At 32.4% G+C, this 57,671-nt stretch carries 46 protein-coding genes (1 of these 46 running past the window's edge); 18 read left to right on the forward strand and 28 right to left on the reverse strand.

Going from position 1 to position 57,671, the window contains the following annotated elements; all coding sequences use genetic code 11:
* Positions 1–790 precede the first annotated feature (790 nt).
* Positions 791–2,581: a S8 family peptidase gene (locus tag H6578_09330; GenBank protein MCB9227352.1), complete on the reverse strand. Its 1,791-nt coding sequence runs from the start codon at positions 2,579–2,581 to the stop codon at positions 791–793.
* A gap of 121 nt (positions 2,582–2,702) precedes the next feature.
* Between H6578_09330 and H6578_09335 the strand changes: the two genes are divergently transcribed.
* Both H6578_09335 and H6578_09340 read left to right on the forward strand, forming a co-directional pair.
* Entirely contained in the window at positions 2,703–3,995 is a 1,293-nt protein-coding gene (locus H6578_09335; GenBank protein ID MCB9227353.1) for a right-handed parallel beta-helix repeat-containing protein, read from the forward strand.
* Between the two features lie 4 nt (positions 3,996–3,999).
* The gene (locus tag H6578_09340; GenBank protein ID MCB9227354.1) at positions 4,000–5,106 is read left to right on the forward strand and encodes a hypothetical protein; all 1,107 of its coding nucleotides are present in this window, start codon (positions 4,000–4,002) and stop codon (positions 5,104–5,106) included.
* Between the two features lie 636 nt (positions 5,107–5,742).
* On the opposite strand, the gene H6578_09345 is transcribed toward H6578_09340, so the two are convergent.
* The gene (locus tag H6578_09345; protein MCB9227355.1) at positions 5,743–7,350 is read right to left on the reverse strand and encodes a peptide chain release factor 3; all 1,608 of its coding nucleotides are present in this window, start codon (positions 7,348–7,350) and stop codon (positions 5,743–5,745) included.
* A 112-nt stretch (positions 7,351–7,462) separates the two neighbouring features.
* Entirely contained in the window at positions 7,463–8,386 is a 924-nt protein-coding gene (gene mdh / locus H6578_09350) for a malate dehydrogenase (protein ID MCB9227356.1), read from the reverse strand.
* Positions 8,387–8,524: 138 nt separating this feature from the next.
* On the opposite strand from mdh, the gene H6578_09355 reads away from it, so the two are divergent.
* Positions 8,525–10,441: a T9SS type A sorting domain-containing protein gene (locus H6578_09355; GenBank protein ID MCB9227357.1), complete on the forward strand. Its 1,917-nt coding sequence runs from the start codon at positions 8,525–8,527 to the stop codon at positions 10,439–10,441.
* A 346-nt stretch (positions 10,442–10,787) separates the two neighbouring features.
* On the opposite strand, the gene tilS is transcribed toward H6578_09355, so the two are convergent.
* A complete protein-coding gene (tilS, locus tag H6578_09360) occupies positions 10,788–12,140 on the reverse strand; it encodes a tRNA lysidine(34) synthetase TilS (GenBank protein MCB9227358.1) in 1,353 nt (450 codons plus the stop codon).
* 140 nt (positions 12,141–12,280) lie between these two features.
* Between tilS and gatB the strand changes: the two genes are divergently transcribed.
* The 7 genes from gatB (at position 12,281) to H6578_09395 (ending at position 20,784) form a co-directional block, all read left to right on the forward strand.
* Positions 12,281–13,726 (forward strand): Asp-tRNA(Asn)/Glu-tRNA(Gln) amidotransferase subunit GatB, encoded by a 1,446-nt coding sequence (gene gatB / locus H6578_09365; GenBank protein MCB9227359.1) that lies wholly within the window; start codon positions 12,281–12,283, stop codon positions 13,724–13,726.
* A gap of 13 nt (positions 13,727–13,739) precedes the next feature.
* Complete coding sequence (locus H6578_09370) at positions 13,740–14,885, forward strand: AhpC/TSA family protein (GenBank protein MCB9227360.1); 1,146 nt, start codon at positions 13,740–13,742, stop codon at positions 14,883–14,885.
* Positions 14,886–15,980, forward strand: coding sequence for a UDP-N-acetylglucosamine 2-epimerase (non-hydrolyzing) (gene wecB / locus H6578_09375; protein MCB9227361.1), 1,095 nt, complete (start codon positions 14,886–14,888; stop codon positions 15,978–15,980). It begins immediately after the preceding gene.
* Entirely contained in the window at positions 15,964–17,217 is a 1,254-nt protein-coding gene (locus H6578_09380) for an oligosaccharide flippase family protein (protein ID MCB9227362.1), read from the forward strand. The genes wecB and H6578_09380 overlap by 17 nt, the downstream gene beginning before the upstream one ends.
* 103 nt (positions 17,218–17,320) lie before the next feature.
* Positions 17,321–18,607 (forward strand): oligosaccharide repeat unit polymerase, encoded by a 1,287-nt coding sequence (locus tag H6578_09385; protein MCB9227363.1) that lies wholly within the window; start codon positions 17,321–17,323, stop codon positions 18,605–18,607.
* Positions 18,576–19,667, forward strand: coding sequence for a glycosyltransferase (locus tag H6578_09390; protein ID MCB9227364.1), 1,092 nt, complete (start codon positions 18,576–18,578; stop codon positions 19,665–19,667). The genes H6578_09385 and H6578_09390 overlap by 32 nt, the downstream gene beginning before the upstream one ends.
* Complete coding sequence (locus H6578_09395; GenBank protein ID MCB9227365.1) at positions 19,663–20,784, forward strand: glycosyltransferase; 1,122 nt, start codon at positions 19,663–19,665, stop codon at positions 20,782–20,784. The genes H6578_09390 and H6578_09395 overlap by 5 nt, the downstream gene beginning before the upstream one ends.
* On the opposite strand, the gene H6578_09400 is transcribed toward H6578_09395, so the two are convergent.
* On the reverse strand, positions 20,753–21,502 hold the full coding sequence (locus tag H6578_09400) for a hypothetical protein (protein ID MCB9227366.1): 750 nt from the start codon (positions 21,500–21,502) through the stop codon (positions 20,753–20,755). The two genes, H6578_09395 and H6578_09400, sit on opposite strands and share 32 nt — an antisense overlap.
* A gap of 79 nt (positions 21,503–21,581) precedes the next feature.
* Between H6578_09400 and H6578_09405 the strand changes: the two genes are divergently transcribed.
* A complete protein-coding gene (locus H6578_09405; GenBank protein ID MCB9227367.1) occupies positions 21,582–22,787 on the forward strand; it encodes an O-antigen ligase family protein in 1,206 nt (401 codons plus the stop codon).
* Here H6578_09405 and H6578_09410 read toward each other — a convergent pair.
* From H6578_09410 to H6578_09435, 6 genes are all read right to left on the reverse strand, one after another.
* A complete protein-coding gene (locus H6578_09410; protein MCB9227368.1) occupies positions 22,758–23,951 on the reverse strand; it encodes a glycosyltransferase family 4 protein in 1,194 nt (397 codons plus the stop codon). The genes H6578_09405 and H6578_09410 overlap by 30 nt on opposite strands.
* The gene (locus H6578_09415; protein ID MCB9227369.1) at positions 23,948–24,667 is read right to left on the reverse strand and encodes an RluA family pseudouridine synthase; all 720 of its coding nucleotides are present in this window, start codon (positions 24,665–24,667) and stop codon (positions 23,948–23,950) included. Before H6578_09415 ends, H6578_09410 begins: the two co-directional genes overlap by 4 nt.
* A 5-nt stretch (positions 24,668–24,672) precedes the next feature.
* Positions 24,673–25,272, reverse strand: a complete 600-nt coding sequence (locus H6578_09420) for a pseudouridine synthase (GenBank protein MCB9227370.1) — start codon at positions 25,270–25,272, stop codon at positions 24,673–24,675.
* Between the two features lie 15 nt (positions 25,273–25,287).
* Positions 25,288–26,079, reverse strand: coding sequence for a DnaJ domain-containing protein (locus H6578_09425; GenBank protein MCB9227371.1), 792 nt, complete (start codon positions 26,077–26,079; stop codon positions 25,288–25,290).
* A gap of 191 nt (positions 26,080–26,270) precedes the next feature.
* Positions 26,271–27,917 carry a T9SS type A sorting domain-containing protein gene (locus H6578_09430; GenBank protein MCB9227372.1) on the reverse strand — a complete coding sequence of 549 codons (1,647 nt, stop codon included), beginning with the start codon at positions 27,915–27,917 and terminating at the stop codon, positions 26,271–26,273.
* Between the two features lie 25 nt (positions 27,918–27,942).
* Positions 27,943–28,812, reverse strand: coding sequence for a hypothetical protein (locus H6578_09435; GenBank protein MCB9227373.1), 870 nt, complete (start codon positions 28,810–28,812; stop codon positions 27,943–27,945).
* A 125-nt stretch (positions 28,813–28,937) separates the two neighbouring features.
* Between H6578_09435 and H6578_09440 the strand changes: the two genes are divergently transcribed.
* Both H6578_09440 and H6578_09445 read left to right on the forward strand, forming a co-directional pair.
* Entirely contained in the window at positions 28,938–29,567 is a 630-nt protein-coding gene (locus H6578_09440) for a peroxiredoxin (GenBank protein MCB9227374.1), read from the forward strand.
* 50 nt (positions 29,568–29,617) lie between these two features.
* Positions 29,618–30,850, forward strand: a complete 1,233-nt coding sequence (locus H6578_09445) for a metallophosphoesterase (GenBank protein ID MCB9227375.1) — start codon at positions 29,618–29,620, stop codon at positions 30,848–30,850.
* 49 nt (positions 30,851–30,899) lie between these two features.
* Here H6578_09445 and H6578_09450 read toward each other — a convergent pair whose 3' ends face one another.
* The 7 genes from H6578_09450 to H6578_09480 form a co-directional block, all read right to left on the reverse strand.
* On the reverse strand, positions 30,900–30,983 hold the full coding sequence (locus H6578_09450) for a hypothetical protein (GenBank protein MCB9227376.1): 84 nt from the start codon (positions 30,981–30,983) through the stop codon (positions 30,900–30,902).
* Between the two features lie 79 nt (positions 30,984–31,062).
* Positions 31,063–32,070 carry a hypothetical protein gene (locus H6578_09455; GenBank protein MCB9227377.1) on the reverse strand — a complete coding sequence of 336 codons (1,008 nt, stop codon included), beginning with the start codon at positions 32,068–32,070 and terminating at the stop codon, positions 31,063–31,065.
* A 71-nt stretch (positions 32,071–32,141) separates the two neighbouring features.
* Positions 32,142–33,377 (reverse strand): M48 family metallopeptidase, encoded by a 1,236-nt coding sequence (locus H6578_09460; protein MCB9227378.1) that lies wholly within the window; start codon positions 33,375–33,377, stop codon positions 32,142–32,144.
* A 491-nt stretch (positions 33,378–33,868) separates the two neighbouring features.
* Entirely contained in the window at positions 33,869–40,471 is a 6,603-nt protein-coding gene (locus tag H6578_09465) for a gliding motility-associated C-terminal domain-containing protein (protein MCB9227379.1), read from the reverse strand.
* Positions 40,472–41,044: 573 nt separating this feature from the next.
* Positions 41,045–41,920, reverse strand: a complete 876-nt coding sequence (locus H6578_09470; protein ID MCB9227380.1) for a glycerophosphodiester phosphodiesterase — start codon at positions 41,918–41,920, stop codon at positions 41,045–41,047.
* A 686-nt stretch (positions 41,921–42,606) separates the two neighbouring features.
* Entirely contained in the window at positions 42,607–43,206 is a 600-nt protein-coding gene (locus tag H6578_09475) for a ribonuclease HII (protein MCB9227381.1), read from the reverse strand.
* Entirely contained in the window at positions 43,207–43,959 is a 753-nt protein-coding gene (locus tag H6578_09480) for a hypothetical protein (protein ID MCB9227382.1), read from the reverse strand.
* Between the two features lie 228 nt (positions 43,960–44,187).
* Between H6578_09480 and H6578_09485 the strand changes: the two genes are divergently transcribed.
* The 3 genes from H6578_09485 (at position 44,188) to H6578_09495 (ending at position 46,486) form a co-directional block, all read left to right on the forward strand.
* Positions 44,188–44,928, forward strand: a complete 741-nt coding sequence (locus tag H6578_09485) for an electron transfer flavoprotein subunit beta/FixA family protein (GenBank protein ID MCB9227383.1) — start codon at positions 44,188–44,190, stop codon at positions 44,926–44,928.
* 19 nt (positions 44,929–44,947) lie between these two features.
* A complete protein-coding gene (locus H6578_09490) occupies positions 44,948–45,910 on the forward strand; it encodes an electron transfer flavoprotein subunit alpha/FixB family protein (protein MCB9227384.1) in 963 nt (320 codons plus the stop codon).
* 120 nt (positions 45,911–46,030) lie between these two features.
* Positions 46,031–46,486, forward strand: a complete 456-nt coding sequence (locus tag H6578_09495; GenBank protein MCB9227385.1) for a hypothetical protein — start codon at positions 46,031–46,033, stop codon at positions 46,484–46,486.
* Between the two features lie 66 nt (positions 46,487–46,552).
* On the opposite strand, the gene H6578_09500 is transcribed toward H6578_09495, so the two are convergent.
* The 5 genes from H6578_09500 to ssb all read right to left on the reverse strand — a co-directional run bounded on the left by H6578_09500 (position 46,553) and on the right by ssb (position 50,895).
* Positions 46,553–46,915, reverse strand: a complete 363-nt coding sequence (locus H6578_09500) for a transposase (GenBank protein MCB9227386.1) — start codon at positions 46,913–46,915, stop codon at positions 46,553–46,555.
* 223 nt (positions 46,916–47,138) lie between these two features.
* Complete coding sequence (locus H6578_09505; GenBank protein ID MCB9227387.1) at positions 47,139–48,149, reverse strand: hypothetical protein; 1,011 nt, start codon at positions 48,147–48,149, stop codon at positions 47,139–47,141.
* Positions 48,150–48,719, reverse strand: coding sequence for a hypothetical protein (locus H6578_09510; GenBank protein ID MCB9227388.1), 570 nt, complete (start codon positions 48,717–48,719; stop codon positions 48,150–48,152).
* Between the two features lie 45 nt (positions 48,720–48,764).
* The gene (locus H6578_09515; protein MCB9227389.1) at positions 48,765–50,345 is read right to left on the reverse strand and encodes an IS1182 family transposase; all 1,581 of its coding nucleotides are present in this window, start codon (positions 50,343–50,345) and stop codon (positions 48,765–48,767) included.
* Positions 50,346–50,556: 211 nt separating this feature from the next.
* Positions 50,557–50,895: a single-stranded DNA-binding protein gene (gene ssb, locus H6578_09520; GenBank protein ID MCB9227390.1), complete on the reverse strand. Its 339-nt coding sequence runs from the start codon at positions 50,893–50,895 to the stop codon at positions 50,557–50,559.
* Between the two features lie 538 nt (positions 50,896–51,433).
* Between ssb and H6578_09525 the strand changes: the two genes are divergently transcribed.
* Both H6578_09525 and H6578_09530 read left to right on the forward strand, forming a co-directional pair.
* Positions 51,434–51,658 carry a hypothetical protein gene (locus H6578_09525; GenBank protein MCB9227391.1) on the forward strand — a complete coding sequence of 75 codons (225 nt, stop codon included), beginning with the start codon at positions 51,434–51,436 and terminating at the stop codon, positions 51,656–51,658.
* On the forward strand, positions 51,658–51,948 hold the full coding sequence (locus H6578_09530) for a type II toxin-antitoxin system RelE/ParE family toxin (GenBank protein MCB9227392.1): 291 nt from the start codon (positions 51,658–51,660) through the stop codon (positions 51,946–51,948). The genes H6578_09525 and H6578_09530 overlap by 1 nt, the downstream gene beginning before the upstream one ends.
* Before the next feature lie 267 nt (positions 51,949–52,215).
* Here H6578_09530 and H6578_09535 read toward each other — a convergent pair whose 3' ends face one another.
* The 5 genes from H6578_09535 to H6578_09555 form a co-directional block, all read right to left on the reverse strand.
* The gene (locus tag H6578_09535; protein MCB9227393.1) at positions 52,216–53,001 is read right to left on the reverse strand and encodes an SH3 domain-containing protein; all 786 of its coding nucleotides are present in this window, start codon (positions 52,999–53,001) and stop codon (positions 52,216–52,218) included.
* A complete protein-coding gene (locus H6578_09540) occupies positions 52,988–54,820 on the reverse strand; it encodes a protein BatD (protein MCB9227394.1) in 1,833 nt (610 codons plus the stop codon). Before H6578_09540 ends, H6578_09535 begins: the two co-directional genes overlap by 14 nt.
* Entirely contained in the window at positions 54,820–55,626 is an 807-nt protein-coding gene (locus H6578_09545; protein ID MCB9227395.1) for a tetratricopeptide repeat protein, read from the reverse strand. The genes H6578_09540 and H6578_09545 overlap by 1 nt, the downstream gene beginning before the upstream one ends.
* Positions 55,620–56,621 carry a VWA domain-containing protein gene (locus H6578_09550; GenBank protein MCB9227396.1) on the reverse strand — a complete coding sequence of 334 codons (1,002 nt, stop codon included), beginning with the start codon at positions 56,619–56,621 and terminating at the stop codon, positions 55,620–55,622. Before H6578_09550 ends, H6578_09545 begins: the two co-directional genes overlap by 7 nt.
* 313 nt (positions 56,622–56,934) lie before the next feature.
* A protein-coding gene (locus H6578_09555) for a TolC family protein (protein ID MCB9227397.1) crosses the window boundary here: on the reverse strand, positions 56,935–57,671 show its 3' portion. It continues 712 nt past the right edge of the window; only the last 737 of its 1,449 coding nucleotides appear in the window; its start codon lies beyond the right edge, outside the window; its stop codon occupies positions 56,935–56,937.

A 57,671-nucleotide genomic window follows, 5' to 3' on the forward strand; every position in this document is an offset into this window, starting at 1 on the left:
GTTGGTGCAATCTGCAATAAGCGGCATACTGTTTTAAACAGCCTATATATACGTCTATGGTACGCTTTGCATAATTGCGTTGCAGCATTTTTTGCTCTACAAACTGATATACCGTTACCACTTTCATAGTACGAAAGTAGCTTAAAAAAAAGTAATAATTTAAAAAAGATAAAACTTAATCGTATATTAACCGTTAGTAACGGATAATAAGTAAAGTATTAATAGTAAAGGAATATACGTGATAAATAAATGTAAAATTTGCAAAAAAGAATTAAAAAGAAGAAGAGATAATACCGATTAGGAATATATAATAGTCCTATGTCGGCTACGCCTTATTGTACTAAATATATTATACACCATATAAATTAGCATATAGGATAATACCGCTTTGATAGCCGTTTAGAACAATCATTGGTCTATTACGGATATCCATGCGGTATTGCTCTACCGAGATTTACCATTATAAAACACAAAAATAGATTAGACTATTTTGTGTTGACAATTGGTATAAATGTATTAATCTATTGGCATTTACGTAATTTGATGATTGGGATTACCGTATGCACGGCAATGACGTTTTGGAGGGAGTTCAATAAATCTACCACGTTTGTCATCCTGACGATAAGAAGCCTGCCTACGGCAGTCCGGCATCTTGTTTTTTTACTTGATTGAGATTGCCACAAAAATTACTCCTCCGTTATAATTTTCTCGCAAAGACGAATGGGAGTGGTAATGACGTTTACAAATTACACCAACCGTTAAAACTAACTTTATGTATTTCTAATTGGTACTACTCCACTAACACCTTAAAAACTTTGCCTGATTGCTGCTCTTTTAAAATATAATAGCCTTTTTGCTCAAAGTAATATGGTGTGTTTTCTTTTGTTTGCAATGAAATGTTATCAATAAACCGCCCTAAAACATCATAAATATCTATTTCTACGGCAAAGGTATTATCATTAATTATTAATACTTTTCCTTCATTAGGATTAGGATAAATAGAAACTTTTGTTTCTTCACTTACAACTTGTTTTATAGGAACTGTAGATTCATACGTTTGAGCCAATTTAACCGCCTCAAAAGCATTAATTCTCCCGTAGCCCATTTCTTCATTCCAAGTGCCATACACATCTACAGAGTCATAATTATATGCTCCCACCCTTTCTGCCGTAATACGCAAAATATTTTTTACATCGCGAGCATGCAAGCTATCGTTTACACTCAAAATTAAAGCTCCTACTCCGGCAGCATTGGGGCAGGCAGCACTTGTGCCGTTAAAAGTGAAAGTGTAACTTCCCGAATTATATCCATTACCGCCCGTCATATCTGTAGTGGCTATTTTTACTCCCGGAGCTACTACATCTAACATATCGCCATAACTGCTTCCCCAATTTTCAGAAGAACAATCCGTAGGATTTTTTCTTTCATCGCACATAGAACTGGCTCCTACGGCTATGGTTGTATATAAATCTGCCGGCCAAAGCACATCTGCATCATCTTCATTTCCGGAAGAGAAAAACATAGGCACACCAAAACCATTTCTTCCTTGATAATAAGCCGCTTCTATTTCGTCTGAAACCAATTGCGTATTAATATTTAAAAATGCTATGTGCAAAGGCAATAATCCGGCAGAAACACTCATAACATCTGCATTAGCATATCTCCACGCATAGGCAGAACCATTTAATAAAGCGTCTGTTGAAGTAGTTGGCTGCACTCCTATCCCACTACCATAATCTTTGTAGTAAAAAATTCGGATAGGTACAATTTGACAAAGATTAGCAATTCCCGCTATTCCTTTATTATTATCAGCTACTGCGGCTGCTATTCCGGCACAAGCTGTTCCGTGTCCATCACTGCTAAAATTTGGCGTAGGATAGCCTTCTGTATCAGATGTATCATTTGCAAATCCATCATAACCTTGAAGTAAGTTTGGTTTTAAATCTTCATGTGTAGTATCTACTCCGCTATCTAAGATTGCTATTTTTATAGATACACTTCCTTGCGTTATTGTCCAGGCTGAATCTACACTCATATCTGCACCCGGTGTGCCACCTCCTTGGTTTGCTGTTCCATTATTTTCTATTGCCCACTGGTAGCTGTAATAAGTATCGCTACTGGTACTTTGCATTGTAAAAAATTGATTAGCCTGCACATAAGCACACCAATTTTGTGATTTAATTTCATTTATTTTGGCATTTAGTTCATCTATATTTTTAGCATCAGTTTCTATACTATATATATTAGGAATGAATGGATTGGCTTCCATTTTATACAATTTTGTAATATTTTCACTTAAATTTCCATTTGTTTTAAGCAATATTTTATTGGTTTCAAAACACAAAACATTGTCCTTTACTCTAACATTAGCATAATAACAAAATGAAGATAAATTTACCTGAGTAGCATTTTTTATAAGTGCATATTCATTATGCTCTGTAAAAGTTAATATTTCCCCTCCATTTTCTTTAATACTTTTTACAAATTCTTGTTTATTTACATCACATAATTTAACAGCTACAATTTCTGCGTGAGAACAAAAAATAAAAAACGATAAAACAAAAGATAAAGCAGTTTTCATATAAAATTTTCACTAAAGATAATGAAAGATGTTAAAAAATAGGCTGTAAATAAGAAAAAAACAATGTTTGCATTGAATATTAAATATTATTTTATAATTTTGGATGCAAACGTCTTTTAATATGAAAACCAAACTTTTTTCCCCGTTAATTATTTTAACTATTTTCCTTTTTTCTTGCAACAATTCCGGCAAGGTAGAAGTGAAAGATACCTCTGAAATGCATAAGGCTACACAAGAAGAAATAGACCAACTAATGGAAAATTTTATTCTTGCCGAAAGTGGAAGTACTATTCAAATACCGGAAGGATTTTATGAACTTAACAATCAGCTAATTTTAGATGATGTTAAAAATGTAATAGTACAAGGTGCAGGAATGGACAAAACCATTATTTCGTTTAAAACCCTAAAAACGGGTGGCGAAGGAATAAAAGTGGCAGGAAGTAATAATGTTACTTTGCAAGATTTTACCGTTTATGATGCTCCTGGCGATGGAATTAAAACACAGCACTGTGATACTATGATTTTTAGAAGATTAAACACCACTTGGACAAATGGCGATAAATCTAAAAATGGAACTTATGCTCTTTATCCCGTACAATGCAAAAATGTAATAGTAGATGAATGTATAGCTTCTCACTCAAGAGATGCGGGCATTTATGTAGGGCAAAGTGAAAATGTAATAGTTAAAAACAGTACTGCCTTTGGAAACGTAGCAGGTATTGAAATAGAAAACTGCGATAATGCTGAAGTATATAATTGCAAAGCTTATGATAATGCAGGTGGAATATTAGTATTTAATTTACCGGGTTTAATGAAAGCTGATGCTTCAAACACCAGAATTTTTGATAATGAAATAATTGAAAACAACCACATCAACTTTGCATTAGATGATTCAACAAATAGCGGAAATGCCGTAACACAAATACCTCCTGGAAGTGGTGTAATTATTTTAGCAGGAAAAAATGTAGAAGTATTTAACAATAAAATATTAAGAAACAAAACTGTGGGAGTGGTAGTAGCCAGCTACCAAATAACACAATATCCTTTTGATACCAGCAATGGTTGGTCGCCATACTCTTATGATATTTATGTACATGATAATGAATATGAAAGACCTTCTGCTCTACCAGATTTAACTAAGGAATTAGGCAAACTTTTATCCATGAAAAATGCCTATGGAGCTATGAAAACCCAAGACATAGTATATGATGGAATATGGGACGATGCAAGGGGTAATGACATTACTAAAAACCCAATGAATATTTGCTTTAAAGAACCTCAAATTGATGATTTACATTTCTCTTACTATGAACTTTCAGAAAAAATAAGCGATATTAAATCATATAAAGACTACACCCCATTTGTTTGTGAACACGAAGTGCTTACAGACGTAACATCCCTAAAAGAACTATAAAAAAATGAAAAATGAAATTAAATTTAGCCTTATTGCAATAGCAATAGCAGTTACTGTTATTTATTCCTGTAAAACAGAAACAAAAAAAACAGAGGAAGTAACCATTGAACAAAAATTTCCTAAAGACATTAACTTTGATGAAGTGCCGTATAAGAATCTTTCTGACTACGGCTTTTTTATTGGTGCTCAAAATGAACTTAAACCTAATGAAGGAGTATTATTATATGAGCCTTCTTCTATGCTATTTACAGACTATGCTCATAAAAAAAGATTTGTATGGATGCCTAAAGGCAGTTCTGCCTCAATATTAGATAATGAATGGCAACAAATAGAATACCCTGACCATAGTATATTGATAAAAAACTTTTACTACCCAAAAGATTATAAAAATCCTGACGGAGCAGCAAATATTGTAGAAACAAGACTACTTGTAAAAAAAGATGGAAAGTGGGATGCCTATCCTTATGTGTGGAATGAAGAGCAAACCGAAGCAGAATATAAAGTAATAGGTGGTGTAATACCCACTACTTTTACTACAGATAATGGGGTAGAACACACTATAGATTATTTAGTTCCCAACAAACATCAATGCAAATCTTGCCACAATCAAGATGAAAAATTTAAACCTTTAGGTCCTAAAGCAAGAAATATGAATTATGATCTTGATTATGGAAATGGTGAAGTAAAAAACCAACTGGCTAAATGGGCTGAAATGGGCTACTTAAATAATTTTACAGCACCTGAAAACTACCAGTCTGTTCCAAATTATGATGATAAAAGTGTAGATTTAAACCATAGAGCCATGGCATATTTAGATGCAAACTGTGGACATTGCCATAACCCTACAGGACCAGCCAGCACTTCCGGTTTATTTTTAACTTATGAACAAACAGACACAAACAAATTAGGTTACTATAAAACGCCTGTTGCTGCCGGTTTAGGTGCAGGAAGTTTAACTTTTGATATACATCCCGGCAAAGCAGATTCTTCTATAATAGTATATAGAATGAACTCTACAAAACCCGGTGTTATGATGGCAGAATTAGGCAGAGTATCAATACACGAGGAAGGTATAGAACTAATAAGCGAGTGGATTAACAGCTTAAAGTAGTTTTATACTTCTTAATATAATTATTTACCCTGTCAGGGTAAGGGTAAAATTACGTACTATTAACCCATACAGAGTGAGTAACTCTAATTTAAAGTTAGAATTATGACTATCCGTAAAGATACCCATGAAATATTTTACATTAACTTTTCTTTAGAAGAAAAGTTACAAAAGAATCGCACTAAGTTTTCAGCGACCCATTATAACCTCAACTCCTAAAAATTAAAAACTCATCACTCCGTTCTTCAAACAGTTTAATTTTTTACGGAGTTTTCGGTTAATGGGTGCCCCGCTTACAAACTTAAGGTGCACTTTTTATCTGACCTTAATCAAAAATACGTTAAGAAATGATGTAAAACAGACATCCAAAATGAATGAAATTATAAAACAGTAAACAGACAAATTAGTATGCTCCTACAAGTAGAACCACTATGAGAAAACTAAAATTGAGCATACATTAATTTGTCCTCGTCTGTTTTACATCATTTTAGTGTTTTTGATTACAGTCTTGATTTTTTGTTACTTTTGTATCAAGACAAAAGTAAAAGACCACAAACTGTAATTCAAATTACTTAAACGTCCCAAGATGCTATCATAAAGCATAAATTATTGATATAATAACAGATAGTCATTTAGAATTTAATAAGTGTACTCGTTTGCTAAAGCATCAACTTTAAAATCGCTGGTGGTATAGAAATTTATTTCGGGGAAATCTTCTCGGGCTACTTTAAGTATCCAAGCACTGTCTGCCAAGAAAACGTCATTTCCTTCTTTATCTTGAACTATATTGCTGTGTTTTCTGCGTTTAAATTCATTCATTTGAGCTTCATTGTTGCTTTTTATCCAGCAAGCTTTATAGTAGTTTAAAGGTCTAAACTCAGCTGACGCTCCATATTCATTCAACAATCGGTATTGAATAACTTCAAATTGTAATTGCCCCACAGTTCCAATAATTTTTCTATTGCCTAAATTATGTATAAATAACTGTGCCACACCCTCATCACTTAACTGCTCCACACCTTTATCTAATTGCTTAGATTTCATAGGGTCTTTATTAATTACTTCTCTAAATAATTCTGGCGAAAAACTTGGTATTCCTTTATAGTACAGCTCCTCTCCTTCTGTTAGCGTATCGCCTATTTTAAAAGTACCTGTATCGTATAGTCCTATCACATCTCCCGGAAATGCTTCATCAATTATGCTCTTTTTCTGAGCCATAAAACTTGTGGGATTATTAAATCTTACTTTTTTATTTTGTCGGGTGTGCTGGTAAAAAGTATTTCTTTCAAATTTACCGCTGCAAACTCTCAAAAAAGCAATTCTATCTCTGTGTTTTGGGTCTAAATTGGCATGTATTTTAAACACAAAGCCTGTAAATTTATCTTCCGTAGGCTCTACTAAGCGTGCTTGTGTTTCCCTTGCTACAGGGTTTGGAGCAAAATCAATAAAAATATCCAGCATTTCTTTTACGCCAAAATTATTAACAGCACTCCCAAAAAATACAGGAGCTACTTTGCCTGCTAAATAAGGTTTTGGGTCAAATTTCCCATACACTCCATCTATTAATTCTACATCTTCTCTAAGTTGGTCGGCAAAGGTTTTTCCTACTTGTTTATCTAATTCGGGTGTGGCTAAATCTTTAAATTTTATTACATTATCTTGTGTTTGCCCCGCTTGAAATAAGTTTAATTCTTTTGCCGCTAAATTATAAACGCCTTTAAAAGCCGTTCCCATTCCAATAGGCCATGTTAATGGAATAGCATGAATGTTTAGTTTTTCGTCCAATTCACCAAGCAAATCATAAGGATCACGACCGTCTCTATCTAATTTATTTATAAAAACTATAACGGGCGTATTTCTCATTCGGCAAACTTCCATTAATCTTTCTGTTTGCTCTTCCACACCTTTTACGCAGTCTATAACCAAAATAACACTATCTACGGCAGTTAAAGTTCTATAAGTGTCTTCAGCAAAATCTTTGTGTCCTGGAGTATCTAATATATTAATAAGTTTATCGGCATATTCAAATGCCATAACGGACGTAGCCACAGAAATACCTCTTTGCTTTTCTATTTCCATAAAATCTGAGGTGGTAGATTTTTTTATCTTATTAGATTTTACAGCTCCGGCAGTTTGTATAGCTCCACCAAACAACAACAGTTTTTCTGTAAGCGTTGTTTTTCCCGAATCGGGGTGAGCAATTACGGCAAAGGTTTTTCTTTTACTTATTTCTTCTTTTAAACTCATTTTTGGTCTTTAGTCTTTAGTTGTTGGTCGGTGGTTGTTGCTTATTTTGCTTAAAACAAAGTTCCGAACCATAAACACAGTTCGGAACTTTAAAAATATTAATAATTTGGTATTATCCTAACAATCCATTTACTCTTCTCACAGCTTCTGCACTTTCTGCCATTTTAGCTTTTTCGGCATCGTTAAGTTCTATTTCTACTATTTTTTCTACGCCATTTTTACCCAAAATAACAGGAACACCTATACAAATATCTTTCATTCCATATTCGCCATCTAACATAACAGAACAAGGCATTAATTTCTTTTGGTCGCATACTATAGCTTGTACTAACTCAGATACAGCTGCACCCGGAGCGTACCATGCACTTGTACCTAACATTTTGGTTAAAGTAGCACCACCTACTTTTGTAGCTTCCATTAATTCATCAATTCTTTCTTCGCTTAAAAATTTACTTATAGGCAATCCTCTGTATCTTGCTAATCTTGTTAAAGGAATCATTCCTGTGTCGCTATGTCCACCTAAAACCATTCCGTCCACATCACTTGTAGGGCATTCTAAAGCTTCAGCAATTCTGTATTGAAAACGTGCACTGTCTAAAGCACCACCCATTCCAATAATTCTATTTTTAGGTAATCCTGTACTTTTGTGTGCTAAATAAGTCATAGTATCCATAGGATTGCTTACTACTATAATAATAGCCTCCGGAGAATGTTTTAATATATTTTCAGTTACAGTTTTAACTATTCCTGCATTAATGCCAATTAATTCTTCTCTGCTCATACCCGGTTTTCTTGGTATTCCGCTTGTTATAACTACTACTTTACTTCCGGCAGTTTTGCTATAATCGTTTGTAGAACCCACTATTCTGGTATTAAACCTATTATAAACAGATGTTTGCATTAAATCCATAGCTTTACCTTCGGCAAAATCTTCTTTAATGTCTAAAAGCACCACTTCCGATGCAAAATTTTTAATGGCAATATACTCGGCACAACTTGCACCTACGTTGCCTGCTCCTATTACAGATACTTTCATTTTATAGATATTTTATTTTTAAATTTGAATAACAAGTGCAAAGATACTTAATTTTACAATTAAGTTAAAGTTAGTTTATCGTTACAAAAAGTTAAGAGTAAATAATTACCTTAGCACACTTGAAATAAAAAAAGTTTGATGAAAAAAGTATTTTTAAGTGTTTTTACCATAATCTCAATTGCATTAAATGCACAACAATCGGGTTGGTGTGGCACTCAAATAAGTAAAGAATGGATGGACGCTTTTTACCAAAGAGATAAAAGCCATTTAACACATAAATCTTTAAATCCGGTTACGCTACCTATCTCCTACCATATTGTAGGTATGGACAACGGAACAGGCTATTATGGATTAAATGAATTATTTCGTTCACATTGCGAGTTACAATCTTTGTACGATAATGCTAATATAACTTTCTACATTTATGAGATTGACTATATTAATAATACCGATTTTTATAACGGTGTAAATACCTATGGTTTATTTCAGCAAAGCAATAACCCCAACACCATTAATGTATATATAGTGGATAACATGGACGGAGTTTGTGGTTATAGTTTTGTTCCTCAACCCTATGATAACCAAGGCTGGCCGGGGCCAAACAGAGGGGGCGTAATGCTTCAAAAAGGCTGTATGCAGGTTAATAATACTACATACAGACACGAAATGGGACATTACTTAAATTTACCGCACACATTTTATGGCTGGGAAGGCGAACCAACTCCTGATAATTCGCAAAATGCTCCGAGCACTATTAATGGCTCTGCAGTAGAACGTGCCAATGGTACAAATTGCAATAATTCTGGAGATGGCTTTTGTGATACGCCACCAGATTATATTAGCGATAGATGGAGTTGTTCTTTTGCCAGAACTTTTATAGATCCTGTAGGAAATTCTTTTAATGTAGATGACAATAATTTTATGTCGTACAGCAATGACGGCTGTGCTCAATATTTAAGCGATGACCAATATGCAGAAGTAAATGCTGCGGCTGCTAACCACAGACCTTATTTGCTTACTTTGCCTGTGCCAGATGAAATTATTATGAATACTATTAATTCTACTTTTCCTCCTGATAGTTCTAATAACTTAAACTCATCAAATATTGTATTCAAATGGGAAGCAGATGAAAATGCACAATTTTATCAAATACAAATTACCCAAAATAACTTTATTAATCCACTTATTGATGAAGTAACAACAGATACATTTTATGTTTTTCAAAATGCTAACATAAATACTAATTATCAATATCGTGTAAAACCAGTTAATTTATTAAATACTTGCACTAATTACAGCAATATAAAAGGTATTAAAACTTCTCCAAGAAAGGCAACAATAGTAACTACAAACTTAGATTGCCCAGAAAGTACTAACGGTGAAGCTACAATTTCCATTACAGGAAATTACACATCTGCAACATATAAATGGTACGAAGGTCTTAATAGTACTAATGAAATCCCTTTTGAATATACAAATTCCATTTCCGGATTAAGTGCAGGCGATTATTCTGTAATAGCTATTATTAATAATATAGATACACTATTTACTTCTTTTACAATAGCCGCTTCTAACCCTATAAATGTTTCCATTATTGAAAACAACGGAGCTTTAATAGCTTCCATTTCGGGAGGTGTGCCCCCCTACTCTTTTACTTGGCAAAACGGTGCTACTACACTAACTATTAACGACCCCGTAGTAGGCGAAAATTACTTAGTTGTATTAGATCAAAATGGTTGTCAAAAAATAGCTACTTATAATTATCAAATAAGCAGTGTTAATGACATAAACAATACCTTAAACAATGTTTATTTAACACCAAATCCTTTAAATGGAAATGCTTTAAATATTTTTTATAATGCTAATAAAAGTGAAACTATAGCTATACGACTTTCTGATATAAATGGCAAAACTTTAAATACTAAAGAAGTAGTTTCTAAAGAAGGAAAAAATAAAGTTACTCTTAATAATTTGAATTTAGCTGGAGGTGTTTATTTTGTTAATTTAAGTATAAATGGTTCAAGCATTACTAAAAAGTTAATGGTGCTAAACTAATGCTTTCCACCTATTGTGCCTTTCAAAAAACGAGTAAAAAACGTCATCCTCAACTTGATTGGAGATCTCTTTAACGTTTTTTACAGTTAGATTCTCTATAAATTTCTATGTAAACTACAAAATTTTCGGGACAAACGAGGTAATGTGTGTAATACGCCCCCTGCTGTCATTCCGACCAACGGGAGGAATCTACCTTATAATAGAATTAATGTAAGATACCTCATTCTTCGGATGACACACAGCAGTGTTTCTTTGCGTCTTTGCGAGAAAACACTAATCAACCAATAAGGCAGATACCTCACTCCGTTCGGGATGACGGTCTTATTGTGTCCAAACTCACAATAGGTTAACTTTCAATAAACTTAATCTGAAATATACGCTTAGTTTTTTCGGTTATAGCAAATCTATGGTCTATTCTTTGATTGACTAACCAAACTAATTTTTCTTCAGAAAATAATACCCACGTCTGTTCTTTAGAACGTGCATCTATTTTTTGGTCTTTTAAATATTTAGAAATTTTCTTTTTTGCCGGTTTATTGTTTTCTTTTATAAATCCATAAGGGTAAAAATAATCGCCCGGCTTCCATTTTCTTAATATTAAAGGAAAAGTTAGTTTATCGGCATCTAAATAAGCATATTCTTTACCTTTATTTATTTTAGATAGCTTAGATATTGGTTTTAAAACTAAACGAAAAATGCCATTTTCAAATACTATTTTAGTCTGCTTGCTACTGATATAATGTACTTTACTTTCACTTAAATTTTCAACAGCGGTAATGTAAATAAACTTTTTATCTATTAAAACTCTATTTTTTTCATTTAGATAAATTTTATGCTCATCACTATCAAAACCTTTTATCATATCCTGAACATCATCTTTATTAAAACTATAATCTCTCATAATTTCAAAAAGAAGAGTTTCATATCCTTCCACTTTTTGCAATGCTTTAATAGAAATAATTTTATCGCAGTTAGCTTCTTTTACAAGTTTATTTTTCCAATGCTCAACAAAACTATTATACAATTTTTCTATCTCATTCCACCGCTCAAAGTGATTAATAAACGTTGGATACAAACCTGCATTTATTTCTTTCATTACAGGAATTAACGTATGCCTTATTTTATTTCTGTCATATTTTACACTTTTGTTAGAGCTATCTTCTCTATAATGAATATTATTAGTAGCTATGTAAGTCAAAATTTCATCAACAGAAGTTTCTAAAAAAGGGCGTACAATATTTCCATTTTTTGCTTGCATGCCTCTCACGCCTCTTATGCCTGTACCTTTTGCCAGCTTAAATAAAACGGTTTCTATATTATCATCTAAATGATGAGCCGTGGCAATACCTACAGCATTATTTTCTTTCCTTATTTTTTCAAGCCAATTATATCTCAGTTCTCGTGCCGTTTCTTGTATAGACAAGCCTTTTTCCTTTGATATTTTTTCCGTCTCAAAAACTATTTCATTATAAGGAATATTATTTTTTGCACAATAATTTTTAATAAACTTAGCGTCTTCATCACTTTCATTGCCTCTTAATGTAAAATTGCAGTGAGCCACTATAATTTTAAAATCATTTTTATATAATAAATGAACTAAAGCCATAGAATCTTTACCACCACTTACCGCTACAATTAAGTTCTGATTTAAAGAAAATAAACTGTGTTTATCTATAAATTGAAAGACCTTTTTTTCCACAAAAACAAAGGTATGCTATTATTAATGTTTTATCACAACAAAGCAATTTTAAAATTCAGATGATATGTATCCACAAAATAAAGCTTAACATTTATTTTTTCCTTACTTTTGTGTTTCTTTTTGGCTAAGAAAATAAGTTAATGTCTAAATACGATAAATACGAGATAGTAATAGGATTAGAAGTTCATGCTCAGCTTTCTACACAAAGCAAAATGTATGCTACAGATAGTGCGGCTTTTGGTGGCAGTCCTAATAGTCATATAAGTCCTTTAACGCTGGGACACCCAGGTACACTACCAAAAGTGAATAAAAAAGCTATAGACTACGCTATAAAAATGGGCTTAGCTACTAACTGCAATATTACTTCTTTTAATGGTTTTGCCCGTAAAAATTATTTTTATGCCGATTTGCCTAAAGGCTATCAAATTACCCAAGATAAAACGCCTATTTGTACAAAGGGACATCTAAATATAAAGGTAAACGACACACAAAAAGAAATAGGAATAACCAGAATACACCTTGAGGAGGATGCCGGAAAAAGTATTCACGATTTAGACCCATACAACACACTTATAGATTTAAACAGAGCGGGCGTACCTTTAATAGAAATAGTAAGTGAGCCGGACATGAGAAGCTCTGAAGAAGCTTACCAATATCTTACAGAAGTAAGAAAACTACTACGCTACTTAGAAATATGCGATGGCAATATGGAAGAAGGAAGTATGAGGTGTGATGCTAATATTTCGGTAAGACTAAAAGGAGCGAAAGAATTTGGAGAAAGATGTGAAGTAAAAAACATGAACTCTATAAGAAATGTGGCTAAAGCAATAGAACACGAAGCTAAACGCCAAATAGATATTATAGAAAATGGAGGAAAAATAGACCAAGAAACCAGAAGTTTTAATGCTGTAGATGGAAGTACTTTTACATTAAGAAGCAAAGAAAACGCCCACGATTATAGATATTTTCCTGAACCGGACATTCAGCCTTTTGTAGTAACAGAACAAAAAGTAAGTGCTATAAAAAATGAAATGCCAAAGCTTTCATCACAATTGTTTGAGGAATTTACAAAGCAATTAGGACTTTCTGACTATGATGCTAATATTTTATCGGAAGATAAATACGAAGCAGCTTACTACAATGACATTATTAAAAATACAGATAACTATAAAGCCGCAGCCAACTGGATGATTGGTCCAGTAAAATCTTATTTGAATGAAAAATCGGTAAACATTCAAGATTTTCCTATTAAAGCTTCATCTATTGCAGAAATTATAAGCTTAATAGAAGAAGGAAAACTAAATTTTGCAAGTGCTTCGCAAAACTTATTTCCTAAATTATTAGAAAATTCTGATGATAAAATTTTAGAATTAGCCAAAGAATTAAATATTATTCAAAACTCTGACGCCAGCGAAATTGAAGATATTGTAGATAAAGTATTAGCTTCGTTTCCTGATAAAGTTGAAGAATATAAAAATGGAAAAAAAGGACTTCTCGGCATGTTTATGGGACAAGTAATGAAACAATCGGGAGGAAAAGCAGATCCTAAAATTGCGACTCAACTACTAAACAAAAAATTAAATTAACAACAAAAACATCATGAAAAAACTACTTTTTATAATAGCTTTAGTAAGCACTACCCTATTTTCTTGCAAGCAAGAGAAAGATGTTTATCATTTATCGGGAAAAATTGACGGGTTAGATAATCAAGAAATGGTTCTACAATTTGTAACTTTCAACAATATAGAAGATATAGATACCACAAAATCTGATAAAGATGGCAACTATGAATTTACAGGAAAAGTAGCTGAGCCGGGATTTTACAGAATAGCTTCCAACGGAAAATATTGGCTGGTACGCCTTGACAATGAAAATATAGTATATAACGCCAAGTTTGATGATGATTTTTTAGAAAAAGCAGAAGTAAAAGAGAATGATAAAGCTATAGCATTTCAAGAAGCTATTAACTTTTTTATAGAAAAACAAAGAAAAAATCAAGAATTATCATCGGCATACCAAACTAAATCAATGGCGGGAGCTTCGCAAGAAGAACTTAAAGCTATAGAAGATGAGTTTGCTGCTACACAAGAGGATTTAGCTAAAGAAATTAAAGAGCGAGTAAATAAAACTACTGATCCAATAACAGGAATATACTATTTAAGTGGTTTACAAAACCCAGATGATATAGACTACATTAAAACTACTTTAGCAGATTATAAAAAAATAATGCCGGCTTCAACATATATAACAGATATGGAAGCACAAATAAAACAGCAGGAAGATGCCAAGGTTCAACAGGCGGCTATGGAAGCTGCTGCGGGGAAAATAGCCATAGGTTCAGAAGCTCCTGATTTTACACAAAAAAATCCACAAGGTAAAGATGTAAAGCTATCGGATTATAGAGGCAAAGTGGTATTGTTAGATTTTTGGGCAAGCTGGTGTAAACCATGCAGATATGAAAACCCAAATGTAGTGGCTGCATACAATAGATATAAGGACAAGGGATTTACGGTATTTAGCGTTTCTTTAGACAAAGACCGAGACGCCTGGCTTAAAGCCATAGAGCAAGATGGCTTAGTATGGCCGGCACATGTAAGCGATTTGCAATTTTGGGACAATGCTGTAGCCAAAGAATATGGCATAACAGGCATACCTGCGGCATTTTTAGTAGATAAAAACGGCATTATTGTAGCTAAAGATTTAAGAGGAGATGAATTGGTTAAGAAGTTGGAGGAAGTGCTGTAAATGAAAATAGTTACCGTTTTAGGCGCCCGACCACAATTTATAAAAGCGGCAGTAGTAAGTAGAACATTTAAGAATTATAACAATATTGAAGAAATTATTGTACATACGGGTCAGCATTATGATTCAAATATGTCAGATTCCTTCTTTAATGATTTAGACATTCCAACTCCTAACTATATGCTAAAATTAGCAGGTAGCAATCATGGGTCTATGACTGGAGGAATGTTAAAAGACATAGAGGAGATTTTACTAAAAGAGAATCCAGATGCTGTAATGGTTTATGGAGATACCAACTCTACCATAGCGGGATCTTTGGCTGCATCTAAACTACATATACCTACTGCACATGTAGAAGCTGGTTTGAGAAGCTTTAATATGAAAATGCCGGAAGAAATTAATAGAATTTTAACAGATAGAATTTCTAAATGGTTATTTTGTCCAACAGAAGCAGCTGTACGCAATTTAGAAAAAGAAGGTTTCAAGAATTTTAATTGTAGCATAATAAAAAATGGAGATGTAATGCAAGATGCCGCATTATTTTATGCTAAAAAATCTAGTGAAAAATCTAACATTATTAATAGTAATAACTTAGAAATAGGGAATTTCATGCTATGTACTGTTCATAGAGCTGAAAATACTGACTCGGAAGATAGACTTACATCAATATTTCAAGCTTTAGATGAAATACACAAAGATTGTCAAGTTATTTTACCACTGCACCCTAGAACTAAAAAAATGCTATATAAATATAATTTATCACCTAACATTACACTAATAGACCCTGTTGGCTATTTTGACATGATAGAGTTTTTAAAAAATTGTAAAGCAGTAATTACTGATAGTGGAGGCTTACAAAAAGAAGCATTTTTCTTTAAAAAACCTTGTATTACATTGAGAGATGAAACTGAATGGGTTGAGTTGATTGAAAATAATTTCAATAAATTAGCAGGTGTTGATATTGATAAAATAATAAGCATATATAACAAGATTAACAAGTTCAATTCTAATTACGAAATGAATTTATACGGCAATGGAAATGCGAGCAATGTTATTGCTACAGAATTACTAAATAACAATAATGCTTTCAAGATTTAAAAAATCAAACTTTTTAAAAAACTCTGCCATTTTAATGTTTGGGACAATTATTGCTCAAACTATTCCAACACTAATAAGTCCGTTACTTACAAGGCTATACTCTCCAGAAAGCTTTGGCACTTTAATGGTTTTTGTTAGTGCTATAAGTATTATAAGTGTTTTAGCAACTATGCGATATGAAAAAGCAGTAGTAGTTGTACCAGAATACGATATTGCAAAAAAATTAACAGTATTGTCCTTTTTCATAGTTATTCTATTTTGCATTTTACTCTCTTTTGTTAATATTTTAGGTGGTTCTAAATTACTTACTTTTTTAAATCTTTCTTCACTCACATCCTATTCTTGGTTAATAATAATAGGAGTTCTTCTAATTGCTTTAGATCAAATATTTTATCATTGGGCAAATAGAATTTCAGCATATAAAACTATGGCAATAGCTAAAGTAGGTAATAATCTAAGCTCTGGGATTTCATCAATAATTTTTGGTTTATTTCATTTGGAAGTACTAGGATTATTATTTTCAAAACTATTAGGCCTTTTAGCTTCTTTTATCATAAATTTTGGCTCCTTCCCTACTTATTTACTTAAAGCATATACAAAAAAGGACCTCAAGGAAATAGCCATAAAAAACAACAAATATCCTAAATACATAATGCCAGGCCATTTATTAAATGCCGTTTCTCTAAATGGACCTCCTATTATTATGGCAATGTACTTTGCACAAAAAGAAATAGGATTCTTTGCTCTTACTCAAAGAGTAATAATGTTACCTGTATCAATTATCTCTAGATCAGTTGCAGATGTTTTTAGGCAAAAAGCAACAGAACTATACAATACTACAGGAAATTTTAGAACATTATACTTAAAAACATTAGGAAGCTTATCTTTGTTGGGGTTAATTCCTACAGCAATTTTAACTTTACTAGGACCATGGTTATTTTCTATATTTTTTGGAGCAGAGTGGGTAGAAAGTGGCTATTTAGCTCAAATATTAGCTTTTCTTTTTTATTTCCAATTTATATCTAGCCCACTCACAAGTGTTTTTATTATTACAGATAAACAACAACTTGAATTAATTTGGCAAATATTATTTTTAGTAGCCTCTATAGCATCAATATATCTAGGATTTGTTTTTTTTGGAGATTTAAAAAGTACTATTGGTGTTTTTGTAATATCCAGAAGTATTGTGTATATCATAAGTATTATTTTAACTTTACCTTTAACTGTAAAAAACTAACTTGGAAGCATTTGCATATATTATATCAAGTATTATCATTTTAATTTTCTCCTATCTTTTATTTAAAAAGGCTAGCGGCACCATGTCTATTAAACAATTGAACATGATAAATTTCTTATTTTATGTGCCTTTATTTTTAATGTCATTTTTAGGTTCAATATTTATAGTGTTAAAAGTGGATCATCATTATATAATAGATAAAATATATTTTGATAAAACAAGAGTTATTGGGTGGGTAGCCATAATGTATACTATGCTCATGCTCCCAATTGGTGTAATTATAGCCAAAAAATTATTTAATATTAATAATACAAAGCTAGAGCTAATTAATTATGCAAAAAAACCAGTAGTTAATCTTTTTAATAACTATGAGATAATACTAAAATCTTTTTTAGTAGCTTTAAGTTTTGTTTCATTAATTGCAATTGCTTATACTTTTATAAAAATTGATACAATTCCTATTTTAAGACTATTAAATGGTGCTACTGCTAATGAGTTAGCTATACTTAGAATTATGTCTAAAATGGAATTTCAAGGCAATGTTTTATTTAGAAATATTTTTGCTTTACAGCTAATGCCTATAATTACTTACATTTCTTTTGCCTACTTATATAAAACTAAATCTTTGTTTAATTACTTCTGGTTTTCAACTTGCTTTTTTGCTTCTATATTAATACTTACCTATGATTTAGAAAAATCTCCTATGGCAATGTTTTTAGCAGGGTTTATTTTCTTTTTTGTTTGGGTAAAAGGTGAAATTTCAATTGGAAAATTAAGCATTATTTCAATTACTCTATTCTCTATAATTGTACTATTTTATATAGGTTTTGGTCAAAATAACATATCAGATATCTTATTTCAATACAATCAAGGAATTTCTGGAAGAGTACTTTTTTCGCAAATAGCAGGCACATTTCTTTCCTTTGAATTTTTTGATAATATAAAAGATTTCATTAGTATAAATAGTCTAACTAACTATATAAGCTATTTTGAAATAGAATATTCAGAAAGAGCTGCCAAATTAATAATGGAAGTTATTAATCCGAAGGGTGTTATATTAGGTACGGCAGGAGTACAGAACACTTTATTTATAGGAGAAGCGTGGGCAAATTTTGGAGTACTTGGGCTGTTATTATCACCTATTTACGTGGGTTTTATTATTGGCACTTTTTTCTACAGTCTTTTATATCTTCCTAAAAGTCCAATTTTTATAGGCATATACGTAGCATATAGCTACAAACTCACACTAATTGGAGGTTTTAATGATTACATTTATAACATATCAAATCTGCTATTTTTTATAATATTTGCAACAATCATATTATTTAGTTACAAATTAACATCTATTTTACAAAAATATGAAAAGAATAATATTTCACCTTCCATATAAAATAGACAAAAATAGACCTAGTGGCACAAATATTAGACCTATAAAACTACTAAATGCTTTTAAGTCCTTAGGATATCAAGTAGATTTTGTAAACGGTTATGCAAAAGAAAGAAAATCTCAAATTGAAAAAATAATAAGAAACATTAAATCAGGGATTACTTATGATTTTTTGTATTCTGAAAGTAGCACTCTACCTACTTTGCTTACAGAAAGCCATCATCTTCCTACTTACCCATTCTTAGATTTTAATTTTTTATTTTTTTGTAAAAAAAACAAAATACCAATCGGATTATTTTATAGAGATATACATTGGGAATTTGAACATTATAGTCTTAAAGGGGTCAAACAAATCTACTCAAGAATATTTTACAAATTTGACTTGCTAAAATATAATCAACTTATTGATGTGCTCTTTTTGCCTTCTCTTAAAATGTTTAAACATATTCCCACAAATTTGACAATGCAAAAATTTGCGTTACCTTCTGGTATAGATGCAGAAACAGATTATAAACCTTATATTTATAACAAAGTTTTTATCTATGTTGGTGGTATAGGTAAATTATATAAAATGCATGAGTTAATTAAGGCATTTCAACTCAACAAAGATTTAAAACTTATACTTAACACAAGAGAAGAAGAATGGAATCAGTATAAAAATGAATATCAAGACTATCTTTCCGACAATATAGAAATTCATCATAAAAGTGGTAAAGATTTATTACCTCTTTATAAACGGTCATCAGTTGGATTATTAGTGTATGAACAATCTGATTATCGCAATTTTGCTATGCCAGTAAAATTGTTTGAATACCTCTCTCACAACTTACTTGTTCTATCCTCAATAAACACAGCCCCGTCTGAATATATTGAAAAACATAAAATTGGCTATAGCGTAAATTATCATAGCAATGATATAAGTAAACTATTATTAAAACTACCCAATTTGGTAGAACAAGATACTAAACTAAGTGAAAGATTATATAAAATAAAAAAAGACAATACTTGGGAAGCAAGAGCAAAAAAAGTTTTAGAAGTTTTAAAAAATAACAATAATGATTAGGGTATTAATATTAGGAGACTTAAACTCTGTCCACATTATTAGGTGGGTAAGCTCTTTGTGTGAAAAAGATTTACAAATTGGTTTATTTTCGTTTTCTAAAATTAACCACAATCATTATAATTCTTTCAATAACTTAACCATTGAAAGTGTTGAGATAAATGAAGACTTTTTTAAAAGTGAAGAGGGTAGTTTGGCAAAATTAAAATATTTAACAGCACTACCCAAACTAAGAAAATTTATAAAAGAATTCCACCCTGATATTTTACATGCACATTATGCTAGTAGTTATGGCTTATTAGGTGCTCTTACTAACTTCTCTCCTTATATTATCTCCGTTTGGGGAAGTGATGTTTATGATTTCCCAAATAAAAACTTTGTTTTTAAAAATCTAATAAAGTTTAACTTAAAGCAAGCGGACTATATACTTTCTACTTCTCATGCAATGGCTAAAGAAACTAAAAAATATACAAACAAGCCAATAGAGATAACACCATTTGGAGTAAATTTATCTTTATTTAGACCCATAGATATCAAAAAAGATAATTCTAAAATTATTTTAGGTACAGTAAAATCATTGGAAAAAAAATATGGAATAGATATTCTTATTAAAGCATTTGCTATAGTTTATAAAACTAATGAAAATAAAAATATTGAATTAAGAATTTTTGGCAAAGGAACACTAAGTGATGAACTTAAAAAATTAGCTAAGACCGAAAATGTAGAAAACCAAGTAAAATTTATGGGTTTTATAGATAATAATTTGATACCTCAAGAACTAAATAAATTTGATATCTATCTTGCACTATCAAGATTAGAGAGTTTCGGTGCGGCTATTGTTGAAGCAGAAGCTTGTGGAGTACCTGTAATTGTAAGTAACATTGGAGGCTTGCCAGAAGTTATTGGGAATAATGAAACAGGTATTATAGTTGAAAGTGAAAATATTGAAGAAACCGCAAACGCTATTCTTAAACTAATTAGCAATGAAAAATTGAGATTTGAAATGGGTAATAACGGGAGAAAGAGAGCTAAAGATCTATATGACTGGAATAAGAATGTAAATCAAATGTACTCTATTTATTATAGAATTATTTCCTTAAAACAAACAACTTCAGTATAACTAAAAACATAGTTCCTACAAAAAAAACAAAAACAAGCCATTTGAATAGAAATGTAAATAATGAGTTTTTGATATCTATGTTAACTATATCAATAATCTCGTAGATATTATCTTTATTCTTTAGCTTATTACTATCAGAAAGTATATCTTTTTTTATTTTTATTATTTGATTAGAAATAACACTAGGGTCAGAAATTAAAGCAAATTTTTTAGGATTATTATTTGAATCAAAAATTTCTTCTTGTAACTTTTCAAGTTTTACTAGTTCAGACTTATTTACAGCTAAACTATTTGTTAAACTTTCTATCTCTTCTAAATGCTTTTTATTTATAAAAGCATTTTCTTTTAGACTGTTGTTTATTGCTTCTACAAAAAAAGCATTAGAATTTTCTTTACCCTCAGTTTCTAATTGAATCAAGAATAAACCATTATTATCTTTTGAAATATTATTAAAAGATACTTTTTTTAACTGATAAACTTTAGAACTATCTATTCTAATCTTTTTAGACAATTTATTGTAGTTTTTTTCTTCAACAAATTTTTTTATAGAATTTACTTCATTACTTATTAAATCCAAAGAAATATACTCACTTGAACCAGAAATTATTGTTACATACTTATTATTAGCTGTATTAAACTTATATAAACCAAGTGAAATACCAATAATAAAAAAAACAACAAAATATATTATGTTTTTCTTAACAAATTTAGAAACCATATCTATTAAATCTTCAATATTGAATTCCGTACCTTGCATATATTGTTTACTTTTACACGAAGATAACAAAACTTTAAATTTGAATTACTTAAAGAATATTGATAATAAATTATTAACAGCAGGATTATTACTTTTCGCTTTTGTTTTGCCTATACATAAAATGGCAACTACAATTCCTTTCATTATTATTATTATAGGGTTAATCCCATCATACAAACAATACAGCATAAAAGAGTTAAGCAAATATAGTATTGTACTAGTTTCATTGCTAATCATTTATTTTATTCTTGCCTTTAATAGTTATTTTCATGCTATTTACAAATTACATGCAAAAAATGAATTAATTGGTAAAATACCATTCTTTTTACTTCCTTTACTTTTAACATTATATCAAAAAATAGAGACAACTACTATAAAAAAGATAGTGACTACTTTTTTTATCAGTAGCTATATAATGTCTATAATAATAATGTTCATTTATTTATTTAATCTAATATACTATAATAAAATTACTTCGTATACTGATTTAATTAGTTTTACAATTATTCACCCTAGCTATCTTTCTTTATACTTACTTTTTGGATTGATATTGTTTATAGACAATAAATATTTAACAGATTCTATCAAATCAAATATACTGTATAAAACTTATCCATTTGTTGTTTCTGTAACAATAATAATATTAGCTTCTAGGATTTCAATTATTGCTTTAGTTATTCTTTTTATTATCTATATTTTCTTTATTTTGAAATTAAAACAAGCACTTTTTGCTACATTACTTATTTGTTTACTGTCTATATTCTTATTTTGGAAAGTAGATTTTTTAAATGCTAGATTTACTAAAGCCATAAACATGCTAAAGCAAGATAAAAATGCTGTCAATAACTATACTGTAGATGATAGAATAATGATATGGAGCAATGCTATAGAATTAATTAAAGAGGAACCAATAAAAGGTTATAATATTGGAGATGCACGAAACCATTTTTTAAGAGAAAAACATAACACTAGCGGTTTTGGTAAAGGTTATAGAGAACATTACAACTGCCATAATCAATTTTTAGAATCTTGGCTTTCTTTAGGTATTTTAGGGGTTATAACTATGATTTTAATTTTTGCCACCTTACTTTATATAGGTATAATAGAAAAAAATAAGGTTATTATTGGGTTTACATTGCTACTTTTTATCTTTTCATTAGTAGAATCAATTTTAGAATCCCAAGGTGGAATTATGTTTTTTGCTTTTTTTGTAGGTTTATTCCTCAATAAACTCAAGCATGTCTAAAGCTAGTTTTTTTCTATCATAAGTTTTTGCTAGTTCATTAGCCCCTTGTTTATAGTTTTGATAATCTGTTTTTATTTGTGCTAATTTTTCTAAAAAATCTCCTTCGTTTTCTGGTTCAAAGGCTACTCCAGCATTATACTTTTCTATTATTTTTTGTACCTCTCCTTCTACCCCAAGCAGTATTGGTTTTTGCATAGCTGCAATCTCAAATATTTTAGAAGGAATGGCTGCTTTAAACAAATCAGACTTTACTAAATTTACTAAACCAACATCACTTACTGAAATGTAATTTATCACTTCATTTTTCAGTACAGAAGGCAACATTGTTACATTGCCTAAATTCAATTTTTTATTTAACTCTAATAATTCTTGCTTTTTTGCTCCATCTCCAACAAATAAAAAATGAATTTCTTTATCTTTTACTTTTTGAACTGCTTTTAATATAAAATCAAGTCCATGTGCCATGCCATGTGTCCCAATATATAAAATCACAAACTTTTGTTCTAAACCTAAATTTTTCTTTAATTCACTATCTACATAATTAGGATTGAATTTAGAAATTTCAACACCATTTGTAATTACCTTAATTTTACCTACTGTATAAGGATGTTTTTTAATTAAGTTATTTTTAAGTTCTGGTGTTACAATTACTATTTTATCTGCAGTTTTATACATTCTTTTTTCTAAAAACTCAAAAAAGCGAATTATAAAACCATCCATTCCTGTTACTACTTTTATACTTTCTGGCCAAATATCTCTAATTTCTAATAACCATTCCTTTTTTTTAACAAGGCTTAATAAACGTCCAGCTATAGCAGTAAAAAACTGTGGAGATGTAGCTACTATAAAATCTGTTTTCACAAACAGCCCGGCTATTAATGCAGCAAGCATAAAACTTATATAATCTAATGTTCTTTTAATAGTTCCTTTGTTTGCGGTAATATAGGTAAAAACTCTTATGATTTTTATTCCATCAATTTCTTCTTTCAGATAGAGTTTATTTTTGTATCCATTATAAACTTTCCCTGTAGGAAAATTAGGGAAACAAGTAATAACTGTAACTTCTGCTCCTTTTTTAACCCACTCTTTACAATGCTCATAAGTGCGAGAAGCAGGTGCATTTACCTCAGGAGGAAAATTATCTGTTAGAAACAATATTCTCATAACTTACTTAACTGCTTCCTCAAAGCTCCTAAATCTTTAGGAAGCTCGCTTTCTACAAAAATTTCTTTGCCTTTCATATCTTCAAATTGTATTGACACAGCGTGCAAGGTTAATCTACTTACCAAAGGTCTTTCTTCTTCAAATTTACGATTATTATATCTTCTTTTTATTTCGCTTAAATAAAAGGCTGTTTTACCATTATATAACTCATCTACTAATAGTGGGCAACCCAAATATTTGCTATGCACCCTTATTTGGTGCGTTCTGCCCGTTAGCGGATAATACTCCATTAAACTTATACTGCCATAATTTTCTACTAATCTAAAAAAGGTTGTGGCTTCTTTTCCTGCATTATTTACCAACATTCTCCCACTATTTTTCATATCATTTAGTATGGGTACGTCTATCCTACCCTCTTCTATTTCCGGCTTGCCTTCCGTAAATGCCCAATATATTTTTTTCACCTCTCCTTCAGCAAATTTATCATTCAAATATTTATGAGCCTCCGCATTTTTAGCAAAACATATTACTCCACTTGTATCTTTATCTAACCTGTGTACGGTGTATATTTCTCCATATATTTCTTTTAATATTTCACGCAAATTGGGCAATGTTTCATCGTACCTATCCGGAATACTCAATAATCCACTTGGTTTACTGACTACTACGTAGTTTTCATCTTCAAACAAAAGCTGTATTTGATATTTTTTAAACAGATAACTCACTTTAAATTCAACTTTTTATACAAAACATCTCTACTTAATTCTAAAATATCTCCCGGCTGAATATTATCCATTTTTAGGTCTTCAATCTGCGTTCTAATTAACCTTAAAACGGGAAAACCCACTTTTGCCAGCATTTTTCTTACTTGCCTATTTTTGCCTTCCATTATTTCAATTTCTACCCAAGATGTAGGTATATCTTTTCTGTACCTAACCGGTGGAAATCTTTCGGGCAGATTTAAAGGTTCATTTATTTTTTCAGCATAAGCAGGAAGCGTTTTATAATTAACTTTATCTACAGTTATTTCCACTCCTTTTCCTAACTTTTTTATAGCCTCTTTAGTAAAAATTCCTTCTACTTGTGCTATATAGGTTTTTGTTTTTTCCGATTTTGGATTAAGCAAAATTTTATTTAGTGATTTGTCGTTCGTTAACAACAACATTCCTTCGCTGTCTTTGTCTAATCTTCCCACAGGATAAACGTCTTTTTCGTCTAAAAAGAAATAATCTGCTATGGACTCGCTACCATCTTCTTTGGTAAATTGACTCAATACATTATATGGTTTATAAAAAATATAGTATTTAAAATTTGCTTTCATTTTTGTTTATAATCTTTATTTTATGCCTCTTTGTTCTCTAATTTTATCGTAAGCATCTTGTATTTTTTGAAATTTATCAGCCGCTTCTTTAGTATTAATTTTAGTTCTATCCGGATGATATTTTAAAACCAATTTTCTATATGCTTTTTTCAAGTCCGTATCGCTTACTGTTTTTGTTACACCCAAAACCTCATAATATCTATAAGTGTATCCACTTGGCTGACTGACATATACTTTCTGTTTTCTTTTTGTAAATAAATTATCAAAATCAGATTTTAAAACACCTATAGCTTTAGCTATGTTTTCCAATACATTTCTTTCTCCTACAGATATGCTTCCATCTACCAACAATAAATCGTACAAAAACTGCAAAATATCTATTTTTTGATTTCTATCTATTTTTTCGTTTAAAAATGCTGCTGCTTCATATCCATTTACAGGCATTTTAATATCGTATTTTAATCTATCATACAATGCTTTGCCTCTTTCTACTCCAAATCTTTTATAATAATATTTTAAAATAAAAATACTTTGTGCCCGAGAAATTAAACTACTAAGTCGTAGCACTTCTACTATCATTTCATTTAATTTGAGTTGATAAGTTGTAAAATAAATTTCTTTTTTCTGAAATCTATATTTTTTGTTTAACTCAAAATTTCCATTAAGCCACTCTTCTATAAACAAGCCTATAAAAAAACCTAAAAAAGCTCCATATATTCTAAATCTCATTGCTCCTAAAAGCATTAAAACCCATTTAATGTATTTTTTATATTCTGCCATAAAAAAATGTCCCAATAGATTTTTCATCTATCGGGACACAAAGTTAATTAAGTTGTACTATTTATTTAACGTGAGTTTGAGTATAGAAGTCTTAATTCTGTATTTAAAGATGAGATTCCTGATAAATTTTTCCATTTCATTCCAAAATTTTCAGGAATGGCATCTATTTTGTTAATTATCTATCACTAAAAAACATCTTTGAAGTACTAAAAATCACGTTATTTTGAAACTATAAGTTTCTTAGTAGCTTTTCCTTTTTGATTTTCAAGCTGTATTAAATAAACTCCTGTATTAAATTTACTTAAGTTTATTTCTGTTGTTTGCATAAATTGAGCTTGATAAACTTTTTTGCCAAGCATATTATATATAGAAACGGTTGTGCTTTCATTTATATTTTTCAAGCTGATGCTCACTTTATCTTTTGCAGGATTAGGTGCAACTACTATAGATGAAGAAGGTATTTCTTTAATACCCGTTAATACTTGATAATAAACTTTAGCCGTACTACATTGAGTAGGATCTATATCATTACAAACTTGGTATGTTAAACTATCTACACCTATAAAATTATTTACAGGACTATAAGATATTTCTCCACTTACCACACTTGCTGTTCCATTTAACGGTAAAACAATTATAGCTAAATTAGTAAAGCAATTATCATCATTGGCTAAAGGATCAAAAGTACTTGTTGTATTTTGATCTAAAGTTCTGTTATCATTATAAGCTTCGCACAATGGCGGTGCAGTAACTTCTATAAACCAAGAAGCGGTATCGCAAGCTCCTCCGCTATTACATATATAATAGGTAACCACATCTGTACCCACAAAACCACTATTAGGCGTATAATCTAATTCATTGCCACTGCCATTTGTAGCTGTTCCATTTTGCCCAGAAGTTATAATTACAGGTGCATTGCCCGATGGGTCGCAATTTACATCATTTAAAGTAACATCTAAAGTAGCTGTCTCTACATTTGAAATTGTTGAATTATCATTAACAGCACTTGGTGGGAATACCGAAGCATCTAAGGTATCTAAAGATAAATTATCAACAAATAAAACAGAGCCATCTACACCTGTATAATTTGAATTTACACTAAAATTTCCTCCTGTAAAAGAAGCATCTAAATTGCTTGAACAAAATAATGTAACAATAGTATCCGGCATATCGCAACTTGAATATTCTAAGTCAACATCAAAACTTGTCCATATAGAAGTAGAAGGCAAACGCTTAATGGCATAAGCTACTACTACTCTATTTTTAATAGCTCCGGTAACAACCAAAGCAGAGTCGCCAGATAAACCATCGTATTTATACATACCGCTTAATGTACCGGGTCTAAAATCTATTGGTTGCCCTGTACCGTTATATGAAAAAGGATCTAAGCTACTCAAGCTAGTGGAGTTTACTAATTGGTCTGCAAATGCATTAACATCTAAATTAAAAACACCACTTACCATCATACCCGGAGCTACATTAGTTACTGAAGTATCAAAAGTAAAACCAAATGCTGTAGCTGTAACCTTAATTTTTATTGTCTTAGATTCTAATCTTGTAGAAAAAGTTCCATCAACAGCGTCTGTTGATTGCGTTACTAATTCTACATCAGGATCATTAGTTGCAGGATAAACCACACTTTCAGTTTTTGTCAATTGATTTAACGAAGACCAATGTGTTAAATCATTATAAGTAAATTGTGGATCATCAATTTCATAATCAACTGACATACCACTAATATTAGCAGTACCTTGTACATGTATTTGATTAGTTTTTGTTGTCCAACTCTCTAAACTTGGGTCAACTGTTTGGGCTTTTACTGCTATTGCAAAAGCGATAAAAAATAAAATGTAAATTTTTCTCATAATTATATTTTTTTGTTAGTTAATATTATTCTATAGTTGCTTTTAATCCTCTAGTTCCCATATCTACAACTGTTTCTTCTGTTGGCTCGTACTTCCCGTCAGGATTGGTATCTTGCCATTCAAAACTATTATTGGTAGTTATAGCTACGTTTACTACTATATCTTCTGTTTCATTTCCTGTTATTTCTAATGGTGTTTCAAATGCTCCTGTAACTAAACAAGAACCCAACGGAATTGGCGAAACATCATCTAAAGGATTTGGAACGGTGGTAGCCGGAGATTGCCCTGTTATAGTAGTTGGCACAGGATTTCCAACGTGAAAGCCCCAATATCCTTGCATTTTATTGTCGTTTACACTTATAGTTTCTCCACCTACGGTATAATCTTTTATGTAGGTTCTAAATCCTACAAAAGAAGCTATTTCTCCATTTAGTTCAAATAAACCATAAGTAGGATCATTGTATATAAAATCTACATTATAGTTTTGGTAGCCTATTGAGTTTCTTAAATAGGTGTACGTACCCGGTTGTATTTCACTTAAAGGAATTTTTACTAACACTTCGCCATCACTCACTAATTTTTCTTTATCAAAATCAATAGCCAATTCTCCGTTTACAGTAACATCTTCGCCTTTATAAATTACGGTACTTGTAGTAGGCAATGAAACTACATAATTAATTAATTCTATAGAATGAACGCCCAATTTATTAAAAGCTGGTGTTTGTGCAGCATTTCCAGCAGGAATTACGGCTGGTTCGCCAAAATTATCTAATCTTTCTCCATTAGGGTCTAAAGTATATTTAAACACTAACATCGGTTCTGTTTCTTCTGTTTTATCCTTACAGCTGGTTATTAAAACTAAAACTGCGAATATCATTATAGATGTAAATCTCATTTTTTTAAAATAATTTAATGTTTAGTGAACAAAAATTTTGCCAATTGAGTTAATAGTAGTGCAAGTTACTTAGTAACTTTGTGTTATCAAAATATTATTTAATTAAATCAGAAAAAAAATACGATATGGGACTAGTAGGAAAAAAAGCTCCAATTTTTAAAGCAACAGCCGTAGTAAACGGTGGTGATTTCAATGAAGATTTTTCATTAGAACAATACATAGGTAAAAAGAAAGTAGTTTTCTTTTTCTATCCTATGGATTTTACATTTGTTTGTCCAACTGAAATTTTAGCCTTTCAAGAAAAATTAGCTGAATTTGAAAAAAGAGGCGTAGCCGTTGTAGGTTGCTCTGTAGATTCACATTTCTCACACTGGGCGTGGTTAAACACACCAAAAGATAAAGGTGGTATTCAAAGTGTTAAATATCCGTTAGTGGCAGATTTTGACAAAACAATTTCAATGAACTATGGTGTTTTAGCAGGAGAATACAACTGGGATGAAGATGGCAATTGGGTTTTTGAAGGCTCGCCAGTAGCATATAGAGGTTTGTTTTTAATAGATGAAGACGGTGTAGTTCGTCATGAATTAATTAACGATTTACCTTTAGGTAGAAATGTAAACGAAGCACTAAGAGTAATAGATGCTTTAGCTCACAACCAAAAATATGGCGAAGTTTGCCCAGCCAACTGGAATGAAGGCGATGATGCTATGACCGCTTCTGCTGACGGTGTAGCCGATTATTTATCTAAACATTAATAATTAAAAAGTGAAGTTCCGAGTGGCTGTGCCGCTCGGAATTTTTTTGTATGAAATCTATCTTATTTTTTGCCTCTTTTGTAGTGTTTATTGCTACTGTAGATTTTTATGCTTACCAAGCTATAAAAACTTTTTTTGACCAAAATTCTAAAACAGGAAACATAATAAAAATATTTTATTGGTCTATTCCTTTGTTTTTAATTTTAACTATTATTTTTATAAGTACCCAAGGCTACCAAAATACACCTTTGTGGGTAAAAAGAACCGCAGGAGGATTATTCTTTTTTGGTTTATTGGCTAAGTTCTTCATTATATTTTGGCTTTTTGGCGAAGATATTTACAGAGTTTCTACCTTTTTATTTCAAAAAGTGTTTGGAAATGGCGAAGCAACTTTTGCCGATAGAAGGAAATTTATAAGCCGTATGTCGTTAATTTCAGCTTTAGCTCCCATAGGTATTTTAACGTATGGAGTAGTTAAAAATGCTTATAATTATAAGTTTTACAATCAAAAAATTAAAATACCCAACTTACCCGAAAATTTTAAAGGCAAAAAAATAATTCAACTTTCTGATATACATGCCGGCACCTTTAACAAAACTGCTCCAATAGAAAAAGTAGTAGCAGAAATAAATAAACTGCAACCCGACTATATCTTCTTTACTGGCGATTTAGTAAATGATTTAGCTACAGAAATGGATGATTATCTTCCTATTTTTAAAAAGTTAGAAGCTAAATATGGCATTTACAGCATTTTAGGAAATCACGATTATGGCGATTACGCTTTTGGTCCGCACGATTCCCCCGAAAAAACAGCCAATTTTAATGCTTTTTTACAAGTGCATAAAAAATTGGGTTGGGATTTAATGCGAAACGAAAATAGACGCCTTGAAATAGACGGACAAAGTATAGGACTAATAGGTGTAGAAAACTACAGCGAAGGTGGAAGATTTGTAAGCTATGGCGATTTAGCTAAAGCATATAAAGGTATAGAAAACGAAGCTACAAAAATATTACTAAGCCACGATCCCAGCCATTGGGATGCCGTTATAAATAAAAATTTCAAAGATATTGATTTAACATTATCGGGACACACACACGGTTTTCAATTTGGAGTAGAAACCAAATGGCTGAAATGGAGCCCTTCGCAATATACTTATAAGCAATGGGCGGGTTTGTACCAAAAAGAGAAGCAACAAATATATGTAAACAGAGGCTTTGGAAACTTAGGCTACCCCGGCAGAATAGGTATTTTGCCCGAAGTAACAGTTATTGAGTTGGCTTGATTAGAAAGATAATTTTTTAGACGATTAGATATATAGACGACAATAATATTTACTCTTTAACAAATCTATAGTAGTAGGTTATTCCTTTTTTTGTTGTAAGTGTAAGAATATACGCTCCCGATTGTAAATCCATTACATTTATTTTGTTTAATTCTTGTTCTTCAGAAAGTATGGACTTTACAATGTAAATGCCATATTCCTAATCGGTACAACTACGCCACCAATGTTAAACAAGCAATACCAATTACATAAACTATTACTGCAATCCATGAATCTAAACCCATGCCTAAGTATCGTTTTTTACTATGCAAAGCCATACCTATCATATATACGCTACATAGAATAATAGAAAGAGAGGTCAAATAAATATCGGAATGTTCAGCATCTGGCAATAAAGTAAAATGGTTTAAAAAAGATGCTATTAAAAACAGTACGGGAAGGAACGTATTTCCACCAAAAATATCACTTATTATAGGTTGATAATTCCGTTGTTTCACAAAAGCTAAACCACCCGATATTTCGGGCAAACTGGTAACGAAAGCCAAAATAGTAGCACCAAAAATTACCCCATTCATGTGAAATTTATCTGCTAGTAAATCGCTGGTATGCCCCAATAAATAACCGAAAACAAAAATGGCAGAGCCAAAAATAAAAAGTAAAACAAGTGCTTTTTTCTTGGTAAATTTTGTTGATAGCTCTTTAATTTCTTTCTCATTCTCTTTTGATGCTTTTTGTTTGCTTTTGTGCAAAAGATAAAGACTAAATAACCAAGCGAAACCAATAAATAATTCTGCTACGGGAAAATTGGGGGAAAGTTTACTTTTATTGAATTGCGTGCCTAAAATTACCATAGCTAAAATAGCTGTTAAAAACAAACCCTGCATTATAGAAATAATAGGGCTTACCAAAGAAGTAAGTGGCAATTTATCTCTTTTTCTTGCTGCAAAATCAAAAAGACTAAGCAACAGTGTTTGCATGGCAATTCCCCCAAGTATATTTCCTATGGCTAATGACGTATCTTTTTGCATAACACCTTGCACTACTATAGATAATTCGGGAAGATTAGTAGCTATAGATAAAATAATTGTACCGCCAAAAGCAGCCCCCAACTTATAAGCATCATCAATATAATCAACTACGTCCGATAATTTATTGGAACAATACCAAATAATAGTAGCCGATATTAAAAATACAAGTATAAGAATAGGCGTACTTTGCATAGGGTTTATTTATTGCAAAGATATTGTTTTGCTTGTAATTGGAAAATTCGGTATATATATTAGATAGGTATCTATTTCTTCAAAATATTCCTAATCCTCTCATACAAAGGCGGATGCGAGTAATGAATAAATACATACCACGGATGTGGTGTTAAATTACTTAAATGTTTTTTAGATAATTTTTTTAAGGAACTTATAAGAGCTTGTCCGCTGTAGGTAGTTTTGGCAAAATTATCTGCCTCAAATTCATTTTTTCGGGACAATAGATTCATAAAAATTCCCAAAATCATAGAGATAGGTGCGTAAAGTAATGAAAAAGCTATAAAGCTAATATGGAAACTATTTTCGCTGACGCCAAGTGCCGCAACTAAAGCATCACTTTTTGACAGCCAAGCAAACAAAAAGAATAATACGGCAATTTGAATAATACTTATTGCCATACTCTTTTTTATGTGATTCATTTTGTAGTGCCCTACTTCATGAGCCAAAACAGCCGTTAGCTCTTCATCGGTGTTATTTGCTATTAAAGTATCGTACAGTACAATGGCTTTTGTTTTGCCCATACCACTAAAAAAAGCGTTGGCTTTACTGGAGCGTTTAGAGCCGTCTATCACAAAAATATTCTTTAAAGGAAAATGTACTTTTTTTGCATAGTTTTCAATATTTTCTCTTAAACTGCCATCTTCTAAAGGCGTTAATTTATTAAAAATAGGTACAATTAAAGTGGTATAAAATGTAGCAAAAAACAACGAAAAAGTACTTACTATAATCCATGCTATCCACCAAAAATTATTTCCCATTTTGTAGTAAGCCCACGATAAAGCTCCCAATAGGATACCGCCTACAATGGCACTTAAAATTATACCTTTAAAAAAATCTAAAATAAAAGTTTTAGGCGTTGTTTTGTTAAATCCAAATTTTTCTTCTACAACAAATGTATTGTATATACCAAAAGGTAAGTTAATAAGCATGGTGGCTAGAACTAAAATGGCAAAGAAAACTAAAGCCTGCAATATTTGATTTTGAGTTATGGCTTTTGCCCAACCATCCACCAAGGCAAAACCATTGAAAAACAACATAGCTAATGCAACCGCCAAACTAACTGTACCCGAAATTAAAGCCACTTTGCCTTTAGTTTGAGCATATCTTTTAGCTTTTTCATATTCCTGCTCATCAAAAAGGTCGGCAACTTCTTTGGGCCTGGGACTATCCCAACTTTTAGCATTCAAATAATCCAGTACTTTATTGAAAATAAATTCAAAAACAATAATAAGTACAATGATAATAAAGATAGTGTTTGGGTTCATAGCATACAAACTTACGAATAATGTACATATACTCCAACTACTATGCTTAGCATCCTAAGTGGGTAAAAGTTACAGATTGCCTGCTGCCTACTTGTGGTAGGTTTCGCTCGTGCTCCTATCGGTTCGTCTTTGCAAACGGAGTGAAGCAATCTGTAAATTTTACTAATGGTTTATACCAAACATAATCTTTAGTTTGCTTCGTTCGTGCCTCACTCGCAAAGACGTGCTTGTGTTGGTGTTCGGTTTGCTATGACTTGCAAGGTTTGCTTCGCTCGTACCTCACTCGCAAAGACGTGCATTGGTTTTATTCGTGCCACGACTTGGAGTCGTGGCACGAATACGGTACTTGCAAAGACGTGCTCGTATCGGTTCGTCTTTGCGAACGGAGTGAAGCAATCTATTTGGTTTGGAAAAACGTGCTTTACCCTTCAAAGCCTTGGTGCGTGTCTCACGCACCAAGGCTTAGATATACTCTTTTAAGGACTTTCCCATTACCTAAACAAAGCTAAACTACCTGTTATGGTTGTAATTTTTCCGGAAAAAGACTCTAAAACTATAACGTAATTGTAGTTGTCTATAGGCTGATTTTCAAGTTTAAATGTACCATCCCAACCCGGGTTAGAGCCACTTCCATAATACACTTCTGCTCCCCAACGGTTGTATATTTTCATTGTTATATTACTGTATTTATCCGCATTTACTACTCGGAAAATATCATTTAATATATCGCCATTTGGCGTAAATGAATTAGGAATTAATGGCGTATTTTCTAAAAGTACTTGAATCGTAATACTATCCATTCCATCACATATTCCATCGCTCGCTAATAAATAATAAGTTACCGTTTCGGTAGGATAATCGGCAAAAGAGGAATCGGTAGAAACAGCATTATTATTTACCGTCCAATAATAACTTGTTGTATTTTCTCCTTCACTGTATAAAATAACTTCATTTCCTTTATAAATTATGGTATCACTTGCATTTACCAATACTTCAAACGGCTGATATGCTATATTTTCTATCACTACAGAATCGCAACCATAAACATTAGTAAAAGTATCTGTAAAAATACCTGCATTTTCTGCTTGACAAGTAGTAGAAGTAAGGAATGTACTATCTGTTTGATTTATAGAAAAAACTAAGTGATAATAAGTAGAATCACAACCATTTTGAGCCGTAAAATGAGAAACATATAAGGTTGAATCTTCATTGCCACAAACCCAAGAAGTATCAACACTAAATACCGAATTGGAAACACTAACTGTATAAGTTACAATAGAATCGCAACCATTAGCAGCTTGATTGTTTAAGGTATCATTAAACGAAGTGGAAGCGTAATACCAAGTGCCGTTTGCCAAAGCAGAATCACAGCCTGAAACACTAACAGCACCATAAGCCGCAGGCAATAAAGTAGTGTTGGTTATCACTACCGAATCGCAGCCGTTTACATTGCTAAATGTGGTAGTATTTGTGCCTACTAAATTGGCATCGCAGGTTGTATTATTTATAGTTGTTGTAGGCGAAGCATGGTTGATAGTTAAATTAACGGTATGCACCGAATCGCAACCCGAAACTGCCGTGTAAGTTTGCGAAACGCTTTGCGAAGCATAATACCAAGTACCAAATACTTGTGCTGAATCGCAAGCGGTTTGATTATTGGAAGTAGTTATTTGATTATAAATATTTAGCACAACCGTATGCGTAGAATCACAACCGTTAGCAGCCGTACTGTTTGTTACAATATTTTGCGAAGCAAAGTACCAAGTACCGTTTACATTTGCCGAATCGCAGGCATTGATATTTTCTGTTGTAGCAACCGAATTGGAAATGCTAACCGTATATGTTACAATAGAATCACAGCCATTGGCAGCTTGATTGTTTAAGGTATCATTAAACGAAGTAGAAGCAAAATACCAAGTACCGTTTACCAAAGCAGAATCACAGCCCGAAACACTAACAGAACCATAAGCCGTAGGCAATAAAGTGGTGTTGGTTATCACTACAGAATCGCAACCGTTTACAGTGTTAAATGTGGTAGTATTTGTACCTACTAAATTGGCATCGCAGGTTGTATTGTTTATAGTTGTGGTAGGCGAAGCGTAGTTGATTGTTAAATTGACGGTATGCACCGAATCGCAACCCGAAACTGCCATGTATGTCTGCGAAACGCTTTGCGAAGCATAATACCAAGTACCAAAAACTTGTGCTGAATCACAAGCGGTTTGATTATTGGAAGTAGTTATTTGATTAGAAATAGTAAGCACAACCGTATGCGTAGAATCACAGCCGTTAGCAGCCGTATTATTCGTTACAATATTTTGCGAAGCGTAGTACCAAGTGCCGTTTACGTTTGCCGAATCGCAGGCATTGATATTTTCTGTTGTAGCTACCGAATTGGAAACACTAACCGCATAAGTAACAATAGAATCGCAACCATTAGCAGCTTGATTGTTTAAAGTATCATTAAACGAAGTAGAAGCATAATACCAAGTGCCGTTTGCCAAAGCAGAATCGCAGCCCGAAACACTAACAGAACCATAAGCTGTAGGCAATAAAGTGGTGTTGGTTATCACTACAGAATCGCAACCGTTTACATTGCTAAACGTGGTAGTATTTGTACCTACTAAATTGGCATCGCAGGTTGTGGTGTTTATAGTTGTGGTAGGCGAAGCATAGTTGATTGTTAAATTGACAGTATGCACAGAATCGCAACCTGAAGTAGCTGTATATGTCTGCGAAACGCTTTGCGAAGCATAATACCAAGTACCAAATACTTGTGCCGAATCACAAGCGGTTTGATTATTGGAAGTAGTTATTTGATTAGAAATAGTAAGCACAACCGTATGCGTAGAATCACAACCGTTAGCAGCCGTATTATTTGCTACAATATTTTGCGAAGCGTAGTACCAAGTACCGTTTACATTTGCCGAATCACAGGCATTGATATTTTCTGTTGTAGCTAGCGAATTGGAAACACTAACTGTGTAAGTAACAATAGAATCGCAACCATTAGTAGCTTGATTGTTTAAGGTATCATTAAACGAAGTAGAAGCGTAATACCAAGTGCCGTTTGCCAAAGCAGAATCACAGCCCGAAACGCTAACAGAACCATAAGCCGTAGGCAATAAAGTGGTGTTGGTTACCACTACCGAATCGCAACCGTTTACATTGCTAAATGTGGTAGTATTTGTGCCTACTAAATTGGCATCGCAGGTTGTATTATTTATAGTTGTTGTGGGCGAAGCGTAATTGATTGTTAAATTGACGGTATGCACAGAATCGCAACCCGAAGTAGCTGTGTAAGTTTGCGAAACGCTTTGCGAAGCATAATACCAAGTACCAAATACTTGTGCCGAATCGCAAGCGGTTTGATTATTGGAAGTAGTTATTTGATTAGAAATAGTAAGCACAACCGTATGCGTAGAATCACAACCGTTAGCAGCCGTATTATTTGTTATAATATTTTGCGAAGCGTAGTACCAAGTGCCATTTACATTTGCCGAATCGCAGGCATTAATATTTTCTGTTGTAGCTACCGAATTGGTAACATTAACTGTATAAGTTACAATAGAATCGCAACCATTGGCAGCTTGATTGTTTAAGGTATCATTAAACGAAGTAGAAGCAAAATACCAAGTGCCGTTTGCTAAAGCAGAATCACAGCCCGAAACGCTAACAGAACCATAAGCCGCAGGCAATAAAGTAGTGTTGGTTACCACTACAGAATCACAGCCGTTTACATTGCTAAATGTGGTAGTATTTGTGCCTACTAAATTGGCATCACAAGTTGTATTATTTATAGTTGTGGTAGGCGAAGCATAGTTGATTGTTAAATTGACGGTATGCACCGAATCGCAACCCGAAACTGCTGTGTAAGTTTGCGAAACACTTTGCGAAGCATAATACCAAATACCAAATACTTGTGCCGAATCGCAAGCCGTTTGATTATTGGAAGTAGTTAGTGTATTATTTATAGTAAGTGCATAAGCTGTTATAGAGTCGCAACCAGCTCCAAAATAATTATGTAGTGTATCGTTAATTGTAGTAGAGCTATAATACCAAGTGCCATTAATTTGCGAAGAATCACAAGCGGTAATACTTACATTTTCTGTTACAGTATTGCAAGGTGGTGCACTAAAACATATTTCAATTCCCCACGTTTGCAAAGCACCTCCATCTTGATTATAACCATCGTGAATAGTCAAAATCCATGTTCCATTAGCATCTTCGCCATCAAAAGCAGACAAAGGATTTTCGGGAATGTAATTACCTCCATTTGTAGGCGGACAAGGATAATTATTATTAGCCGCCTCATCATCAAAATTTATATTAAAATTATTTTGAGAACTACAAATACCATCTATCAAAACAACGGACGTTCCGTTTGGACTTGTTAAAGTAAAGGTTAAATCGCTGATATAAGTATGAGTTCCCGTTAAATCAATAACATTTATATCATTAATAACACCTACCGTTCCAGAAATGGTTAAATCTGAATTAATAGTAGGAGTTCCCGATGATGAAATAGTAATGGGCACATCGGTACTGTTGTATATGACACAATTTACTGTTGTAAAACTAAAAATACTACTTACTATAGTATCACAATTATTGTAGGCTTCTACTTGCCAATAATAGGTAGTATTTGCAGCCAATGAAGACGAAGTATAGCTGGCAGTGTTTAATCCTGTTGCATAATCTACCACATTGTTTAATGCCGCATCTGTAGCAATAGTTATGGTATAAGATGCTCCCGAAACACTTGACCAAGTGAAATTAGTAGGTACAGAAACACCCGTTGCCGTATTTGCAGGAGAAGTTAAATTTACCGTTCCACTTAAATTATCTACAAGAGTAAGCGATAAATTTATTGTTTTTGTACCCGTGCTTCCCGTAGCATTTAGCGTAAAATTATAAGTACCGACTGCTACAGCAGCCGTATTTCCAATAGTAAGTGTAGATGTGTAGGCAGGATTTTGATTATTGGTAGAAAAACTACTACTTAATCCGGCAGGTAAACCACTCAAACTTAAAACCACATTACTATTAAATGTACCAATTTTATCTACATCAATAGTGTATTGAGCATCAGAACCGCTACACACACTTAGGCTTGTAGGGTTTGCCGCTACCGTAAAATCATTGGTAATAGCTGTAATGGTAAATACATTATTAGACACATCAAAAAATGTTCCGTTAGATTCCGCACATTGCACCATAACAATAGCAGTAGTTGTAGCTTGATTTGGTACGGTAATTATTTGACTTCCGTCATTTGGCGTATTGGCTAATAAGGTATCATTAAAAGTAACACCACCATCGTAAGAAATAAGTATGTTTACATTGCCACAATTTACCGTAGTTCCCGAACCTGTGTTTGCTACATTCCAAGTAACGGTTTCTGTAGTATTTCCGTCCCACGTTATACCGCTTGCCGTAGGGTATGTAACCACAAAAGGACCGGCACTTCCTACAAAATTAACGCTTATGTCTGTGTGGTCATTACAACCTCCGCCTGTAGCATTATCTCGCACCACCACTCTAAAATCCATAGATCTTGAAACCGTAGGCAGCACTTCCCAAGTAGGGCTGTTTCCTGCTATTACATCGGGCAGATTAGGGAAATATCGTGTAGGGCTTGTTGTGGGGTTAAAACTCCTAAAATTAGGTCCTCCCGTAGCAGTACTTACCGGAGGCATAGTGGCTGTTTGGTTGTCCATTTGCTCCCAGCAGTAGGTTAAGGTGTCATTATCGGGATCGCTACCGGTAGCTGTTAATGCAAAAGGCGTACTTACGGGCAAAGTTATAGTAGTAGCAGGATACGAAACACTTGGTTCATTATTACTTAAAGCCGTTCTTACCGCACAAGAATTGCCTGTGCCTGTTATAAAATTGCCTATTTCTTCTAAATTAATTCCATGGAAATAATCATCGCTATGAGCTTGCACATCGGGAGCACAAATACCTGCATAACCCATTATAGTAGAAGCACTTCCGGGTTCTACAGCCGTGGCATTGTTTCTATTGCAGTTATTGTTTTGTGTATGGTTTCCGCCAAACTGATGTCCCATTTCATGAGCCACATAGTCTATATCAAAATAATCGCCAATAGGTGCACCTTGTCCTGTTACGCCTCTGGCTTTACCTGTTCCACAAGGGGAACGCAACTGAGCAATACCGCCTCCACCTGTACTAAAAACATGTCCTATATCATAATTAGATGAACCTATAACATTATCAATATTTGTTTGATTTTCATTAAGCATTGTTGCCCCGCTATTATTGGTATAAGGGTCGGTAGCTCCATTCAAATAAATAAGCAAATTATTATTACCAATAATATTCATGTGAATAGCCATATCTCTTTCATATACGCCATTAACACGGTTCATAGTGGTAACTTGAGCCGCAGCCGTTAAAGGAACAGTGCCGCCATGAAATTGAGCATATTCGCCTGTGCAAGCCACGGCAAGGCGGTAGGTTCTCAGCTCGCAAGTGCCAAAACGTGCTGCCGTATTGCCTCCCATTTTCTGTTGGAAATTAGATGCTGTATCTTCATCAAGCAGACATTCAAAATCGCCTTTATTCTGGGAATCATTTTTGTAATACACAAAATAATCATTTACTTCTCCGCCATTGTGCGTTATAGGGTCTATTAAAACCGTTCCGTTTTTAGTTCCCAAAATCATGGCATGAAAACCGTGTGGCGTTATATCTAAACGAGTGTACCACTCCGGATGATTGGCACAGTAAGCTAAAAAAGTTTTGATTTCCGGAAATTTTTGAGCAAACTCCGGCTCATATACGGGCGATTCTACTACACTAAAATTTTCAAAACTACCATCGGGCAAAGGCAGGGTAATTATAAAGGAAGATGTTTTTACATTTCCATTGTAATCAATCATTGGAGCATTAAATAAGTAGTTTTTACAAGCCGAATAATTTAACTTAAAACTTTTGTATTTGTTGGGGAAAATATATTGCGTTCCTTTAAGATTGAGTTCTTTAAAATTGCTTTCTATCCAATAATTGTTTTGAGAAAACCCGAAAGTGAAAGTAAAGAAAGTAAGTAAAATAAGTAAATTTGTTTTCATTCTTTAAATTTTACAGCCTTTAAAGGTACAATAATAGCGTAAAAATCAAAATAGTTTAACTTTACAATTTTAAAAAGTTATTGCCCGATAATTTTGAAAATAAGAAATAAATAATATATCTTGCACTCCGTATAAGCGAAATATATACGAGATGAATGTTTGGATGTATAATTGTTGGGTACAATATGAAAATCACAATTCCATTACGAGGTTCTGACTTTGAAGAAGATTATTCTTCATATGAACTTTTTTTGAAGGAAATAGTACTTCATTCGAATAACCAATCGTTGATTAATCTTATTAATTCATTTCACGCACCGTAAGATGAATAATAATATTCCTCAAGTAAAGTAGCAAGCTTCCTAATTCCGATTATGAATATATAATAGTCTAATGTCGGCTACGCCTTATTTTACTATATGTATTACTATATCGGCATTTACCATCGTAAAACACAAAAATAGATTAGACTATTTTGTGTTGACAATTGGTATAGTTTTTAGATTGCTTTGTTCGTGCCTCACTCGCAAAGACGCACTTGTGTCGGTTCGGTCTTTACGAACGAAGTGAAGCTCATTTTAAAAATTCAATTAGCTTGTTCGGATAATCAGTAATAATTCCATCAACATTTAATTTTATCATTCTTTTCATTGCCTTTTCATTATTTACTGTCCACGGTATTAATTCAATCTTATTCTTTTTGCAATATAAAACTAACCTTCTGTTTACACTTCTATAATTAGGGCTTAAAATATTGGGTATAAAATTCAAATGCTTAATTTCTTTTTTAGCTTTAGCAGAAAAAACAGTTAACAACGCTGTTTTAATATTGGGGTATTTTTGATGCAAATATTCTATAGTTCTTTTATCAAACGACTGAATAATTACTCTATCTTCTATTTTTTTATCTTTTATTACAGCCATTAATGCCTCTACAAAAACACTTGGTTCGGGCTGGTAAATATTATCTAATGCAACTTCCGATTTGGTTTCTATATTGTATTTAACAGGATAAAACCCATTATTTCTAATAAAAGCTTCAACGGTATCCATAACTTCGCTAAGTAATGGTTTATATGTCTTTAATTTCTTTTGGTTCGGAAAATTGGGATGAGGTACACTACCACAATCGCATTTCTTTATTTGATTATAAGTCATTTTGTAAATATTAAAATCCTTTTCTTTACTTTTTTCAATGGTATGCCCTGCCGTATCGGTACAAAAAGTTGCATTTATATATGGGTCGTGGCTAACCACTACTTTGCCATCGGCAGAAATTACCACATCCATTTCTAAAGTATTAACGCCCAACTGCAAAGCGTGTATAAAGCCTTCTATACTGTTTTCGGGATATAAACCTCTTGCTCCTCTATGCCCTTGTATATCTATTTGGCTAAATACCAAATTATTAGCCAACGCAATAATTGTAAGTAATAATGTTTTTTTCATGGTTGCAATTTAAAGAAATAAAATAATGTAGAGGACTAAGTTTAATTAATTAAATGTTAAATACTATGCAAATGCAAAATATTTTGTTATACCAATGATTTATGCTCTAAGATAGCATCTTGGGACGTTTAAGTAATTTGAATTACAGTTTGTGGTCTTTTACTTTTGTCTTGATACAAAAGTAACAAAAAATCAAGACTGTAATCAAAAATACTAAAATGCTATAAAACAGACGAGGACAAATTAATGTATGCTCAATTTTAGTTTTCCTAAAGTATTTTCACTCGTAGGAGCATACTAATTTGTCTATCCGTATTTTTATAAAAACCACTTATAGTTGATGTCTGTTTTACATCATTTCTTAACGTATTTTTGATTAAGGTCAGATAAAAAGTGCACTTTAAGTTTGCAAGTGGGGCACCCATTAACCGAAAACTCCGTAAAAAATTAAACTGTTTGAAGAACGGAGTGATGAGTTTTTGATTTTTAGGAGTTGAGGTTATAATGGGTCGCTGAAAACTTAGTGCGATTCTCCGCCAAAGGGCGGACAAGTTTTTGTAACTTTTCTTCTAAAGAAAAGTTAATGTAAAATACTTCATGGGTATCTTTACAGATAGTCATAATATTTTGTGTATTTGGGATGTTAGACAAAAACCTAATAAACTAAGAAAAATACTTCAATAAAACTAAAACAGCTCCATTTGTTCATCTTTTAACAGCCTAAAAGATTTGCGGTGTAATGGACAAGCACCATGCTCTGCTATAGCCTCTCGGTGTGCCTTTGTAGGATAGCCTTTATTGTTTTCCCACAAATAATTAGGGTATTTTTTAGCTTGCTCTAACATAAACTCATCTCTATATGTTTTAGCCAATATAGATGCCGCTGCTATAGAAGCATATTTAGCATCTCCTTTTACTATGGTTTTAAAAGGTATATTTTGATAAGGATAAAATTTATTGCCATCTATAATAATATGCTCCGGCTGTATTTTTAGTTTATCTAAAGCTAAATGCATAGCATATATTGATGCTTTAAGAATGTTTATTTCATCTATTTTGTCATTATCCACAAAAGCTACGGCATAACTTAAAGCTTGCTGTTCTATTATTGTTCTAAGTAAATTTCTGTTTTTCTCATTTATTTGTTTAGAATCGTTAAGCATTTCATTAGAAAAATTTGTAGGTAAAACAACTGCCGCTGCCACCACTGGCCCAGCTAAACAACCTCTTCCCGCTTCATCGCAACCTGCCTCTATACTGTTTTCTTTATAAAATGATGCTAACATCTATTGCTCCACTCCTGCTTTATAATTTTTGTTTATAATTGTTCCATCGGCTTTTATGTATTTGCCTTTGCCTTCTCTATTATTATCCAGCCATCTACCTTCATAAATATCGCCATTGCCAAAATAATATTTGCCTTTCCCATGCATTTTTCCGTCTAAAAATTGCCCTTCATATTTAACTCCATCTTCCCACGTAAAAGTACCCATTCCTGTCCTTGCTCCAGATTTATATTCACCTACGTATTTATCTCCATTATAATAAGTAAAAACACTTTGACCATTTTTTACATTATTGTACCATTGTCCTTCGTAAATATCTCCATTTCTATAGGTGTAAATTCCTTTGCCTTCTTTCTTAAAATTTATCCAAGAACCTTCATACGTATCGCCATTTAAGTAATAACAAACGCCCTTGCCTTGCACCACACCGTTTATTAAAGAACCCACATATTTATCGCCATTGCTATAAGTATATACGCCATTGCCGTGCATCATATCATCTTTAAAATCGCCAGTATATTTATCTCCATTAGGAAAATCGTAAGTACCTTTCCCTTGTCGTTTATCGTCAAGCCACTCCCCTACATAAATACCGCCATCGTCAAAAGTACATTTTCCATATCCTTGCCGTTTTCCGTCCTTTACTTCGCCAAAATACTCAGCATTATTAAACTTTAATTTTTCCTTTTTTTGAGCAAAAGAAAAAATACATAGCAATAAAAAACTAATTAGTAATACATTTTTTTTATTCATAGTATAAAAACAATTAAACTCTATAAGCAAATGTATTAAAAATATTTATAGAAACAAAGCGATATAATACACTATCCTATTTCATTAGTTAAGCCTAAAAGAAATGAAATTTTATTAATAAACACAAGGTTTTTTAATCTTTAACAATCTTTTTTACCAAACGTTTGTTTGATTATTGAAAATAAGTGATAAATTTCTTACTTTTGCACCACAAAAAAATAAAAATTTATGAAGATATTAGTTCCTATAAGTAAAGTGCCTGATACTACGGCAAAAATTGCCTTTACTGACAACAATACAAAATTTGATACCAATAATGTTCAATTTATTTTAAACCCTACCGATGAGTGGTATGCTTTAGTTAGAGCCGTTGAATTAGTTGAAAAAAATGGTGGCAGTGTTACCGTAATTAATGTAGGCGGTGCAGATAATGACCAATATATACGCAAAGCATTAGCCATAGGAGCAAATGATGCCGTTAGAGTTAATGCAGAGCCTTCAGATGCTTATTTTGTAGCTTCGCAAATAGCTACTTATGCTAAAGACAAAGGTTTTGACTTAATAATAACCGGAAAAGAAACTATAGACTACAACGGTGCTGAAGTGGGTGGCATGATAGCTGAATTTTTAGATTTAGGTTATGTTGGTTTAGTTAATACTTTAGAAGTAGAGGGTACTACAGCCACTTTAACAAGGGAAATAGAAGGCGGTGTAGAAAAAGTACAAGCTAATTTACCATTAGTAGTAGGTGCAGAAAAAGGTTTAGCAGAGCAACGTATTCCTAACATGAGAGGAATAATGCAAGCCCGTACTAAGCCATTAAGCGTAGTAGAACCAAATGGTGATGGTGCATTAGTAGAAATAAAAAAATACGATTTACCACCGGCTAAAAGTGGTGTTAAGTTAGTAGATGCAGACAATGTAGCCGAATTAGTAAGATTACTTCACGAAGAAGCAAAAGTTATATAACCTCAAAATAAAATAAAAAATGTCAGTTTTAATATATATAGATCAATCAAACGGAGAAGCAAAAAAAGCAAGTTTAGAAGCAGCATACTATGGTAGCCAAGTAGCCGCTAAAGAAGGTGGCGATGCCATAGGACTATTTTTAGGCGAAGGAAGCGGATTAGAAAGTTTAGGTAATTATGGCTTAAAAAAAGTGCTTCAAGTTAATAATGCAGCATTCAATAATTTTGATTCAAAAGCATTTACAAAAGTAATAGCCGAAGCAGCGGAAAGCATAGGTGCTAAAACGGTAGTTATTCCTTTTAATCAAAATGGAAAAAGCTTAGCACCAAGAGTATCCGTAAAATTAAAAGCAGGATATGTGCCGGGTGCATCTACTTTAGTAGATAATGGTACGGTAACAAAAAGTGTATTTTCCGGTAAAGCTTATGCCACTTATGGTTTTAATACCGATAAAAAAGTAATAGGTTTATCGGCAAACTCTATTCAAGTTCAAAAATCTGATACTACAGCAAGTGTAGAAGCATTTAACACAAGTGTAAGTGCCGGAGATTTTGCTTCAAAAGTGCTTAGCGTAGAAACGGTAGAAGGAGAAGTGCCTTTAACAGAAGCAGAAATAGTAGTAAGTGCAGGTAGAGGATTAAAAGGACCGGAAAACTGGGGAATGATAGAAGATTTAGCTCATGCATTGGGTGCCGCTACAGCTTGTTCTCGTCCGGTATCGGATATAGGATGGCGTCCTCACCACGAGCACGTGGGTCAAACAGGGGCAACTGTTAAACCAAATTTATACATTGCCATAGGAATTTCTGGAGCTATACAGCACTTAGCTGGGGTAAACCAAAGTAAAGTGATGGTAGTAATAAATAACGACCCTGAAGCTCCGTTCTTTAAAGCAGCAGACTACGGAATAGTAGGAGATGCTTTTGAAGTAGTGCCTAAATTAGTAGAAGCTGTAAAACAATTTAAAGCACAGCAAAGCTAATTATAGTTATAAAATTGTAAGGAAAAGCCGTTTTTGTAAAATAAAAACGGCTTTTTTAATTTTTTCACTTTTATTTTACTAAAATATTGATATATTTATGCTCAAATAAATAAAAAGAAAATGAAAAAACTAATAGTATTAATGGGCTTATTTGTAGCAGGATTCTCTTTTGCTAATGCCCAAGCACAAAAAAGCGAAGTAAAAACTACACATCAAAAATCTGATGATGATTTGAAAAGTAAAGAAGCTGCATTCTTAGAAAAACAAGATAAAAGAATAGCAGAGTTAAATGAAGTAGTTGCATTAACGGCAGGTCAACAATCAAAAATTGCAGACATTAACAAGCAACAAAATGAAAAACTTAGAGCTGTGTATGTAAAATATAATAGTGTAAAAAATGAAGACAGCAAAGCTTTAGGAAAAGAAGAGATGAAAAAAATTAACGCTGAAAGAAAAGACATGATTAAAAGTGTATTGACTAAAGAGCAACAAGAAAAATGGTCGGCTTATGAAGCTACTAAGAAAGCAGAAAAAGCGGAAAAAACAGATGACCATAGTGGACATAATCACAAATAATGCTAACACTATAATTAAATTATAGATATTTTAAAAATCCTCTTGAAAGCAAGAGGATTTTTTATTTTAAAGGAATTTACAGCAAAGGCTTTGGGGGTTATCTTTTCTAAATTCGGATATGGTTTTGAAATGGGGTTGTAGTTTTCCAATCATCCACATCACTTCTATATTGGTCATACAAGCATGAGCCAGTTTTCTACAAGAACGGATTCCGTTTCTGTAACCGTAAAGATATAATTTAATTAAATCTGTAGGGTGATAGGGAATGTTTCCTTCGGCATTAAGGGTATGGTTGGTAAAGCCGAGTGCTTTAACATCAAGCGTATCTACAAAGGCATCTACTACTCGGGCAAAACTATCGGGTGCTACCATTTGGTCTAAGCAGGTAACCTCCAACTGAAATCTGTCTTGTTTTTGTCGGTATTGCATACCTTAAAGATAATATACTTATACCCAAGATATACCTTTTCTTTTAAACTTGTCCACATTGCAGTGTGTAGGTTATTGCACAGTCTGACGGTTTGTATAAGAATAGTAGTGGACTACTGAACTCTAATTTTTAAGTTGTTACTAAATTTTACGCGGGCTACAATGATCATATTTACTCCTGTTTTGACTATTGTTTTTTATGCTTTGTTATGCTTTCGGGGTTTTAATTATTCATATATTTTTTAAATTGCTCTGCTTCTTCTAACAATTTTTCAAGTTCCTTTTTTGACGTAGGTTTGTTATGATAATAATCAAGAATATGAAAATTCTCTTTAAGGTTTTTTAGTTCTGCTTTTTGCTGTATTTTTTGAATTTCATTAAAATACGATACATTGTTTCTTTTTCGAAAGACAAATGGTCCTTCTGTAAAATTGCAAGGTGCATAACTAAAATAGTTCCTTCTGTTTATTTCGTTTGGTTTCAGTTTGTCAAGATAAATCCTATCTACATCTCCAAAACCACGTAATGATTTAAATACAATATCTCTATAAGAATCTTTATTTTCAGGCTCTTTTCTTAAAGATTCATTACTATCAAAATAATTATCGTGGATATATATTTCATGAAATCCAGGTTTTATTGCTATTAATTCTGCATAAATCCGATTGTAATTTTCTATGTCCAACTGTCTCAAATAATTAATGATAAATTCTAATTCTTCAAAATCTTTTTTAAACAGAATTTCATCCTTTGCTCTTTTTGAAAAACCTGCATTAATCCAAAAAGTATCATTATCCACCCTTTTTTTAGTATTACCTTGATATATTTTAATCCCTGCAAATGACTGAAATGCTTTATTAAAATCAGCACTAATTTTTTCAGAAGGATTTTTTATATTAGACTTGTATATGCTTTGAAGATATTTGAATCGAATACTATTAAAAACTCGTTCAATCTCCATTTCTGGTTTTATTAAGTATTTTAATACGCTTTCAACCGATGGGTCTTTTTTTCCTAAAAAATCAATTCCAATTTTTCTTAAAGAATAGTTTTTACTATTTATTATTCCATTTTTAATAAAATTACATAGTAATAAACCTTTTGAATCAATTTTCAATTGAACAATTTCATCATCAGTTGTTTTGTAAAGACCGTCTCTATTTTTATTTGAGAGAAGTAGCAATTTATCCACATATTCAGGATTGCTTTTTACCACAGTTGTTTTATAATTCATTTATTGTCCAATTATTTTTTTAAATGTTTCAACATCTTCCTTTTTGTTTGCATCAAGAGAACACCAAACATAGTCAGAAACAAATAGTCTAATAGTTGGTTTTATGCCAAGAAAAATTGGTGCAAAATCTCTCAAAGTGTCATACCACGCCCTTTGCTCATCTCTAAATGGGGGGTCATTATCTTTTTTATTAAGTTTTTCACATAATTCCATCCATTTTTCTTTTTTATATCCAAGTGATAATTTGTCTGGATAGTTTTTAAGTGCAATAAGACGAGGTTTAGTAAAATGCTGAGATTCATCAAATTCAAGAATAAATTTATCTTTCACAAAATAATCTACGTTTGGAAGCCTTTTTGACCTTACGAATTCGTTGTACTCTCTATATTCTTGTAGTTTATGAAATATATTTTCAAGATTTGGATTTAGGTCATTGGGTTTAAATTGTTCTACTTTGTTTGGAAGTTGAAGATTATAGTTTTCTAAAACATTTTCTTGTCCATATATTTTCCCAAGCAATTCAAATACTCTCTTTTTACATTCTTTACATCTTTCACTATGTTTTTTCATCTATTCGTCTCTTTTTTTGCCTGAAGCACAACGGGAGTCTGTACATTAACCCACAAAACTCGGGATTTTCAAATGTAAATATAAAATATATTTTTGAAAATTAAGAGGTTTTTTAAACAAAATGTGAGGAGTTGATTTTGTTGTGTGAGGCTTTGTGGTAAATGTGGTGCTTAAAAATGAAAAAATAGCCGTTTTTATGGCTTTTAGTTGTTTTATTAGCTCTATTGGGTTAAAAATGGACATAGTTCTCCTAAGGTTATACACCGTAAAGGCTATGGCTATCTCTGTAAGCACCTTTTCTTTGGTTCTAACTAAGGTGTGGTCTAAGTGCCACTGCCTCTTAAGTGTGCCAAACTGATGCTCAATTATTTGTTGTCTTTCTCTGTAGTATGCCGCATTGGCTTCTACCCGTTTTTTGTTGCGGTCTATCGCATCTTGATATTCTGAGCGTTGTACTATTCTTCCTTGTTTTCTGTTGGTGCATTGTGCTTTGAGTGAGCATGTTTTGCAGGCTGTAGTTGTATAGTGTTTAAATTTTATATCTTTAGCTCCTTTCTTTTTGCTTTTTCGGGTATAAACAGTTCCGTTAGTTGTTAAGGTTTCTTGTGCAGGACAGGTATAGGTATCTTCTTTTTTGTTGTACAGAAAAGATTCTACAGGAAAAACATCATTGGTAACAGAAGCACTATTGGCTTTGGGGGCAACAAAAGGTGTGGCATTCATTTTTTCACATTCATCCAGTTGAATACCTGTATGATAACCTTTATCTGCTAGTACGGTACACTTCTCGGATTGTGTGTTTTGCATGGCTTGTTCTGTAACGTTAGCCAGTTGGTGTGTGTCGTTTACATCTCCTGTATCAAAAGCTACAAGGAGCTTGTGTTTATCGTCAGAGGCAGCTTGAATGTTGTATCCTACTTTAACGGATGTACGCTGAAATACTACAGCTCGGCTATCGGGGTCTGTGGTAGATATTTGTCCGTCTTCTGTATCTTCAAGTTGTTTATGCAATGCTTCGTATTTCTCCTTTTTCTTTTCTTGGTCTTTGATTTTATCTTGGATAATGGTTTCTTTTTTTTGCGGTAGTTCTTCATCTAAAGCAGCTTCATATTCCGCTATTTTTTGGTCAATATATTCAAGATGTCGTTTTATTTTTTTATCGTTAAAATTGTTTTTCAAGCTGTTTTGTGCTCTTATTTTAAAGGAATCAACAGCAAAGGCTTTACCTTCTATCAATTTCCAACCTTTCAGCACTAAAAGAAAGTGACGGAATGTGTTTTTAAAGGCTTGAGGATTGTCTTTTCTAAAGTCGGATATGGTTTTGAAATGGGGTTGTAGTTTTCCAATCATCCACATCACTTCTATATTGGTAATGCAAGCATGAGCCAGTTTTCTACAAGAACGGATTCCGTTTCTGTAGCCGTAAAGATAGAGTTTAATTAAGTCTGTAGGGTGATAGGGAATGTTCCCTTCTGTGTTAAGCGTATGGTTGGTAAAGCCGAGTGCTTTAACATCAAGCGTATCTACAAAGGCATCTACTACTCGGGCAAAGCTATCGGGTGCTACCATTTGGTCTAAGCAGATAAACTCTAACTGAAATCTGTCTTGTTTTTGTCGGTATTGCATACCTTAAAGATAATATACTTATAACAAAACCTGACAGTACTTTTCCGTTATTGTAGAGATTGCCTGCCTGCCGCAGGTAGGCTTCGTTCGTACCTCACTCGCAAAGACGATCCTTTGGAACATACTCGTGCCACGACTCCAAGTCGTGGCACGAGTAAAGAACGGGTTCGCCTTTGCGAACGAATTTAGGCAATCTTTAGCTTTTAATAAATTAAGCAACCTTTTTTGTCAATACCAAAAACTCGTTTATTTGCACTTCAGTAATGTAGCGAATTTCGCCATCTTTTTCATAGTTTCTGTGGGTTAGTTTACCTTGCACCATTAACTCATCTCCCTTTTTACAAAGTTTATCAATTAATTCTGCTGTTTTTCCCCACGCCACTAGTCTGTGCCATTCGGTTTTAGTTTGCAAGTTGCCTTCTTTATCTTTATAGCTTTCATTTGTTGCCAAAGAAAAATTTAGCAAGCTATTGCCATTCTCTAAAGATTTTAATTCTGTTTCGTTTCCTAATCTTCCGATTAATTGTACTTGATTTTTTAATGCGTTCATAATTTTAATTTTTTATTGATTAACTAATTATTTGTTGACGATGCAAAGATGAACGCACTTCAAAATTTTATTCGTATTTTAAACATTTGTGTTCGCTTAATATACGTTTGTTTTCGTTTGTAAATGATTAAATTATTGTTTTTCAATCAGTTGAGTGATTTTTTAAAAGAATAAAAAAGGAAAGTTTTTTAGTGGAAATAATTGATTGCTATTAAACTGTCAGGTTTGCTATGTACCTCCCCACAGTCGGCTTCCTTTTCACTACAACCAAAATACTCCGTTCGCAAGAACGAACCACACAAGCACGTTCTTGCGAGTGAGGTACAAGCGGAGTAATCTCTACAGTAAAAAGCATTCTGAACTTTTTGAAATTAAATTCAAGGTGATAATACCTTAAATGATTAAGTGGATAAAATTTTTTATAATAATAAAATAGGCTTATTTAAACACATGAATACATTTTAACATTAACCAATGTTTATGTAGAAAAGTTAATTAAAAAACTGTAACTTTGATTATATCTCAAATAGCATAAAAGATGTTTCAATTTATATCAAATAAGAAAGGAGAAACTACAGGAGTTTATATTCCTATTGAAGAATGGGAAAAAATTGTAGAAAGTTTCCCAGGTTTAAATACGTTTAGTGATGTGCCTAAATGGCAAAAAGATTTAGTTAAAGAACAAAAGGCAGCACTTAAAGAAAATCCTAATTCTTTTATGGAATTTGACTCCTTTATAGATGAAGTTGAAAAGACTTTATAATGAGGGTAATTATTTCACCTCTTGCACAACAACAAATAAAAGATGCTTCAAAATGGCACAATAAACAGCAAAAAGGTTTAGGTGCTCGGTTTACAAAATCTATTAGGGATACAATTAATATACTCAAAGTGAATCCGTTTTATCAAATACGATATTCAAATGTTAGGATATTAAACACGAAAACATTCTCATATTTAATTCACTATGTTGTTAAGGATAAAGAAAAAATGATTATTATTTTCGGTGTTTTTCACGCTTCAAGAAATATAGACCATTATATAAAGAAGTAGTAAATTTTATCTTTTGAACAAAATTATACCAACTGTTAATTCAAGGTAATAACATCTTGAATGGCAAATAAGATTGCTTCACTCCGTTCGCAAAGACGAACCACACAAGTGCGTCTTTGCGAGTAAGGTACGAACGAAGCAAACTCTATAAATCTATTTGTCTAACTATCTAAAAGTCCCCCGTGGGAGATTTTAGGTGGCTAAAGTTATGCTATAAAAACACTAAACTTCAAACACCCACCCAAACTCTCAAACAATACAAAAAAACTATATAAGTGCTAATACTTCTTTTTTAACCCACGCTTCGGAGCCATCTTGAAGTTTTATTTTGTACCAGTTATCTACGCTATCTTGTACGCTTACTTTCAGACCCTCATGTATAGTGCCCAGCTCTTGAGCGTTGTGGTTTGGCGAACTTTTAGTATTTACGGCTTTTTGCAAAATAATAGCACTGTTGCTTTCCTTGTCGTAGTTGTTTTTTTGATAAGCTAAAAACAAAAGAACAAGACTTAAACTTAAAAATAATTGGCTACCTAATTTTATTTTTTTGACTTTAAAAAAAGTAAATAATCCCCACAAAATAAGGGAAAACCACAGCAATGATATTCCAAAAACTGCCCATTTTGATGCTGAAAAGAAATTGAGCAAGCTAAACCACCAATTAACAAAGAATAAATGGGGCAATGGTTCTATATTATCGGCTGTTCTGGCGTAGGCAAAACGGAGGTTGTGGTGTATATCTTTGTTGCGTGGAGCAAGTTTTTGAGCTTTTTCTAAATAAAGAATGCTCTTGCCTAATTCTCCCGTTTTAAAATAAGCATTGCCTAAATTATAGTATAAATTTTCAGAGTGATACCCTTCTTTTAGTAATTGTTCATATTGCTCAACGGCTGTTGTATAATTTTCATTTTCATAAGCTTTATTGGCACTTTCAAAAGTGTTTTGTTGTGCAAAAGCAGTAGAAAATAGTGCTATAAAAATAAATAAGCTCTTTATAATACTTTTTGTTGTTTTCAACTTAAGGCAGTAAATATGGTGTTTAAGCCAACTCATTTTCTATATTTTCTATACAGTTTTTGGTTGTTAAATAATCTTCTTGCATTTTATGGTCAGATGCCGGACTGTAAAGTGCCATTTCTGCATTTTGTATTACTTCCATAAATTGTTGTGCTAATAATTCAGGTACATTTCTTTCCGCAAATTTTTGAGTGATGCTCTCTTTATTTAGTTCTGCTTGCGTTATATTAAATTTATCACTCACATAGCAGTTTAAAGCTGTAAATATTTCGTTATAAAATGCTTTTTTATCGTGCTTGTCTAAAAATATTTTAGCTTGTTTTAATCTTTTTAAAGCCTCTTTTTGTGCTTTTTTTCGTTTGGTGGCTACTAAGTCTATTTCTTTGTTATCTACATATTTTACAAGTAAAAACAACAAACCAAAAAGTAAAACTGGTGCTCCTGCTGCCACATAAAATAAATTAGAACCGTAAAAACTTTGCTTCCTTTTGGTTAAATCATTATTCAACTTTATGTAGTGAATATCTTCATCTAAAGCATCTGCATTTTTAGTAGGATTTTGTTGTACTACAGCTTCTCCTTCTACATGAATATTAAAAGTATCAGAGTATAAATGTTTATAAGATTTACTTTCTAAGTCAAAATAATTAAACTCTACAGGAGGAATTTTAAAATCTCCCGGCTGGTTAGGTACAATTAAATAGGTAAAGTTTTTAGAGCCATTTATAAAATTAGAGGATTGAGATATATTTTCTGTTATTTGAGGGTCGTAAACTTCAAAAGCTTTAGGAAATTCAGGCTCAATATCGTTAAAAGCCATTATGTTTCCTTTGCCGTTAATGTTTATTTTTAAGCTTGCGGGGTTGCCTACGTCTAATTTTGAAGAGTCTAATGTTGCCATCATGCTAAAATTGCCTACAGCTCCCGAAAAATTAGCAGGTTTGTTAGCCAAAGGCAAAGCTTGCACATTGATATTAAAAGCATTGCTACTAAAATTATACTCCACTTGCTTGTAACCCATGGTTTGCATTTGAAAACCAAAAAATGACTCTGTTCTTGGTTCACTTACCATTATAACCGAATTAATTTTAAGTGGATCTATAGTAAATTTTCCTTCACGCAAAGGAAATAAAGCCCATTTAGCTATCACTAAAGTTTGATATTGCTTGCCGTTATATTCTTCGGGTTTCCAGTCGTCTGTATTAACTTTTATATCTTGTTTCCAAAATCCGTTCATTTCCGGCACTTCAGATAATTGAGCACCATAAGTGTTGATACGCTGGTACAATTTAGCATACAAAAATATTTGTTCGCCTACATACGGATTGTTTTTTGATGAATAAACCTTAACAAATAGATTGTCTTTAGCTTGCTCTTTCCAGTCTTCGCCACTTGGATTAGTAGCTGACTGTTGCGGTTGCGGTTGCTGAGACGACTGTGTTCTGGTATTATTTTGTTGATGATTGTTAGAAGTAGTAGGTTCTTGTCCTTTTACCACTTCTACATTTATAGGTTTGGTAGTTAAAGTTTGTCCATCTACTTCTATGCTTGCACCTGCTATGGTTAAATTTCCTTCTTTTATAGGTCGTAAATAGTAGTAGTAGCTTATTGATTGGCTGGTTTTTCCATTTATCCATTGGTAACTACTGCTTTGGTTGGGTCCGCTTAGTATTTTAAAACCTTCAAAATTGGGTGGTTTAAATCTGCTACCGTTGGCATTTTCTAAGGTAAAAACTACTTTATAGTTGGCGTCTGTAGATGTTTTAGAAGATGCTTGAGCATAAAAATTGGCTTGTGCTAAAGCAAGGTTGGCAAATGCCATAAAAGAGAATAATATGGATAACAAACGTTTCATTACCAATCTTTTTGTATAATAACGTTAACGGGTTCTCCTTCTATTTTGTCTAATTTTTCTTGAAGTTTATTTTCTTCATTTTCAAGAGCTTTTAATAGTTTATCTGCTTGCTCTTTACTTAGTTTCATTTCTTTAGGTTGGGCAGGTTGTTCTTCTTCTTTGCCATTATTTTTGCCTTGGTTTTGTTGGTCTTGTTGCCCATTTTTGTCTTTATCCTGCTCTCCCTTGTCTTTTTGGTCTTGCTTTTGGTCGCCTTTATCTTGGTCTTTTTTGTCGTTGTCGTCTTGGTTTTGTTGGTCGTTTTTATCTTGATTTTTATCGTCTTTATTTTGCTGGTCTTGGTTTTGTTGGTTTTGCTGTTGTTGTTGTTGTTGTTCTTTTTGAAGCATTAATTGTGCATAAGCTAAATTATATTTAGTATCCATATCATTGGGTACTAATTTTAGAGCTTCTTTATAAGCTTTTATGCTTTCTTCATATTTCTTTTCACTAAGGTAGCTATTGCCTAAATTGTGGTAAGCATGAGCTTTATCTTCTTTATTTTCAAATTTTTCGGCACTATTAGAAAAAAAACTTTGAGCTTGTTCCATGTTATTTTGGGCGTATTGGCTTACGCCAATATTGTATAGTGGCACTGCAGCATTGGGTTGTTTATCTAATGATTTTCGGTAGGAAATTTCAGCATCGGTATATTTTTTTTGCTTCATTTCTTTATTGCCTTGTTTTACATATCCATAAGCTCCTTGTGCTAAAGAAAACTGAGCAATTACTACAAATAAAATACTATGAAATATCTTTTTTACCATCCTAAACTATCCCATTTTTTTTCACTTATAAAAATTTCAATCAAAAGTAATACCAAAGCAATACTTAAAAATAAAGGAAAATGATTTTTAAAGCTGGTAAATACTTTTTCGTCTATTTGTCTGCCTTTTTGCCCACTTAAAGTGGCTAATAAATCTTTAGAAGACTGCACCGATGAAGCATTCAAATACACTCCTCCCGATTGTTTGGCAATATCTCTAAGCATATTTTCATTTAGCTTGCTTAGCACCACATTTCCTTCGTTGTCTTTTTTGTATTGTCCATTTTTTCCATCGGGTATGGGCGCTCCTTTTTCTGAACCAATGCCTATAGTGTGTATAATAACACCTTGCTCTTTAGCTTCTTTTATTTTTTCTTCTACATCGCCATCGTGGTTTTCGCCATCGGTTATAATAACCAGCGTTTTATATCCTTCGCTTTCTTTATCAAAAGATTGAAGAGCTAAATCTATAGCTTCGCTAATATCTGTACCTTGCTGTGGTACCATATTGGTATTTATGGTTTTTAGATACATTTTAGCTCCCGAATAATCAACTGTAATGGGCATTTGCAAATAAGCATTTCCGGCAAAAACTATTAAGCCAATGCGGTCGTTGTTCATTTCGTCTATTAAATTAGAAACAAACTGCTTAGCTTTTAACATTCTACTGGGAGCTACGTCTTGTGCATTCATAGATTTTGAAACATCTATAGCAAAAAATACATCTATGCCTTCGCGTTTTACGGTTTCGTATTTTGTGCCCACTAACGGATTTGCCCAACCTATAACTAAAGCAATAATTGCCAATACCATTAACACTATTTTGATAGTTTTTCTTGTAGTACTGGAGGTAATGCGTAGTTGTTTTACCAAGTCCGATTCGCCCAGCTTTTTAAACTTTTTATTTCGGCTTATTAAATAAGCTACAAAAAGCAGTATAACTACAACTACTATTAGCAATGCCCATAAATATTCGGTATGTGCAAATTTTAACATAACTGCAAATGTAATTAACCCTGTTAAGTAAAAAAATGCTTTAAAATTTTTTAACCGTAATTACTTAAGTTTTAATACCGATTATGGATATATAATAGTCCAATATCGGCTACGCCTTATTGTACTAAATATATTATACTACCGACATTTACCATTGTAAAACACAAAATAGATTAGACTATTTTTTGTTGACAATTGGTATAATATAGATTACCGATTAGGATTGGTATAATTTACACTCCCTATCTATTAAAAAACCAAAGGGCTTACCAAAATTTTGGTAAGCCCTCTTCCTTAAACAAAACATTTATAACTATTGCCATCCACCACCTAAGGCTTTATACAAATTTACCATTGCATTCATTTGCTCTTTTTTGGTTTCTATTAAAGAGTTCTTAGCTTCTAATGCATCTCTTTGTGTTAAAAGTACTTCCATATAGTCTGCTCTTGCCGATTGGAACAACTGTTTTGAAATATCAATTGACTCTGTAAGTAAACCTACTTGTCTATTTTGATGCTCATAACTTCTTTGCATATTATCTACATTTGAAAGTTGGTTAGCCACTTCTCTATAAGCATTTATTATGGTTTTTTCATACTCATAAGCAGCTTGCACTTGTTTAGCATTAGCTGTTTTATACTCCGCTTTTATAGCATTAAAATTTACTAAAGGAGCTATAATATCTCCTGCCAAATTAAATAAAATAGACTCCGGAGAATTTATTAAATATTTAATATTAAATGCTTGATATCCCACGCCTGTTTGAATACCAAATGATGGAAAAAATTTAGCTTTAGCTACTTTTATATTCAGTTTAGAAGCTAATAACTCATTTTCTGCTTGTCTAATATCCGGTCTGTTTTCTAACAGTTGAGATGGAATACCTGTTTCTATAACTTTAGGCGTAAGGCTTATAAAATTTGAATCACTTCTTAAAATAGTTTGACTTGTTTTACCCGTAAGAAAATTAATATTATTTTCTGTAACCGTAATTTCTTGCTTTACTCTAAATAACTCACTTTTATTTTTTTCTACTTCTGCTTCAAAAC

It is taken from the genome of Chitinophagales bacterium (genome assembly GCA_020635995.1).
GTDB lineage: Bacteria > Bacteroidota > Bacteroidia > Chitinophagales > UBA8649 > JAFMKE01.

Coding starts and splice junctions, on each gene's coding strand:
- H6578_09330 (MCB9227352.1), bottom strand. CDS start 2,581: ATGAAAACTGCTTTATCTTTTGTTTTATCGTTTTTTATTTTTTGTTCT.
- H6578_09335 (MCB9227353.1), top strand. CDS start 2,703: ATGAAAACCAAACTTTTTTCCCCGTTAATTATTTTAACTATTTTCCTT.
- H6578_09340 (MCB9227354.1), top strand. CDS start 4,000: ATGAAAAATGAAATTAAATTTAGCCTTATTGCAATAGCAATAGCAGTT.
- H6578_09345 (MCB9227355.1), bottom strand. CDS start 7,350: ATGAGTTTAAAAGAAGAAATAAGTAAAAGAAAAACCTTTGCCGTAATT.
- mdh (MCB9227356.1), bottom strand. CDS start 8,386: ATGAAAGTATCTGTAATAGGAGCAGGCAACGTAGGTGCAAGTTGTGCC.
- H6578_09355 (MCB9227357.1), top strand. CDS start 8,525: ATGAAAAAAGTATTTTTAAGTGTTTTTACCATAATCTCAATTGCATTA.
- gatB (MCB9227359.1), top strand. CDS start 12,281: ATGTCTAAATACGATAAATACGAGATAGTAATAGGATTAGAAGTTCAT.
- H6578_09370 (MCB9227360.1), top strand. CDS start 13,740: ATGAAAAAACTACTTTTTATAATAGCTTTAGTAAGCACTACCCTATTT.
- wecB (MCB9227361.1), top strand. CDS start 14,886: ATGAAAATAGTTACCGTTTTAGGCGCCCGACCACAATTTATAAAAGCG.
- H6578_09380 (MCB9227362.1), top strand. CDS start 15,964: ATGCTTTCAAGATTTAAAAAATCAAACTTTTTAAAAAACTCTGCCATT.
- H6578_09385 (MCB9227363.1), top strand. CDS start 17,321: ATGATAAATTTCTTATTTTATGTGCCTTTATTTTTAATGTCATTTTTA.
- H6578_09390 (MCB9227364.1), top strand. CDS start 18,576: ATGAAAAGAATAATATTTCACCTTCCATATAAAATAGACAAAAATAGA.
- H6578_09400 (MCB9227366.1), bottom strand. CDS start 21,502: ATGGTTTCTAAATTTGTTAAGAAAAACATAATATATTTTGTTGTTTTT.
- H6578_09410 (MCB9227368.1), bottom strand. CDS start 23,951: ATGAGAATATTGTTTCTAACAGATAATTTTCCTCCTGAGGTAAATGCA.
- H6578_09420 (MCB9227370.1), bottom strand. CDS start 25,272: ATGAAAGCAAATTTTAAATACTATATTTTTTATAAACCATATAATGTA.
- H6578_09425 (MCB9227371.1), bottom strand. CDS start 26,079: ATGAAAAATCTATTGGGACATTTTTTTATGGCAGAATATAAAAAATAC.
- H6578_09430 (MCB9227372.1), bottom strand. CDS start 27,917: ATGAGAAAAATTTACATTTTATTTTTTATCGCTTTTGCAATAGCAGTA.
- H6578_09435 (MCB9227373.1), bottom strand. CDS start 28,812: ATGAGATTTACATCTATAATGATATTCGCAGTTTTAGTTTTAATAACC.
- H6578_09440 (MCB9227374.1), top strand. CDS start 28,938: ATGGGACTAGTAGGAAAAAAAGCTCCAATTTTTAAAGCAACAGCCGTA.
- H6578_09445 (MCB9227375.1), top strand. CDS start 29,618: ATGAAATCTATCTTATTTTTTGCCTCTTTTGTAGTGTTTATTGCTACT.
- H6578_09450 (MCB9227376.1), bottom strand. CDS start 30,983: ATGGATTTACAATCGGGAGCGTATATTCTTACACTTACAACAAAAAAA.
- H6578_09455 (MCB9227377.1), bottom strand. CDS start 32,070: ATGCAAAGTACGCCTATTCTTATACTTGTATTTTTAATATCGGCTACT.
- H6578_09460 (MCB9227378.1), bottom strand. CDS start 33,377: ATGAACCCAAACACTATCTTTATTATCATTGTACTTATTATTGTTTTT.
- H6578_09465 (MCB9227379.1), bottom strand. CDS start 40,471: ATGAAAACAAATTTACTTATTTTACTTACTTTCTTTACTTTCACTTTC.
- H6578_09470 (MCB9227380.1), bottom strand. CDS start 41,920: ATGAAAAAAACATTATTACTTACAATTATTGCGTTGGCTAATAATTTG.
- H6578_09475 (MCB9227381.1), bottom strand. CDS start 43,206: ATGTTAGCATCATTTTATAAAGAAAACAGTATAGAGGCAGGTTGCGAT.
- H6578_09480 (MCB9227382.1), bottom strand. CDS start 43,959: ATGAATAAAAAAAATGTATTACTAATTAGTTTTTTATTGCTATGTATT.
- H6578_09485 (MCB9227383.1), top strand. CDS start 44,188: ATGAAGATATTAGTTCCTATAAGTAAAGTGCCTGATACTACGGCAAAA.
- H6578_09490 (MCB9227384.1), top strand. CDS start 44,948: ATGTCAGTTTTAATATATATAGATCAATCAAACGGAGAAGCAAAAAAA.
- H6578_09495 (MCB9227385.1), top strand. CDS start 46,031: ATGAAAAAACTAATAGTATTAATGGGCTTATTTGTAGCAGGATTCTCT.
- H6578_09500 (MCB9227386.1), bottom strand. CDS start 46,915: ATGCAATACCGACAAAAACAAGACAGATTTCAGTTGGAGGTTACCTGC.
- H6578_09505 (MCB9227387.1), bottom strand. CDS start 48,149: ATGAATTATAAAACAACTGTGGTAAAAAGCAATCCTGAATATGTGGAT.
- H6578_09510 (MCB9227388.1), bottom strand. CDS start 48,719: ATGAAAAAACATAGTGAAAGATGTAAAGAATGTAAAAAGAGAGTATTT.
- H6578_09515 (MCB9227389.1), bottom strand. CDS start 50,345: ATGCAATACCGACAAAAACAAGACAGATTTCAGTTAGAGTTTATCTGC.
- ssb (MCB9227390.1), bottom strand. CDS start 50,895: ATGAACGCATTAAAAAATCAAGTACAATTAATCGGAAGATTAGGAAAC.
- H6578_09525 (MCB9227391.1), top strand. CDS start 51,434: ATGTTTCAATTTATATCAAATAAGAAAGGAGAAACTACAGGAGTTTAT.
- H6578_09530 (MCB9227392.1), top strand. CDS start 51,658: ATGAGGGTAATTATTTCACCTCTTGCACAACAACAAATAAAAGATGCT.
- H6578_09535 (MCB9227393.1), bottom strand. CDS start 53,001: ATGAGTTGGCTTAAACACCATATTTACTGCCTTAAGTTGAAAACAACA.
- H6578_09540 (MCB9227394.1), bottom strand. CDS start 54,820: ATGAAACGTTTGTTATCCATATTATTCTCTTTTATGGCATTTGCCAAC.
- H6578_09545 (MCB9227395.1), bottom strand. CDS start 55,626: ATGGTAAAAAAGATATTTCATAGTATTTTATTTGTAGTAATTGCTCAG.
- H6578_09550 (MCB9227396.1), bottom strand. CDS start 56,621: ATGTTAAAATTTGCACATACCGAATATTTATGGGCATTGCTAATAGTA.